A 57,671-nucleotide genomic window follows, 5' to 3' on the forward strand; every position below is an offset into this window, starting at 1 on the left:
GAAACCATGGAAGAAGCTTTCATAGCAATGATTTTAATTACGATTTATTAGTTGAAGATTTAAAGAGCTATTGCGAAACTCATCAATTAAAAGACATTATACTACTTGGTCATTCCATGGGAGGAAAAGTAGCCATGCTTTTTGCAGCAACATATCCAGAGCTTGTTTCTAAATTGTTGATTGCAGATATTTCACCAAGATATTATCCAGTTCATCATGAGTTGATATTAAAAGGCTTAAGTAGTCTCAATTTTAAAAACATGGAAAGTAGAGGAGATGCAGACGATCAATTAGCTAAATATATTTCAGATTTTGGTATTCGTCAGTTTTTATTAAAAAACTTGTATTGGAATGATGCTAAAGAACTAGCTTTAAGAATCAATTTAAAGGCATTAAAAGAAAATATAGAGGAAATAGGAGAAGCTTTGCCAATACATGCGCAATACATGGGAGAAACACTTTTTTTACGTGGCGACAGATCAGAATATATTGGGTTGCAAGACGAGTCTCTTATAAAAAGTCATTTTCCAAACTCTCAAATTGTAACCATTCCAAAATCCGGTCATTGGCTACATGCCGAAAACCCAAAAGCCTTCTTTAATGAAGTTTTAAAATTTCTAGGATAGTTATAGCAAGTTTCCTATCTTTCAATCTAACTAAATTAATATTTATGAATTTAATTATCCGTATATTATTAACTGCAGTGGCAGTTGTTTTACTGGCTTATATCCTGCCAGGGGTTGAGGTTTCCGGCTTTGGAGCTGCAATAATTGTAGCTATTGTATTAGGTTTACTTAATATTTTTATCAAGCCTATTTTAGTTATTCTAACTTTGCCAATAACCGTAATCACTTTAGGTTTATTTCTACTCGTTATTAATGCCTTAATTATTTTAATGGCAAACAGTTTTATAGATGGTTTTACAGTCAGTGGGTTTTGGATAGCCTTGTTGTTTAGCTTGTTATTGTCATTGCTTCAATCTATCTTATTTTCTGTATTGAAAGAAGATGTAAACTAGGCTGAAATACAATACGTTAAAAACTTTGTTGGGTTGCAAAAAATATGTATTTTTGCAACCCAATTTTTATGTCATAATATAATGAATATTACAAGAGAAAACATTGATGCATTAAATGCTGTAGTAAAAGTAGATATCGCTAAAGATGATTATAGCGCTAAAGTTGAAAAAATCTTAACAGATTACAGAAAAACAGCTAACATTCCTGGTTTTAGAAAAGGTCACGTACCAATGGGAATGGTTAAAAAGCAATACGGGAAAGCTGTATTGGTTGATGAAGTAAATAAATTATTACAAGAAGCTTTAAATAAGTATCTAACTGAAGAAAAATTAGATGTTCTTGGACATCCAATTCCAAAACCTCAAGACGATTTAGATTGGGATTCAGAAAAATTATCTTTTGAATTCGAACTTGGTTTAGCACCTGAATTTAACGTAGAATTAAAAAGTAAGAAAGCTATAACAAGTTATACTATTGTTGCTGGTGACGAGATGATCGACGATCAGATTAAAAATATCCAAAAGCAATATGGTAAATTAAAATCGCAAACAGAAGTAACTAAAGATAGCGAAGTTACAGGTACTTATAATAATGAAGAAAAAGGTATTGAAAATACAGTAACTTTAACTTTAGATAAATTTAAAGGAAAAGCTACTGAAAAGAAATTTATTGGAGCTAAGGTTGGAGATGTTATTACTCTAAAAACAAAAGGCCTTTATAGCGATGATCATGAATTAATGCATGCTTTAAAATTAGAACATGATGATGTTCACGGATTAGATATTGAAGTAACATTTACTGTAACTGAAATTAACGAACGTGAATTAGCAGATTTAGACCAAGAGTTATTCGATAAATTATTTGGGAAAGATGCTGTAAAATCTGTTACAGAATTGAAAGATAAAATTAAAGAAGACGCTGAAAAGCAATTCAAACAACAAGCAGATCAGAAATTATTAAACGATGTTACTGAGCATCTTGTAGATAGTACTAAATTCGATTTACCAGCAGAATTCCTTACAAAATGGATGCAAACTGCAGGAGAAAATCAATTAAGTGACGATGAAGCTAAAGACGAATACGAAAAATCTGAAAAAAGCTTACGTTACCAATTAATAGAAGGGAAATTAATTACTGAGAATGACATTCAGGTAACAATGGATGATATTAAAGATCATGCAAAAAACATGATTAAAGCTCAAATGGCTCAATTTGGTCAAATGAATCCTTCAGATAAAGAATTAGAAGATATAGCAGCACGTGTTTTATCTAATCAAGATGAAGCTCGTAGAATTTCAGAACAAATTATCAGTCAGAAATTATTAACGCTTTATAAAGAGAAAGCAAACCTTAAAACCAAAGAACTTACTTACGAAGCATTTGTAAAAGAAGTTTATGGAGATAAGTAATTATTAAATAAATATCCTGAGACACTGTTTAAGGATTAATATTTATTTAACTAAATTATCCTTATATTTAGGCGTTAAAATTGTAATTTTAACGCCTTTTTAATTCAATTTAATTATACAAAGACAATTTATGGATTTCGGAAAAGAATTTGAAAAATTCGCTATAAAAGACCAAGGAATAAGCAGTACATACTACAATAAGATTATTAGCAGCATGTATCCTACAAACTTAACGCCAAACATTATTGAAGAGCGCCAAATGAATATTGCTATCTTCGATGTGTTTTCACGTTTAATGATGGATCGAATCATTTTTTTAGGTACAGGTATTAACGACCAAGTAGCTAATATCATTCAAGCTCAATTATTGTTTTTAGAAAGCACAGATTCTTCTAAAGACATTCAAATATACATTAACTCTCCAGGAGGTTCTGTATATGCAGGCCTAGGTATTTACGATACCATGCAGTTTATTAAACCAGATGTAGCAACTATTTGTACGGGGATGGCAGCTTCTATGGGAGCTGTATTATTATGTGCTGGAGAAAAAGGAAAACGTAGTGGTTTAACACACTCACGTGTCATGATTCACCAACCTTTAGGTGGTGCGCAAGGACAAGCAAGTGATATAGAAATTACTGCTAGAGAAATCTTAATCTTAAAAGAAGAGCTTTATAAAATTATTAGTAAGCATTCCGGACAAGATTACGACAAAGTATATAAAGATAGCGATAGAGATTATTGGATGAAAGCCGATAAAGCTAAAGAATACGGAATGATTGATGAAATTTTAGTACGTAGCTAAAATGTAATTAGAAAAACAATTTCTTTTCATACGATTTGGAATGTGGAATTTTTAACTAGGAATTTATTGAGTAATGGCAAAGGAAGATTTAGAATGTTCGTTTTGTGGTAGAAAAAAGCCAGAAACAAATTTATTAATAGCAGGATTGGATGCGCATATTTGCGACAAATGTATTGAGCAAGCTCATGGCATTGTTTTAGAAGAATCTAAACAAAGCGATAAAAGCGAGCTTTCTGCTGAACTTATGTTGCGTAAACCACAGCAGATAAAAACGTTTTTAGACGAATATATTATTGGTCAGGACACGACAAAAAAAGTGATGTCTGTGGCTGTATACAACCACTACAAAAGGCTTTTGCAACCACCAAGTGATGACGATATTGAAATACAAAAATCAAATATCATTATGGTTGGGCAAACTGGAACTGGTAAAACCTTGATGGCAAAAACCATAGCTAAAATGCTTAATGTACCTTTAGCCATTGTAGATGCAACGGTTTTAACCGAAGCCGGATATGTAGGTGAAGATGTTGAAAGTATTTTAACACGTTTGTTACAAGCAGCAGATTACAATTTAGATAAAGCCGAAAAAGGCATTGTGTTTATTGATGAAATAGATAAAATTGCTCGTAAAAGCGATAATCCTTCTATAACCAGAGATGTTTCTGGGGAAGGTGTACAACAAGCCTTATTGAAACTATTAGAAGGAACCGTTGTAAACGTACCGCCAAAAGGAGGACGTAAACATCCAGACCAGAAATTTATAGAAGTTAATACAGAAAATATTTTATTTATTGCAGGTGGAGCTTTCGATGGTATTGAAAAAGTTATTTCCAAGCGTTTAAATATGCAAGCCGTTGGTTATAGTGCGTCCATGTCTGATGAGCGTGTAGACCAAAGTAATTTACTACAATACATTATTCCAAAAGATTTAAAAGATTTTGGTTTGATACCAGAAATTATTGGTCGTCTTCCAGTGTTAACATACATGGATCCATTAGATGCCAAAACTTTAAGAGCCATTTTAACAGAACCTAAAAACGCCATTATTAAACAATACAAGAAATTGTTTGCCATGGACGAAATAGATTTTTCTATTACAGATGGTGCTTTAGATTTTATTGTTGAAAAAGCCATTGAATACAAACTTGGTGCACGTGGATTACGTTCCTTATGCGAAGAAATCTTAACAGATGCCATGTTTGAGTTACCAAGTACCGAAGAAAAGGAAATTAGAGTAACCAAAGCTTATGCTGAGGAAAAATTATCTAAAACAACTATTAAGAAACTGAAAGCGGTTTCTTAAACTCGAATAATATTACCAATAAAGAACCATTTGTAGATTCGTTTACAAATGGTTTTTTTATTTTAAATAGACGGCAAAAGAACAATTAATCTGTCATTCAGAGCCAAGCGAAGAATCTTTTTATTAAGGTTATATATTAAAATTAATAGTATTCTTGACTACGTTCAGAATGATAATTTTCAGATGTTTTTTCTGTTTTTATAAAAAAATTCACACCAAACTATACTTATTTTAAGTTTGGCGTTTTTTCTAGTATTTTTTTAAAAAGTATGGGAAAACCGTAACAATAACCATGTGTTTCATCGAAAAGTAGGAAAAATACGTAGTAACACGTATATATTTTATTGATTTTTTAATTAGGTTTATTGAATTAATAACAATAAACAACATTAATTTATGAGAAAAAGTATTCTTAAACATCGAAACATCGAAACATCGAAACATCGAAACATCGAAACATCGAAACATCGAAACATCGAAACATCGTCTAGATTAAGCTTAATATCAATTTGCTTGATTTTATTCGTTTTTACAATCTTTAACTGCAAACAAGACGACATTCAAGATGTTGATTATAATTCTTTACAAAAACAGAAAGAAAGTATAAATCATTTTACTATTGAAGATTTACCTGATATTGAACATGCCTTAAATTCTATAGGTTCTAATAGAACAGGAAGGCTTATGACAACCACATTCGGAGATTTAGATTTGACAGACATTCTACATAATCAGATTGGAGGAGATATTGTTGTAAATGGTTCTACAAATATTTTGCAAGATGTAATTCAAGCTTTAACTAATGGGGATTTAAAATATTTAAATAATCAAGATCCCATAGAATGTAAGGCCACGTTCAATTCTCAACTAATACCTACTAATTTGTAATAATAAAAAAAAATGAAAACTCCCCTGTTATTACTTAGTTTCACATTACTAATATTTTCATGTTTTCCGAGAAAAGAACCCGGAATATCAATTTCAAATAATTGTGATGTTGACTACGATAGTATAAAAGTCTTTACATCGATTGAAAAACCAACATTATTTTATAATATAAAAGCTAATAGCAGAGTTAAAGGTAAAATATTATTTGATAATAATAAAAAAGGAGATGGATGTTATAAAATACTGGTTTATAAAGAAGAAATCTTAAAATTCAATGATTGTTTCGGTTACTATACTAATGGTGCGTCTTTGAATTATGGATTTGAAATTAGTATTGAATCTGACACATTAATTGTAAAATCTAAGTAAATACTCTTAAAAAGTCATTTTCTATACATTTAAATACAAATTTAATATGGATTACTTTGGTGGAAAGGATTTTGATTCTTACAGAGCAACTTATGGAAAATTGAAGTTGTATATAGATTATATTAGAATAAATTGAATCATGAAAAATGCATTTTTAATTTTAACTTTTTTAAGCTTGTTAAATGTTCAAGCTCAAGAGTTAGATATTCATAAAATTGAACTAACAGATATAGTTTTAATAAGCACTATTTCGGAATATATTAAAGAAACTAAGCAAAATTTTTCTGAGTTTAATAATATAGGCTACATTAAAGTTTCTATTAAATCGGTTAATAAACCGAATTTAGGAAATGAACTTAAAAGAGTTTATAAAATTGAAGATGTTGGTATCGAAATTCTAGATAAGAACGAAGATTGGTGGTATCCTAATTACTATACTTATATTGATAATAAATTGATTATTATTTACAATAAAACAATAGATGATGTACTTAATATTAAGTTTTCAAATAAAAGTAAAAGAAAATTTAGAAAAATTTTAGAGGAATACTTGCCACCAAAAAAGAAATTCAAGTTTATAGATTTTGAAGGTGATGGCAAAACTATTACCGAAATATATAGGCATCCAACATATCTTGGTTCAGAATCTTATGGGATAATTTTAGAAATATATTGGAAAACTCATCAAATTAGAAAGGCAACACATTATGATTAATTTAAACATTGTTTAAAGTTGTGAGGGATTATAAGTTATTAGTTTTAATTTTTTTAAGCTTGTTAAATGTTCAAGCTCAAGAGTTAGATATTCATAAAATTGAACTAACAGATACAGTTTTAATAAGCACTATTTCGGAATATATTAAAGAAACAAAAACTTTCGATTCTCTTTTTAATCATGTAGGATATGTAAAAGTGGATATAAGAGGATTGAATAATTATAATAAAGAAAATGAAATATTTAGAATTTATTATATTACTGATTCCTCATATCCTTTAGAGAAAAATGATCAAGATAAAAGTTATCCAGATTATTACACTCATATAGATAAAAAATTAGTCTTAATTTATAATGAATTAAATAGAGAATTGTTTCAGTATACTTTTTCTTGTAAGAGTAAGAAGAAATTAAGAAAATTAACAGAACCTTTTTTAAGCCCTAAAATTACACCTAAAGATTTACCTAAAAACAAAAAAGAAAGAGATTTTATTAAAGATTTTAGAGAGCAATACGTGAGGTTTAGACATACTGAATTGATTATTGTTGAAGGCGAAAAGCCAATAGTTATTAAAAATGTTCATTAAGATTGAGATATAGTATAAAAAAGACCACTCAAATCGAGTGGTTTTTTATGCCTTCAATTTAAAATAATTATAGAATTCAATATTCATAAAAATCAATAGCAAGCCATAAACCGAATCTTCAATTGGAATGTTGCTTAATCTAATGCCTAAGTTTTCAGCATTGTTATACCACACAATGGGTTCCACCAAAAAACTTCCAGTTAACACGCCATTACTTAAAAAAAAGAAAGGCATGACAAAAAGATAGCTAAGATAATGCAGGGATAAATCTACCTTTTTATATACTAGGAATATCAAATACAAACTAGTAGCAAAAAAAGTAACTGCTGTATATAATTTATTATAATTTATTATCGCTACAATTAAAAATATAGTAATAAGAATATAGGATATAATGGCTTGCGATTTCTGTAAAATATTCGTTTTAAAAAAATATTGAAATGCAAAATAACTAAACACGCAAGCATAGGGAATACAAATAAAAAACAAGACTTCTTCTAGAGGTAAATTGTGGATATTAATACCAGTTAAATAGGTATCGTTAAAACCCCAAACCCCAATTCCAGTAAAGATAGAGTCCCAAATCACAAATAATAAAGTCACAATAAGATTGGCTTTAAAAAATGGTTTCCAATCCTTGTAGAAAGCATGCTTTGGGTAGAAACTAGCTATAAACGGTATGGAAATACAAGCTAGATTAACCAATAAATAGGTATAAGATTCCATGAATTATTTATATTGATCATGATATTTACTTGGAACAAACAGCATTCCAAAACATTCTCCTTTTTCTTTGCCAAGGTGTTTGTGGTGTACTTTGTGTGCTTTGCGTAACCCTAAAAGAAATTTGTTTTTAGTGTTTTTAAACCATTTAAAACGTTGGTGTATCAATACATCATGAATTAAAAAATAGGTAAGACCATAGAAAAAAATACCCAAACCAATAAAAAACATAAAGTTTAATTCTGGAACAACTCCAAAATAGAATAACAAAATACTTGGTATAGCAAAAATGATAAAAAAAGCATCATTTTTTTCAAATACGTGTGGGTATTTTGGCTGATGATGGTCTTCGTGTAAAACCCATAAAAATCCATGCATCACATATTTATGCGTGAGCCAAGTTACCAGTTCCATTACAGAAAAAGTACCAAGGGTTATTAAAATATATAATAAAACAGTCATAATGAAAGATACTAATTTATAGATTAAAAAAAGTTGAGTTTATATCTGATATACGATTTAGTAAGTATGAAAACCTTTAGTCCATTTGAAATTCTAATTCTGCCATTCATGATTTTCTCAGAATCTGCTTTTTTAAGTTTTTTGAGTAATTTCAAATAATATCTATATGCAATGTACACACCTAATTTACTTTCTAAAGGCAGTTGAATGATTCCTTTATAAGCAACTTCTAAATCTTTGTCAATATCTGCAATAATCTCTTTTTTATTGCGATTATTTAAGCCATTATGAGATAGGTTAGGAAAATATGAACGACCAAGTTGCTCTACATCGTCTTTAAAATCTCTTAAAAAATTTATTTTCTGAAAGGCAGAGCCTAAATGTTTTGCAGCCTCTTTTAATTCGTTAAATTTATCTTCGTCATTATTTACAAACACACGTAAACACATTAGGCCTACCACATCTGCAGAACCATAGATGTAGTTTTCATAAGCCTCTTTGGTTGTATAATCTGTCACGTATAAATCGGCTTCCATACGTTTTAAAAAATCATTAGCATAGTTATGTAGGTCGTATCTATGAACTACTTCTTGAAATGCATTGATAATGGGGTTTAAACTTATTTTTCGATCTAAAGATTTCTCATAATCGTCCACAAAATCGTGAAACAAATCTTGCTGATTATAACCTTCAAAAGAGTCTACAATTTCATCTGCATAACGTACAAAACCATAAATAGCATAAATATGAGGTCTTACTGAAGGTGCAAAAAGTTTAATGCCTAAAGAAAATGATGTGCTATAGGTATTGGTAACAATTTTGCTACACTTGAGGCTTGAGGAGTCAAATAGCTGTTTCATTTTAATGATATTTTTTAATTAAATCGCTTACAATTTTTCCTGATATCAATGAAGGTGGAACTCCTGGTCCTGGGACGGTTAGCTGCCCACAGAAATATAGATTATCCACTTTTTTACTTTTTAGTTTTGGTCTTAATACATGGGTTTGCATAAGTGTATTCGCTAAACCGTAAGCATTGCCTTTATAAGAATGATAATCATCTTTAAAATTGTTCACACAATAGGATTCTTTAAAGAGAATATGGTTTTTAATTTTCTCACCAGTTATGGTCTCAACTCTTTCAATTAGTTGATTAAAATAGTGTTCTCTAATTTCAGGAGTGTCTTCAACATCTGGTGCAATAGGAATGAGAAAAATACCTGCTTCCTTTCCTTCTGGCGCTGTTGAAGCGTCTGTAATACTGGGAAAGCTTGCATAAAACAAAGGCTTCTCTGCCCATTCTATAGTGTCGTAAATAGTTTTAGCATGAGCTTCAAAATCGGTATCAAAAAACAAGGTATGATGAGATACGTTTTCAAGTTTCTTGTCGAAGCCTACATAAAATAATAGGGCAGAAGGAGCAAAAGTCTTTTTGTTCCAATAAGTTTCAGAATATTGTCTTAATTCTTTTGGTAATAAGGTTTCTGTATGATGATAATCGGCACCACTCAATAAAATATCGCAAGGAAAATAACTAGTTTTTGTTGTAACCCCTTTTACTATTTTATTTTTAATTTCTATATTTTCAACTTCACTATCAGTAACTATTTTTACACCCAAACTTTGTGAAAGTGTGGTCATGGCTTTAACAACTTCATACATGCCACCTTCGGGATGCCAAGTGCCAAGTTTGAAATCGGCATAATTCATAAAATTATAAAAAGAAGGCGTGTTGCTTGGCTTAGCACCAAGAAACAATACCGGGAATTCGAGTATTTTTTGAAGCTGCTTGTTTTTTACATATCCAGAAACTTGGTTCTTGATGGTTATTACAAATTCACTTAGTTTTAAAAAGGTTTTATGATTGATAATTTCAAAAACATGTTCTCCTGGTTTATAAACCAAATCTTTTATAGCGATGTTGTAATTGCTATGAGCTTTATTTATAAACTTTTGTAGCTTTTTACCACTTCCTTTTTCAATGGTTTCAAAAGTTTGTTTGATGTCTTCAAAATTATCAGTGATACTTACTGAATCGTTTTTGCCAAAATAAATTTGATAAGCAGGGTTGAGTTTGTTTAAAGTGTAATGAGAGGAAACTGATGTTTTGAAGTCGCTAAAAAAACGTTCAAAAACATCTGGCATCCAATAGAATGTTGGGCCAATATCGAAGGTGAAACCATCTTTTTTTAGCTGTCTAGCACGACCTCCAACAGTTTTGTTTTTCTCTAAAACTGTCACATCAAATCCCATGTTTGCTAAATAGCAAGACGCAGAAAGCGATGAAAACCCAGAACCTATAATGACAACCTTATTTCTTTTCATTTTTCACTTTTAATAAAGTAAACCGACAACCAGAAGAGTTATCGGCTTACTACTAACTAACTAAAATCTATTCTTTTTCAAAAAATTTATAAAACTTACAGTTTTTATAAATTAGGAATCATCACTTTGTTGATAACATGTATCACGCCATTACCAGCTTGAACATCTACGGCTATAATACCTACATCTGTTGCTCCTGACCCATCAGTAATATTAGCAATATTATCTCCAGTTCCAGGAAGTGTAATAGTTACATTATCTCCTTCTAAAGTTGGAGCAGTTGTATTGCCAGGATTGTTTAAATCTCCAGAGGCTACATTTGTACCAGCAATTACGTGGTGTAGTAAAACTTGGGTTAAAACAGCTTCTGCAGGAACAGACCCTAATGCATCAAAAGCATCATTGGTTGGAGCGAATACAGTAAAATCTGGATTAATGCCATCTGCGTTTCCTCCTTCAGTTCTTGATAGGATTGCAGCGAAGTCAGTTGCTGGTGTTAAGTCTGTTAAGGCAGCCACTAAAGTTGAAAAATTAGGATCTGCAGTTGCAAAAGTTACTACAGTTGGAATTCCTATAACAGCATCTACCGCATGAATAATTCCGTTGGTCCCTACAACATCAGCTTGAGCAACTGTTGAAACACCATTAAACATTACTCCATTACTTGTATTAAAGTATAAACTCATGGCATTTCCACCAGCACCAGTAGCACCAGTATTAGTATAACCTGAACCAGCATCTGTTAAAAAGCTAGAAGTTACTGCAGAACCAATTATAACATGGTTTAATAATATTTGAGAAAGTACTGCTGTATCAACATCTCCAAGTGGCGTTCCATCCAAAAATGTAGTAAAAGCATTATTGTCTGGTGCCAAAACTGTAAATGGACCTTCTCCTTGAAGAACACTTACTAGGCTTCCATCGGCAGCTCCTAAAGCAGCTACTAAATTAGAAAAAGATGAATTTGCTAAAGCGTGATCTACTACATCTGGTAAACCTAATACATTATCAACAATGTGAATGGTTCCATTAGATGCATTAACATCTGCTGTTGTAACTGTAGCTATATTATTAAACATTACACCATTTGAAGTATCAAAATAGATGCTAATGTTTTGTCCTCCAGCTCCAGTAGCACTACCTGAGGTATAGCCAGAGCCCATTGATAATAAGTCACTTGCTTTTACATCTGCCATAATCACATGATTAAGTAGAATTTGTGATAAGACATTTGTTGGAACTTGTTCTAAAGAACTAAATCCGTTGTCTGCAAGAAAAGCAGAAAAAGCAGCATTAGTTGGTGCAAGAACTGTAAATGGTCCATTACCACTTAATACAGTTACTAAATCTCCATCTGCTCTAGATAAGGCAGCTACTAAAGAACTTAATTCTGGTGTTTCTAAAGCGATCTCAACAATGTTTTGTTCTTGAGGCTCAGGCTGTGGAGTTGGATTGTCGTCATCATTACTACAAGATGTTATAAATAATGAGAGACTAAAAAATACGAGGTAAAAGATTTTTGTTTTCATTTTGTCTATGTTTTTTTGTTTTAACTTGGACAAATATAGATATTAATATTTTATTGTCAAAGAAAAATTAAAAAAAATTAGACAAAAATATTTATTTCTATCGTTTAAAGTAATTTTTTTGTTTAGCTTTGCTTAATAAAATATTAGACATGAGTACATATTCAATGGCACAAATAGTTGCGCTAACTGGTGTTAAAGCCCACACTTTACGCAAGTGGGAAACTAGATATAGCTTTTTAGAACCTGAAAGAACAGATACAAATATTAGGTACTACACAGACTCTCAATTAAAAAAATTAATGAACATTGGAATTCTTACTAGAAAAGGGTATAGAATTTCTAAGATTGATAAAATGTCTGAAAAAGATATTCATGACCTGATTACTAATAGTATATCGGATAATTCTCAGGAGGACGAAATAAGTGCCTTAATAATAGCCACTCTTGAAATGGACGAAGTTGTTTTTAACAGGATTCTTAATTCCTATATAAAAGAGAAAGGTTTATTGGTTGCAACCATTCAATTAATTTATCCGTTTTTAAATCAAGTCGGGGTGCTTTGGGGAATTAATAAAGTTATGCCTGCACAGGAACATTTTATTTCTAATTTAATAAAGAAGAAAATGTTTTCTGCTATTGATGCTTTGCCTTACCCTGAAAAAAATTCTCCAGTAATTTTAATGTTTTTAACAGAAAATGAACACCATGAAATAGGTTTATTGTTAGCATATTATATGGCAAGAGATATGGGATGGAAAGTATATTATTTAGGACAAAATGTGCCAACAGAAAACATCAAACAAGTTATTGAGGTTGTAAACCCAAAAAGGATGCTATCCATGTTTATAACACCTTCAACGGAGCCAATTACTGTAAAACTTGATGCTATTTTAAAACAAACAGAGGTGCCGCTATTAGTTTCTGGTAATCCAGAGGTTATTGAAGATATTATGGATGATAAACGTATTATTTATATATCTCATCCGGAGGATTTGGTTGAAAATCTAAAGAATAGAACTTAAAAGAAAATCAGAATAATAATAAAAAACCACTCAAAAACGAGTGGTTTTTTATTTAGGGTATATGGATGTTAATTAATAATTTGACACTATATTTTTGAAATTCACCTAAATTCTAAAGGAATTTCTGTTGGAAAACGACACCTAATTGGTATTTACTTAGTTAATATAAATACCAGATAAATGATATCGTTAAAATTAATAGCACGGTAAAACTAGTATTTTAAGTGTAAGAAAAAAATGACTCCCACTATTTTTAGACAAAGGACAAAAAATACTCGTTATAAATATTTTTTTTACTTTTTTTTCCGATTAAAGACGGGTTATTTATTTAAATCTAACAGCGCATCTAGATAGTCTCTAGAATTAGAAAGTCTCGGCACTTTGTGCTGTCCTCCAAGCTTGTTGTTCTGCTTTAACCAATCGTAAAACAATTGTTCTCTAGCCATATGTATGGTTGGTTTGTTTAGGGTCATGTTGTTGTAACGTTTGGCTTCATAATCTGAATTTAAAGCTTTTAAAGCATTGTCAAGCAGCTCTTTAAAGTAATTTATATCTGTTGGAGGTGTTTTAAATTCTATCAACCATTCATGTGCACCTTTTTCTTTTCCTTCCATAAAAATAGGAGCAGCTGTATAATCTACAATTTCTGCTTTGGTTTTTTTACAGACTTTTTTAAGAGCATCTTCAGCATTTTCTATAATTAATTCTTCGCCAAAGGCATTGATGTGATGTTTGGTTCTTCCTGAGACTTTAATTCTATATGGGTTTATGGAAGTAAATCTCACCGTATCTCCAATCATATAGCGCCAAAGCCCAGCATTAGTGGTAATGATAACAGCGTAATTTTTATCTGTTTCTACTTGGCTTAATGGAATGACTTTTTCATTTTTGGTACCATAAGTGTCCATGGGAATGAATTCGTAAAAGATTCCATAATCTAACATGAGAAGCAATTCGCTGGAATTATTCTGGTCTTGAATGGCGAAAAAGCCTTCAGATGCATTATAAATTTCATAATACCGGAAATCCTTTTTAGGTAAAATATTTTTGTACTGCTCTTTATAAGGTAGAAAACTCACGCCACCATGAAAATACACTTCAAGGTTTGGCCAAATATCAAATAGATTGTTTTTACCAGTGGTTTCTAAAACGTTATTTAGTAATACTAACATCCAAGAAGGTACTCCAGCCAAGCTTGTTACGTTTTCTTGAATGGTCTCGTCCACGATTGCTTGCATTTTTTCCTCCCAATTGCTCATTAATGAGACTTTACTGCTAGGAGTACTGCTAAACTCTGCCCAAAAAGGCATGTTGTCAATTAATATTGCCGAAAGATCGCCAAAGGTAGTTCCGTTTTCTTTGTAAAGTTCTTTACTGCCTCCAAGACGTAAACTTTTCCCAGTAAATAATTGAGAGTTTTCATTATTATTTAGGTACATGCAGAGTAAATCTTTACTTGCAGCATAATGGCAATCTTCAAGCGAGTCTTCACTTACCGGAATAAATTTACTTTTCGCATTTGTGGTTCCACTAGATTTTGCAAACCATTTAATAGGTTGTGGCCAGAAAATATTGTTTTCTCCTCGACGTGAACGTTCAATATTATGTTGGTATTCTTCGTAGGTTGAAACAGGAACACGTTCGGAAAAAGTTTTGTAATCAGATATGGATTCAAAACCATAAAGCCTGCCAATTTCTGTGTCTTTTGCTTTATTAATTAGTTGTAGAAGCAATTCCTGTTGTACTTCGTTAGGATATTTTAAAAATAAGTCTATTTGATGAAACCGTTTTTTTAAAAACCAGGAAGCAATAGAATTTACTATAGGAATTGGCATATTTGCATTATATTTAAAAAAATAAAAATAAGACTTTTTTTCATGACATACCAAGGTGTTTTAACAAAAATGACAACTGAATTTTTCGAACCTATTCAATATTATTTAGTGTTTGAAATGGATTTCATCCATATGAATCAGTTGTTGGAAAAGACCATAGCTATCCAATTTGTAAAATACCAATGTTTAAATTGCGGTTTGGATAAACCAATTTATAGACAGGGCTTTTGTAAAAGTTGTTTTTTTGATATTCCTCAGGCTGCTGATTGGATTATTAAACCAGAATTAAGTACAGCTCATTTAGATAAAGAGGATAGAGATTTAGATTATGAAAAAAAAGTACAATTGCAGCCACATATTGTCTATTTGGCTAATTCCAGTAATGTGAAAGTTGGGGTTACAAGAAAAAGCCAAGTGCCAACACGTTGGATTGATCAAGGAGCCCATGAAGCTATAGAGATTGTGGAAGTGCCAAATAGATACTTAGCCGGAATTACTGAAATAGCTTTAAAAGATTATGTAGCAGATAAAACCAATTGGCGAACTATGCTAAAAAATGAGATTGCAGATGAAGATTTAGTAGTTTGGAGAGAGAGACTAAAACAATATATTCCAGACGAAGCTAAAGATTATTATATTGCTTCAAATTCGGAAACAAATATTCAATTTCCTGTGTTGCATTATCCAAAAAAGCCCAAAAGTTTAAATTTAGGGAAAACACCAAATTATACAGGCAAATTGGTTGGGATTAAAGGTCAATACTTAATTTTTGAAGACGAAACGGTTTTTAACGTTCGAAGTAATGAGGGTTATGTAGTGACTATTTCTCTTATCTGAGATTAGTCTTTTTTAAGACGCATTTCCAGATATTTATTGGTAAAGCCAAGATTTTCGTAGAGTTTAATAGCAGGATTGTTGGGTTCTACATGAAGAGCAATGTCTCCTTCAGCTAAAGAGATAGCTTCTTGAATGAGTTTTTTGCCAATACCTTTTCCCCTGGCATTTTTATGTACAGCTATATAAACTAAAATATTTTCTGGAATAAAATCTGTCATTCCCGTTTTATTAATAATAGTAATGCCTTGAACTAAACCTTGTTCTTTTAAAACCAAAACAAAACCTCCAAAAGAAGAAACAGTATTTTTTACAGCATAATCAAGGCATTTAGAGATAGCTTCTTTAGTGTCGCTAAATTCTTGTAAATGCGTGTGTAAAAAACTTATAATGTTTTGTTTCTCTTCTTCTGAAGGTTTCGATTTATAAGTATATACTTTAAACGAAAGCATATATATTTATATATCTTCCTGGTCTCTTAAACTTTGTATATAGGAAGCTTTTTGTAATTGTCTTCTCTTTTTCACTGAGGGTTTTGTAAAGAATTGATTTTCTCTAATATTCTGCATAATCTTCACATTACGATGTTTCTTTTTGTAACGTTTTAATGCGCGATCAATTTTTTCTCCTTCTTTTATTTCAATTTTTATCATCTGATGTTTTTAGTAGGGTTAAAGTTAAATGTTTATTTATGGTTATCCTAAATAAGTTCTTAGAATTTTATTTTTTGAAGTATGACGAAGTCTTCGAATTCCTTTTTCTTTGATTTGTCTAACACGTTCTCTAGTCAATCCAAAGGTCTCACCTATTTCTTCTAAGCTCATAGGTTGTTCGTTATTAATTCCGTAATAAAGTCTTACCACATCTGCTTCTCTTTGAGATAAGGTATTTAAAGCACGATTTACTTCTAGATTTAACGAATCGTTCATAAGTTCTCTATCTGGGTTTGGTGATTCACCAGATTTCACAACATCATATAAACTAGAATCTTCACCTTCTTTTAATGGCGCGTCCATCGATAAATGACGACCAGAATTTTTTAAAGATTGCTTTACATCGCTTACAGTCATTTCTAATTCTTTAGCTATTTCTTCTGGACTAGGTGGGCGTTGATGTGCTTGTTCTAAATACGAATATGCTTTATTGATTTTATTAATAGAACCAATTTTGTTTAAAGGCAAACGTACAATTCTAGATTGTTCTGCTAAAGCCTGTAAGATGGCTTGTCTAATCCACCAAACAGCATACGAAATAAATTTAAATCCTCTAGTTTCATCAAAACGTTTGGCAGCTTTTACTAAACCGGCATTTCCTTCATTAATTAAATCTGGTAATGTCAATCCTTGATTTTGATACTGTTTTGCAACAGATACAACAAACCTTAAGTTGGAAGTGGTTAATTTATCTAAAGCAAGTTGGTCTCCTTCTCGAATACGCTGCGCTAATTCTACTTCTTCATCTGCTGTAATTAAAGGAAGTTTACTAATGTCTTGCAAATACTTGTCTAATGATTTAGACTCTCTATTTGTAACTTGCTTGGTAATTTTTAATTGCCTCATTCAGATTATTTTATATGGTGTTAATCTATCAATCTAACTTTTTTACTGACAAATCCAAATAATAAGTGGTTTCTTTTTGCAAAAACTTTCTTAAGTACTTGTAAATCAGTAAATTTTAACAAACAATTGTGATTCATCATACCATTAATTTATAGAATCTGTCTGTTTGGTTTGATTGGTTTTTGGATAATTAAAAAGATCTTTAATCGATTTAGGTTTTGTGTTATTAGCTGAGTCTTTAGGCTCTGTGTTTCCACCTTTTATAATATCGTCCAACACATTTTTTATTGGATTGGAGTTGGGTTTGTTTGTGTCTACAGAATCTTTTGGATTGCTTGGGGTTTGATTGTTATTTATGCCACCAAGTAAATCTAGTATTTGGTCTTTGCCTTTATTAATTAATTTCTGTTTTTCAATTTCAATTAGTTGTTTTGTTAAATTGGCTACCCCACTTGTTAAATCTGTTTTAACGTTTGGATTGTTAAAAGTTCCAGTAATATTAGCTGTAACTGGTATCGAAATATTATTTACCGCTTGATCGTCTATTTTCCCTATCAATCTATTAATGTCGCTACCCAGGTATTTTGCTGGAACTTGAAAAGTAGCGTTATAATTCATGTTATTAGTAAAACTATGTGAACCCTTGATGTTTATTTTAATGTCTTTATATTGAAGATCGAAAGGGGTAATGTTTACCATGCCATTTTCAAAAGTTAAGTTGGTTTTCAAGTCTTTTAAATCTAATTTGCTGAAGTCTACAAAACTTAATGCGCCATTTAATGCGTTTACAAGAGCTTCATTTTTAGGCTTGATTTCTGTAGTTTGAACTTCGGCAAACGCAGTACCATTTATGCTATTTAAATCTGGTGTAAAATTTCCATCTAAATTTCCAGAAAGCGCAATGTTACTATTTAGTTTGCCTTGAAGCGCACTAGCAATTGGAGCTAGGCTTTGAAGCAGTTCTAAACCGTTAAAAGATTTTGAAATATCAAATTGACTCATATCCAAATTCATAACAAATGTTGGCGTTTTTAAAGCTGTATCCACATAACCATCTACCAAGAGCTTTCCTTCAAAAACATTAGAACTCATGTTTCTTAAAACAGCTTTTTCGTCTTTTATGTATAGATTTCCTTTCACGTCTTTAAGGGTTAAATTGTCGTAATAAACTGTTTTGGCATCTGCATTAATTTTACAATCTAAGAAGGCTGGAATTTTAAAAGCTTCAGAAGAATTGACTGTTTTGTTTTCTGAATTTTCAGTAGCATCCTCCATCATAAAATCGCTTAAATAAAAGGCATCGGAATTCACATTAAAATCTCCTTCAAGTTTTTTATCGCTAAAAATAAACCCAAGTAAATTATTAATGGTTCCATTGGCTTTTATGTCGCTTTTTCCTGTAGATGCATTAAAAGTGATTAGTTTTATTGTTCCAGGATTAAAGGCTATGGCAGCTTCTGAAATTTCAATAGGATTTACTAAGTCTTCAGAAGTATATTTAAAGTTTTTTAAGTTTAGATTTCCATCGTTCTTAATACGTTGATAAGCATTTTTTTCAATGGCATCCATATCAAAATTGGTATTTAGCTTAGCAACTAAAATTCCGGTTAAGTCGTTTTCTAAATCAATAGGATAGGCCTGACTTAGATTGGCTAAATTTAAAATGCCATCTACATGTGCATTTACTGTTATGTTTTTTGTAAGATTTCTAATTACGGCCGAAGATTTAAAGACATCTTGATCAATTTTAAAATTCAAAGTTTGTAAATCCATATACGTATCGTCCATAAGTCTAGTCATGTTTTTAACCGAAGCATTGATTGAGATATTATCAATTCCTTTTGGTAAGTCAGGATATTTAAACGACGCATTGTTAGAAACCATATTGATGTCTAATGTTGGAATGGTTTCTTCGGTTAATGTACCTTTAATGATTCCTTTAATTTTAAAATTTCCAGAAGTTTCTACTTTGTCAAGATCTTTAGAATAGGTTTTAGGTATAACTGCTAAAAAATCTTTAAAGTCAGAACCTGGGTTTTCGAACGTAACATCAATTTCCTGACCTTCTTCAAGCATTTGCACAAAGCCTTGAAACTCGATTGGTAATTGATTGATATAGGCTTTATTCTCTTTAAAGGTGTATTTATCGTTAGTTAAATCCAAACCAATTAAAGCGTTCAGTTTAATGTCGTTATTGCTTAAATATTCTGTACTGTCAATCTTTAAACTTACTCTAGCGCTTGTTTTTGTGTCTAATTCAGAAACATCACCAGAAAAAGTTCCTTTTCCTGAATGATTTAATTCCGTAATATAAAAAGTGGTATTAGAGCCTTCATCTAAAAAGGTTAACGCACTATTATCTATGGAGTAATCTTTAATGTCTAAGGTAAATCCTTTAGAGCTGTTTTCAGGAGTGTCTGGTTTTTCGTCTTTTTCTTTTGCTATATCGTAATTGGTTTCTCCTCTTTTATTTGTTTTAAGACTAATGAGTGCTTCTTTCAAGTTTATTTCATTAATCACAATAGGATCTTCGTCTGCCTTTTTAAACAATTCTTTTATAGACATATTTAAAGATATAGACTTTGCTGTAGCTAAGGTTTCATCTTTAAAAGGCTCGAAATTTGTAATTACTAAATCGTTAACATCTACTTGTGCCTGAGGAAAGCTTCTAATAAAGCTTAAGCTAACATCGTTAAATTCCACATGAGCATTTAAATTTTCGTTGATGGTTCGTTTTACAATCTCTTTTATTTTAGATTGAAATACAAAAGGAACGGCTAGTAATAGTAAGACTAGAACTAACAAAGTGATTCCAGTAATTTTTAAAATTTTTTTCATGTGATGTGATAAGTTTGTGTAAGTATATACGTATAAAATAGTATCAAAGTTGCCAAAAAGCAAAAGTTTAATAAAACTTTAATACTATAGGGAGTCCGTCTCTTTTTTTAATGTAAACGCTTTTGTTAAGTATTATAGCCTATAAAACGTAAAGATATATGAGAATTCTTAAAATGAAAATCTGTCATTAGCTTGCTACGAAAGATATTTCGAAAAATAAGGTAGATAAATAGTGATTGGGTCGTTGTGTAGTAAGTTTATCTTTTAAATTCATTTAAAATTGTGGATAAATAGGCCTGACAAATATAAGGTATTAAAATTTCTTTTAGTTAATTTGTTTTTTCAATGGATACACGGCAAAAAATTTACATATCTCTAGGTAGTAATAAAGGCGACAGATTAAAAAATCTGCAAGACGCCATTAATCTTATTTTTAAAAAAATTGGAAAAATAAACATCATTTCTAAAGTTTATAATACACCTGCTATTGGTTTTGAAGGCGACGATTTTTTTAATTGCTGTCTTATTTTAGAAACAGAAATACCTTCAGAAAAAGTTATGCAAGAGTTACTTGCCATTGAAACATTTTTAGGAAGAATAAGAGATGAGAGTAAAGGCTATCAATCCCGGATTATAGATTTAGATATCTTGTTTGTAGACGAAGAAATAATTGATAGCCTGCAACTTCAGGTGCCACATCCTGAGCTTCATAAAAGAAAATTTGTTTTAAAACCTTTATTGGAAATTGCACCTAAAATATCACATCCAAAACTTCATAAATCTATAGCTGTTTTATTGGAGGAGTGTGAAGATGCGAGTGATATTGAGCCTGTTAATATCTGGTTAAAAAATCCAAGTAAACAATTTCAGTTTTCAAATTTTAATTATATAGCCATTGAAGGTAATATAGGTGCAGGAAAAACCAGTTTGGCAACTATGATTTCCAAAGATTTTAATGCGAAATTAATTTTAGAGCGCTTTGCTGAAAATCCGTTTCTTCCAAAATTTTACGAAGACGCCAAGCGTTATGCTTTCACACTCGAAATGTCTTTTTTGGCAGATAGATATCAGCAAATTAGTGACGATTTATCCCAGCTAGATTTATTTAAAGATTTTATTATTAGCGATTACGATATTTATAAATCCTTAATTTTCTCGAAAATAACCTTGCCTGAAGACGAGTTTAAACTTTATAGAAAACTCTTCTATTTAATGTATAAAGACATTGCAAAACCAGAATTGTATGTGTATTTGTATCAAAATACAGAGCGTTTACAAGAAAACATTAGAAAAAGAGGTCGTGATTACGAACAGAATATTGCCAACGAGTATCTAGATAAAATAAACACAGGCTATTTGGAATTTTTAAAAAATCAATCTGAGTTAAATGTGAAAATAATTGATATTTCTGAAAAAGATTTTGTTGAAAACCGAGAAGATTATCTTTGGGTTTTAGGAGAAATTTCTAAGTAAAAACTACTCTATTGTTAATTAGGTGTTTAGTTGATGAAATTAGTTTTTTATAGTAGATAGTTTAGAATATAAATCCCAAATTACAACCCCGCAACTCACCGAGATATTTAAAGAATGTTTGGTGCCAAATTGAGGGATTTCAAGCACCACATCGCTATTGCTAACAATATTTTGGGCCACGCCTTTTACTTCATTTCCAAAAATCAAGGCATATGTTGTTCCTTTTTTAGGGGTAAAGTCGTTTAACATCGTGGCATTTTCAGCTTGTTCAACGGAGACTATCTTTATGTTGTCTTTTTTTAGTTTTTCAACTAAGTCTATGGTGTTTTCAACATATTCCCAAGATACAGTTTCGGTACTCCCCAAAGCAGTTTTATGTATGTCTTTATGTGGAGGTGTTGCAGTTATACCACAGAGATAAATTTTTTCAATTAAAAAAGCATCACTCGTTCTAAAAACCGAGCCAATATTATTTAAACTTCGTATGTTATCCAATACAATAATTAAAGGTGTTTTTTTAACGTCTTTAAAATCTTCAATACTTAATCTGTCTAATTCGCTATTTTTTAGTTTGCGCATATTAAAAATTATGAATAATTGTAAATAACTTATATAACTTTGGTTTTACAAAACATGAAATTATGGTTACTTTAGCAGCCCTAGATATTACACAAAAGTAACACATATAAATCATTTAACCATTGAAGGGTTTCCGTCTTCACGGGAATGAAAAAGACAAGATGACGAAAAAGACAAAAAAAGTAACGCCTTTAATGAAACAATACAATGCCATTAAGGTGAAATATCCAGATGCTTTGCTATTGTTTCGTGTAGGAGATTTTTATGAAACTTTTGGAGAGGATGCCATAAAAACAGCTGGTATTTTAGGAATTATATTAACAAAAAGAGGAGCAGGAAGCGAGAGTGAAACCGAATTGGCAGGATTTCCACATCACTCTTTAAATACCTATTTACCTAAATTAGTAAAAGCTGGAGAACGCGTGGCTATTTGCGATCAGTTAGAAGATCCTAAGCAAACTAAAACTATAGTAAAACGTGGCGTAACCGAATTAGTAACTCCCGGAGTAGCTTTTAATGATGAGGTTCTAAAATCGAAGTCTAATAACTTTTTATGTTCGGTTTATTTTGGTTCTTCTTCAAGCCCAACGTCCAATTCTAAAATAGGAATTTCATTTTTAGATATCACTACCGGAGAGTTTTTAACTTCTCAAGGGAATGAAGAATATATAGATAAACTTCTTCAGAATTTTAAACCTAGTGAAGTCCTTGTTTCTAAGAAAAATCGAAATTATTTTAAGACGGTTTTTGGAGACGATTTTCACACCTTTCACCTGGAAGATTGGGTATATCAGATTGATTATTGCAATGAAACTTTAATCAAACATTTCAACACAAATACTCTAAAGGGTTTTGGAATAGAAGATTTAAACGAAGGTATTATTGCTTCGGGTTCTATTCTTTATTATCTGGGTGAAACCCAACACAACAAATTACAGCATATTACAGCTATTGGTAGAATTGCTGAAGACGACTACGTGTGGATGGATAAATTTACCATTAGAAATCTGGAACTGTATTATTCTACCAATAATAATGCAGTTACACTTTTAAATGTTATTGATAAAACCATTTCTCCTATGGGTGGTCGACTGCTTAAACGTTGGTTGGCTTTGCCTTTAAAAGATGTGAAGCAAATTAAGCAACGTCATGAAGTAGTAGATTATTTATCTAAAAACACGCAACAGCTTCAAAAAATTCAAAATCACATTAAGAATATTGGAGATATTGAACGTTTAATATCTAAAGTGGCAACGGCCAAAGTGCATCCCAGAGAGGTTATTCAACTTAAAAACTCTTTAGAAGCCATTGTGCCAATTAAAGCGTTGGCCTCTAGTAGCGACAACGATTCTCTAAAAGTAATTGGAGACACGCTTCAAAGTTGTCAGGTACTTCGAGAGAAAATAAAGGAAACTTTAAATGAAGACGCGCCAGTAAACGTTTTGAAAGGATTTACTATTGCAGAAGGTTTTTCTTCTGAATTAGATGAGCTCCGTGGTTTATCGCACTCAGGAAAAACCTATTTGGATAATATGTTGAAGCGAGAAAGCGAACGTACAGGGATTACCTCTTTAAAAATAGGTTCTAATAATGTGTATGGTTATTATATTGAAGTTAGAAATACGCATAAAGACAAAGTTCCAGAAGAATGGATTAGAAAACAAACTTTAGTCAATGCCGAACGTTATATTACTGAAGAACTGAAAGAATACGAAGCCAAAATTCTTGGCGCAGAAGAACGTATTTTAGTTATCGAGCAACAATTATTTTCAGAATTAATTGTTTGGATGATGCAATATATCAAGCCAGTTCAACAAAATGCTAATTTAATTGGGCAATTGGATTGCTTATGCGGTTTTGCACAATTAGCAAACGATAATAATTATGTGTATCCAATAATTGATAATTCTACCGATTTAGACATAAAAGACGGAAGACATCCAGTTATAGAAAAACAACTACCGCCAAGTGAAGCTTATATTGCTAACGATGTTTTTTTAAATAGAGAAACGCAACAAATCATCATGATTACTGGGCCAAATATGTCTGGTAAGTCCGCCATACTAAGGCAAACAGCCTTAATTGTACTCTTAGCTCAAACAGGAAGTTTTGTACCTGCAAAAGAAGCTAGAATAGGTGTGGTCGATAAAATATTTACCAGAGTAGGGGCAAGCGATAATATTTCTATGGGAGAATCTACTTTTATGGTAGAAATGAATGAAACAGCTTCCATTCTAAATAATCTATCCGAAAGAAGTTTGGTTCTACTAGATGAAATAGGACGAGGAACAAGCACTTATGATGGAATTTCGATAGCGTGGGCTATAAGCGAATATTTACACGAACATCCGGCAAAAGCAAAAACGTTATTTGCTACACATTATCATGAGTTAAATGAAATGACCGAAACCTTCGAGCGCATTAAAAACTATAATGTTTCGGTAAAAGAATTAAAAGATAATGTTCTTTTCTTAAGAAAATTAGTTCCAGGAGGTTCAGCTCATAGTTTTGGAATTCATGTGGCTAAAATGGCTGGTATGCCACAGCAAGTCTTACATCGTGCTAATAAAATATTAGAAAAACTTGAACAATCTCATTCAAGCGAAGAGTTAACCGAAAAAGTAAAAACTCTAGATAATGAGATGCAGTTAAGTTTTTTTAATTTAGACGATCCCTTGTTGGAGAATATTAAAGATGAGATTTTACACATTGATATTGATACACTTACGCCTGTGGAAGCGCTTATGAAATTGAACGAAATTAAACGTATGTTGATTAAGAAGAAGATGGCTTAAAAATAAATTGTATTATTTTTCAAAAAAGGCTTTGCAATTCACATAAATATTTTAAATTTGCAACCGCAATCGAGAGATTGTACGTTCATTAATAACTGCGAAAGTAGCTCAGGGGTAGAGCATCACCTTGCCAAGGTGGAGGTCGCGGGTTCAAATCCCGTCTTTCGCTCTATACGCTGATAAAAATATACCAAGCTGAAGTGGTGGAATTGGTAGACACGTTGGACTTAAAATCCAATGTCCATTAGGACGTACGGGTTCAAGTCCCGTCTTCAGTACAGATGAAAAGCCGAAACGAAAGTTTCGGCTTTTTTGTTTTAAAAATTTGCGGAAAGCTCGCTTTCTAGCAAATTTTTAAAATAAAAAAGCGATTCATTTTTATGAATCGGCTTTTCTCAAGATGTTGATAAAGGACTCGGCGCAGCCAAGTCCTTTATATCGACAACCTATTTTATTTCAATGAATTTTTAAAACAAAAAAGCAACCCAATCTTTTGGATTCGCTTTTCTCAAAATGTTGATACGGGACTCGGCTTAGCGAAGTCCATTTTACATGATATTTCTTTTTTCTTACAGGCAAATTTTAAAAACAAAAATGCTTTATCGAACAGATAAAGCATTTTTGTTTTAGATCTTATATTATAATAATTAACCTCTAGTCTGCGTCATATTATCCGAAACAACAATAATATAATCAGCAATTTCAGCTTTATCTTCTTTGTTCATTTCTTCCCATTCAGATTGCATAACTGTAGTAATCGATTTGATATTTAAACCAGGTTGAATTTTATTAATCCACCAAATAATACCTTGGTTGTAATTAGAGTGATAAGAACCTCCAAAATGAAAAAGTAAATCTCCTTCATTAAAATTCTTAAGAGAAAAGTGTGCCATGGTGGCATCCTTCGAGGCCTGAGCTATTTGAATATTCAGCATGTTTGGAGGTATATGTCCACCCATGTGGTCGGCCATTTCTGCATATGCCTTTACGGTTGGGTCGAAATAAGTTTCTAAATCGGGACCAATCATAGCAAGGGCTTCTGGACTTAATTCTTTTAAAACACCCATGCCTTTTTTACTTAACATGGAAGCGTATCTTCTTGGAATATTGGTAGCAATAAATCGTAGTTTGTTATCTTTTGCAAATTCTACTAAAGGTTTATAATCTGTTTTATAATTACCCCATAATTGGGTGATTTCTGGAAGCATTTTATCTTCAGCATAAAAATCGTTGAGGTATTCGTTTAAAACTAGTTGGTTGCCATTTTCAAACATTTCAGCTCCAAAAAATAGTTTATCACCTTTAATTTCGAAGAAACTTTTACTCATTTCCAATTGGAGCCAATGCGAAATTGGGTTGTTGTGGTATTCCCCAAAAAAAACCATGTCGCTTTTAGCTAAATCGCTAATCATTTTTTCATAATTAGCCGATTTTCCATTGTTTTTAAATAACTGGTAAGCTGGTTTGTGTTTTTGAGCAATTGATGTACTTAGAAAAACTAAGGTAAAAAATCCTGTTAGTAGTATTTGTTTCATGTAGGTTTATTGTTTTTTTGACTTCTTTTTTGACTTTTCAATGTTCTTTACATAAATTAATTTATGCTTGCTTTTAGGGGTTTCCCTTTGTTCTATTTCAAAGCTATCAGTAGATTTAATTAAAGGTGTTAATTTTTCAAAACCATAGTTCCTAGAATCAAAATTAGGTTGTTTTTTCTGTAATAAACTTCCAACGTCTCCAAGAAACGCCCAGCCTTCTTCATCAGATAAATCATCAATTGTTGTAGAGATTAATTTAATAACTTGAGGTGTAATTTTATCGATGCTGTCTTTATTTTTATCCTTGCTGCTAGTTTCGTCTTTCTTTTCAGATTGAGTCCTTAATATTTCAACATAAATAAATTTATCGCAGGCTACAATAAACGGAGTTGGTGTCTTTTTTTCTCCAATTCCAATTACTTGCATTCCAGCTTCTCTTAATCTAGTTGCTAATCTTGTAAAATCACTATCGCTAGAAACCAAACAAAAACCATTCACTTTATTAGAGTAGAGAATATCCATGGCGTCAATAATCATGGCAGAATCTGTAGCATTTTTTCCTGTAGTGTAGGCGTATTGTTGGATGGGTGTAATAGCATTTTGCAGTAAAAGATCTTTCCATTTAGACAGGTGAGGTTTGGTCCAGTCTCCATAAATCCTTTTAATGGTAGGATTGCCATATTTTGCAATTTCTTCCATCATTTCTTTTACGTGAGCCGATGGAATATTGTCTCCATCTATAAGTACTGCTAAATTCAAATTCATGTTGTTCATTGTATTTTTTCAAGATTTTTACAAGATATTGAATTATCAAGACGAATTAAGAAACTTTTAAAATAAAATGTAACGTATGGTTTAGAAGTTTGCTTTTTCTTTCTTTTTGTTGTCACCTATTTCATAGGTCTTTAAAGCTTCAATAGTTGTTTTATAACCAAGATCAAAAATATGGTTTAAATTCTTTTTGTCGAATGTTCCAAACTTATCTAATCCTTTTGGACAAACAATTAAATCACATTTTATAAACTTCATATAATCTTCCCTTACAGACTTTAGTTTGAATGCTCTTTCAGCTACATGATGAGAATGTTTTAATTCCTTTATGTTTATGGTTTCAAAACCATTGACATAAACACCAATAATTTTATCGCACTTTTTCCTTAAAAGTTCTACTGGAAAATTATTTAAAACCCCACCATCTACGTAATAAGAATCTTTGATTTTTACAGGAGAAAAAACACCGGGGAATGCGGCTGAAGCTAGGATGGGGTTTATTAGCTCTCCTTCTTTAAAAACAGCTAAATCTCCATTTAAAATATTTGTTGCCGTTATATGAAGCTCCTTTTTTAGAGCACTAAAATTATCTTCAGGAAAATATTTTTTAAAATTATTATAAAATTTATTAGCATCTAAAAGGCCGGGTTTACTAATGGCATATTTAGTAATGTCTAAAACCGAAATAGTTTTAAAGAACTTTAAAATATTTTCCCAACTATAACCTGAGGCATATAGAGCGCCAACTATTGCACCTGCACTTGTTCCAGCTATATGTGTTGGATAAATATTGTGTTCTTCGAGAGCCTTTATGGCTCCTAGATGCGCAGCACCTCTCATGCCACCTCCTGATAAAACTAATCCTATACTCATTGTTTTGTGTCTATATGGGTCAAAAATACATTTATTTTAAAACTATTAACATGACTATAATCATTTTGGTAGTACCTAACATCCTGTATCTTTGAGAGACTCATATTAGCAACACATGCAAAAACCAAAAAACGCTTTTAAATCTTTTTTTATTGAAGTTGGCGAACTTTCATATTTTGCTGGTCGTTTTTTTAAAGAGGTTTTTTCTAGACCTTTCGAGTTTAGAGAACTATTACGACAATGTTATAATATTGGAAACAAGTCTATTTTATTGGTTGGAGTTACTGGTTTTATAATTGGTCTAGTATTAACCTTACAAACGAGACCAACCTTAGAAGAATTTGGCGCTGTATCTTGGATGCCTTCTATGGTTAGTATTTCTATAATTAGAGAAATTGGCCCAGTAATTATAGCATTAACCTTTGCAGGAAGAATTGCTTCTGGAATTGGTGCAGAATTAGGTTCTATGAAGGTTACAGAACAGATTGATGCCATGGAGGTTTCAGGAACAAATCCGTTTAAATTTCTAGTGGTTACAAGAATTTTGGCAGCCACACTTATGCTTCCAATCTTAGTGATTTTTGGAGATGCCGTAGCGCTTTATGGCTCCTATATTATAGAAAATACTAAAGGAGATGTGTCCTTTGTGCTATATTTTAATAAGGTGTTTAAAGCTTTGGAGTTTAGCGATATTTTTCCTGCAACCATAAAAACATTTTTCTTTGGTTTTGCTATTGGACTAGTAGGATGTTTTAAAGGTTATACTTGTAACAAAGGAACGGTTGGTGTTGGAATGGCTGCAAATTCGGCAGTAGTTTATGCTTCCATGTTGCTATTTGTGTTAGATTTTATAGCTGTTTTTGTAACCGATATATTTTTTGAAATTTAACAAATGAATCAAACGGAAAACATATTAGAGAGTTCTAAAGAATTACAAGATAGAAAGCTCATGCTTGAAATTGTAGATTTGAGAAAATCCTTTGGTGATAATCACGTTTTAAATGGATTTAATTTGGAACTTTATGAAGGTGAAAACCTTGTAATAATGGGAAAGTCTGGCTCAGGGAAATCCGTCATGATAAAATGTCTTGTCGGTTTAATGCCAGCAGATTCCGGAACCATCAAAGTAATGGGAAAGGATATTACCAAACTCAATCGTGTCGAGTTAGACGATACACGTACAGATATAGGATTTCTATTCCAAGGCAATGCTCTTTACGACTCTATGACGGTAAGAGAGAATCTAGAGTTTCCGTTGCGAAGACATAAAGCAAAATTTGGAATAATAGAAGATACAACACCTCTTGTTATGGAAGCTTTAGAGAGTGTTGGTTTGGCTCATACTATTAATTTAATGCCGTCTGAATTATCTGGAGGCATGCAAAAACGAATCGCTTTGGCAAGAGCACTAATTTTAAAACCGAAAATTATTTTATACGATGAGCCAACGAGTGGATTAGACCCAATAACATCCAAAGAAATTATTGAGTTAATGAGGCGTGTGCAAAAACAATATAAAACATCCTCGTTAATTATTACCCACGATGTGGATTGTGCCAGAGTAGTAAGTGAACGAATGATTTTATTAGTAGATGGTACTAATTATGCTGAAGGAACTTTTGCTGAATTGGCTTCGTCTGAGGAAGAACAAGTGAAAGCATTTTTTAAATGATTTAAAAATATTTCAATGAAAAAGACAAAAAAAGAGACATTTAGACTGGGCCTTTTTGTAGTTCTCGGTATGATTGTTTTTATAGCTGCCATTTATTTTATTGGCGAGCAAAAAAACATGTTCGATAAAACCTTTACCATAAGCGCTAATTTTAATAATGTGAATGGCTTGATGCAAGGAAATAACGTACGTTATTCTGGAATTAATGTGGGAACGGTAAAAAATATTAATATGATAAACGATTCTACTATTAATGTGGAATTAATTATCAACGAAAAAATGGTTCAGCATATTAAAAAGGATGCTATTGCTACTATTGGTTCTGATGGTTTGGTAGGCAATATGATAGTGAATATTATTCCAGGTGAAGGGTCTGCAGCCCATATAAACCAAGGAGATGTGATTAAAACATACACTAAAATAGGAACTGGTGAAATGCTAAATACCTTAAATACTACCAATGAAAATGCTGCCTTATTAACATCTAAATTGTTGGATATTGTAAATAGTATCAATAAAGGAAAGGGGACTTTGGGGATGTTAATTAAAGATACTCTCATGGCAAATAATGTAAGTTTAACTCTAGAAAATTTAAAACTTACTAGTCAAGAAGCTAATAGAACCATGCTGCATCTTAATTCGCTCATAAGCGAGATAGATTTAGACGAAAGTGTAGCAGGTGTATTATTAAACGATACTACAGAAGCTAATAAGGTTAGGAGCATTATTACTAATCTAGAAACTTCAAGTGTAGAAATTCAGTCTGTAATTACTAATTTAAATGAAACTATTACGAATATAAAAGATGGAGAAGGCACAATAAACTATTTATCTAATGACCCTGATCTTGTGAAGCAATTAGATGAGTCCATCAAAAATATTAATGAAGGTACTGAGAAGTTTAACGAAAATATGGAAGCTTTAAAGCATAACTTCTTGACCCGAGGCTATTTTAAAAAGCTAGAAAAGGAAGAGAGAAAAGCAGCAAAAGATAATAATTAATATTTATTCAAACTCGATAAGAGTATTAGATATATGCCCTTCTTTTAATGTGATATTTTGAATGATTTGCCAGTTTTTTCTTGGATATTTTTCTTTTAATAAACCTAAATCTTCTTCAAAATTATCGCTTATTAATATTACCGTATCGTTTATATTGTAATTAGGGAAAAAAGCAATATTTCCTATGTAATTGATGGCATCTGCTTCGACCTTAAAAGGAATGTTGAATTTATTTTTAGACGACTTAATAGCGTACCCAATACCTGTGTTTGTTACTAAATTATAATCGTAAAATTCATAATCGCCAACCTTTAATTCTAAAACAAATAAATAAACTTTTTTATTGTCTATTTTAAGATGAGGACTGCTTCGTAAAATTGCCAACCCATCGCCATTATATAACCATGTAACGTCTTTGTCTTCAGGTTTAAATTTAAATCCATAGGATGAGTATTTTGGTTTTTCGTTTATAATAGTAATTGCACCAACAATATAACCATTTCCATCGGCAGGATTTCTAACCATTATTTTCTTAGAATTACAACTAAAAAAAAGTATCACAATTGAAAGAACGGTCAATTTTTTCATACTAATATTAGATTTGGACTTAAGGTTTTTAAGTTGTTTTTTTGGCTCGTAATGATAACAAATTACACTCCAATATCAAAATACCCAATAATAATCTTAAGTTATTTTTTATGTTTAAATTGAAGGTGTTCTAGCTTTTTTCCAGTTAGAGTTTTTTCACCCACAACTTCAAACCCTAATTTTAAGTATAACCTTTTAGCATTAGGATTGTCTTTATCTACAAGTAAGCCTATTGTTTTATTTCTATTATAGACATACTCATCGATCAAGAATTGAAATATTTTTGATCCAATACCTTTGCCTTGCTGGGTTGGATCTACTCCAACGCAATCAATATAAAATTCTCCTGCTTGAGTTTCGTCATCAGGATTAAAATCTCTGTTAAACATGGATTTAATGGTCTTTGCAACAGGGTCTCTTAGTTCTTGTAACATTGCGCCATCATATATATTAGCTGCTGCAATAACCTTGTCTTCATTTTCTGCTAGCCAACAGTTTTCAAAAGAATACTGATTGGCTTTTTCTACAATTAGAGTTTCTAAAAAATGAGTGGCTTTCTCTGGAGATTTTCCGCCAATAAAATGAAAAACAATGTCATTCATGGCTAACATCATAAATGGAGCGATTGCTTTGGCATCTTCTGATATAGCCTTTCTAATTATCATGATTTATTTTATTCATTAGTTTCGTAGAAATCTATTTTGTTGCTAAGCTTTTTTATTTCTTCTTGTAGACTTTCAACTTTATCCAGCAGATTCGAAATAGCATGAATACCTTCTAAATTGATATCCATATCGTAATGAAAACGGATGAGTTTTTCAATGTTTTTTATCTGAGTTATTCGAACACACTGAGTGTTTTCTTCTGTTGTAATTTCAATTAATTCGTATTCATACAAGGATGTTATAAACGTTTCTGGAACCTTATAAAGCGTGCAAAATTCTTGTATTGATATTAAATTCTCTCTGTCCATAATTATCTTAATTTTGCTAATTCAGTAAATAATTCCTTTTCTTTCTCTGTCAGGTTTGTAGGGGTTTTTATATTATAAGTAATGTATAAATCTCCAAACTGGCCCTCTTTTTTGTAAACAGGAAAACCTTTGCCTTTAAGCTTTACTTGAGTACCGTTTTGGGTTTCTGGTTTTACTTTTAATTTCACCTTTCCATCAAACGTATCTACAGTAACTTCTCCTCCTAAAAGAGACTTGTATAAATCTAAATTGGCTGTTTTGTACAGGTTACTTTTATCTCTTTTAAAATTGGTTTTGTTTACTACAACAAACTTTATATATAAATCGCCATTAGGACCTTTATTTACTCCTTTTCCACCATGGCCAGTAATTTTAATTGTCTGACCATTTTCTACTCCGGCAGGAATAGTAATTCTAATATTTTTATTATTGACTGCTAGGGTGCGTTTATGAGTGGTATAAACATCTTTTAAATCCAGTTGCAATTCGGCATTAAAATCCTGTCCGCGAAACATGGTACTACGACCTCCTTGTCTAGACGCACCTCCAAACATGGATTCAAAAAAATCTGAAAAATCACTTTCGTTAAATCCGCCAGAATACTGTTGTTGTCTACTGTTTTGATGTTGTTGTTGCTGTTGTCTGGCTTTTTCGTATGCTTCGGCTTGTTCCCAGTCCTTTCCGTGTTCGTCGTATTTTTTACGATTTTCTGGATGACTCAAAACCTCGTTAGCTTCGTTAATTTCCTTGAATTTCTTTTCAGCTACTTTGTCGTTGGGATTTAAATCTGGATGGTATTTTCTAGCTAATTTTCTGTAAGCCTTTTTGATGTCTTTATCAGACGCATTTTTTGGAACACCCAATATTTTATAATAATCTATATATGCCATATCCTATCTTGCTATTGGTTTCTTTTTTTACCCGTTAAACTATCAATTTTTATTAAAAAAATAAAAGCTGCTTCGTCTTTTTCTATTTTACTTGAAAACTCCCTTATAAAATTCACTTTTTGAAACTCGGTTTCAGTAATAATATGTTTTATACCTAAAGAAAACACGTGGAGATAAGCTCTTGCTTCGTTTCCAAAATGTAATTCAAAATCCCCATGAACTAGCACAGACTTCCACTGATTAACAGAATGTACTTCTCCTACTTGCAAAGAGATTTGCTTGTTTTTTCGCATGGCTTGTATTTTATGTCCTTCGGCCGAATAGCAAATAATATGGTCCTCTTTTTTATCAAAGAAATAGGTAATTGGTACCACATAAGGTTTGTTTTCAGAGATATATCCTAAATGACCTATGTAATTGTTTTCAAGGATAAAATGACATTCTTTGGTTTCTAAATCTGTAATCATATTTTTGTTTTTTACCTGCAATAGGTTTAGTTTCTAATTTAACGTTTTTTCGTGAGATGTTTTTTAAACTATTCATCCCTTTTAAATTCAATACAGGTTATTTCTGGTCTCATTCCTAATCTGCCAGGAAAACCAAGCCAACCCAGACCTCTGTTTACATATAAATATTGCTGTTTATGATTGTATAAACCTGCCCACTGTTTGTATTTATATTTTATGGGACTCCATTCTTTATTTTTTAATTTAAATGCTGCTTGCATGCCATGTGTATGACCGGACAGCGTAAGTGCAATATTGGTTTGGTTCTTGATTTCTTGGTCCCAGTGAGAAGGGTCGTGAGACAGAAGAATTTTAAATGGAATATTTTTGCTGTCATTCAAAGCTTTCTTTAAATCGCCATATTGTTTAAAAGGTGGATTTCCCCAATTTTCTACACCAACAATCGCAATTTTTTCGTTTTCGTTTTCGATAATTTCAGATTCGTTCAATAAGAGTTTGAAGTCGTTTTCTTTATAAAAAGTTTTAATTGCTTGAAAGTTTTTTTCCTTATCTTCTTTGGAGTCCCATTGGCTATAATCACCATAATCATGATTTCCTAAAACAGCATATTTTTTTATTTCAGGTGAAAAATGCCTGAAAGCTTTGCGCCAACCACGTAATTCCCAAGCATAATTATTTACAAGATCTCCTGTAAAGAAAAGTAAATCGGGTTCTAACTGATTGATTTTTTTAATGGCACGTTCTAAAATATGAAAACGATGATTAAAACTTCCTAAGTGTAAATCGGAAATTTGAACAGCTTTCATGCCATGGAACTCTTTTGGTAAATGAGAAAAAGAGAGTCTAATCTCATGGACTTTAAAGTTATATCTAGCTTTAAAGATGCCATAAGTTATTACAAAAAATGGTAAAAAGCCGGCAAACAAACCAATAAACGGAATAATTAGGAGCAAGGTTTTTTTGTCAAATACATAGTTGGTAAAAATGAGAATGGCCATAACAATTACAAAAATTATCTTAGGGATAAAAGATGAAATGGTTAGACCGTATAAAGAGGAAATAAGCAACTGTTTTCTTCTTGGTTGAATGTCATCTAATCTAATTTTAAGGGTAATTATGGCAGCAATCAACCCGAATGTAAAAAACCAAAATAAGATATGGGTACTGTGTCTTAAAATATCCGAAGACATAAGGCTGGTAATAGATTTTAACCCGTAAAAAGCTAAGAAATCCACCACAAAAATGGCAAAGCACAAAAGTAAAATGGTAAATAGCGAATAACTCTTCATGATTTGAAATAATATCTTTTACTTATTAATGTCAACTTTTAAATCTGGAATTTTAACAAGTTCAATAGTTGTTGAGGCAAAAACAACTTGGCCTTTTGTGGCTTCAAAAGCTTTTCTTATGCTGTCCTGTAATTCATTTTTTGTAAACCTTCGTTTTTTATAATCTACTATATATCTTAAGTTAAACTGAATCCAATTATCAGTTAAAGAAATGGCTAGAGTAGGTTCTACCTGCGCATCTTCAATATAATATTTATTAACCACTTCTTTCCATTTTGTTCTAGAATTAACCGTGTATTCAGATAATGCCTTCGAAGCAATATCAATCACTAAAGACTTGGCCAATTCTACATTCGAACCGTATTTTATAGGTAGATTAAATTCGTCCCAAATAAAAGGAAAGTTCTGAGAGTAGTTGTAAATAGGGCCTTTAAAAACAAAGGCATTACTTAATTTTACAATTCGTCCACTGTAATTATCGCTAGAAACCCATTGACCAATTTCCATCATGGTCGTATACATGCTATCTACATCTATAACATCTCCTTTTATGCCATTAATTTCAATTCTATCTCCTGGTTTATATACATTAACAACATAAATATAGATAGAGCCTGCAATACTTAAAATTAATTCTTGAAGTGCGAAAGCAATTCCTGCAGAAAACAATCCAATAGCTAAGGTTAGATCTTTAATATTACCTGTAAAATATGAAAAAGATAGAATGACTAACAATACATACCCTATAAATTCTATAGCTTTTTGCGATTTATATCGCGCAGTTGTATCGCAAATATTTTTTCTTAAAAAACGTCTTAGAAATTGAACGACAAGAAGCACGGAAGCAACTATCAATACAAACTTTAGTATGCTGTAAATTGTTGGGTTTTCTAAAATCAAATCTTTAAATTGATTCATATGCATTTAATGGATTATATTTTTCTCAATTCCATTTCTAATTTTGCAAGAATAATAAGCTCCGATTTATTCTTGCCTGAAAAACTAGTGGCTATGGCATGAGCTGTTTTTAGTATCAACTTTTTAATTGCTGGCGTGAAAAATTGACTTTGTTCGTTTTTATAGGACACAAACTTTTCAAATAACGTATCGCTATTTAAGTTGTTTTGGGAGTCTAGCCAATCGAAAACCACTTCAATCTGATAAGCAGCATCTGTTTGAAAGGCATCTTCAGTTTCGTCAACTAAGAGCCATTCTTTTCTGATAATTTCTTTTAATTTATTAACCTCGGAAAGCTCTACAACTCCATCGGCTGCTGCAACAGCGTAAAATAGTTTTCCAAGAACTTCGTAAAATGGCACGTTAAGATTCTTTTTGTTTTTCATAATACTAAGTTGTTGATTATAAAAACAATTTAAAGATAGATAAATAGATATGAAATGATATCCATCAGACCTTGGTTTTAACTAAAATCTAACATTAGTTTAGGCTTTAAAATGAATTGATATTATAAAAAATAGCTAACTTTAAGGATTCATATTTATTTAAAATTTCCCATGCTAACAAATAACCATGATGTTTTTCATAATTTATCCGAAGCCATTTCCGAAGGCATTGTTATAGTAAATGAAAATCAAGAAATAGTTGCATTAAATTCGGCCACAGAACTAATGTTTGGTTATAATAAAGGAGAGCTTTTAAACAAACAACTTAGCAGCTTGATACCTGTAAATTTTCATAAAAATCACACCAAATATTTTAAAGAGTTTTTTAAAAATGGAGAGAAACGCTCTATGGGAATGGATAGAGTTCTGCATGGGGTAAAAAAGAACGACAGTGTTTTTCCTATTGAAGTGGGGTTAAATCCCATGGTTGTTGGAGATGAAACATTTGTTATGGCCTTGGTGATTGATATTACAAAACGTGTTGAAATTGAAAAGAATTTACATGTAAAAAGCAAGGCTTTACAGCATGCGAGTAATGGAATTGTTATAACGGATGCATTACAAAAAGATCATCCAATTATTTATGCCAATGAAGCTTTTGAGAAAATTACAGGTTATTCTCAAGAAGACATACTATATAAAAATTGCAGATTTTTACAAGCAGACGATACAGATCAAAAAAGTATTAACAAAATAAAAAATGCGATTTCTAAAGGACAAATGTGCCATGTAATTTTACGTAATTACAGAAAAGATGGTACCATGTTTTGGAACGAATTGAGTATAACTCCCATAAAAGACAATTTGGGAATTATTACGCACTTTGTGGGAATTCAAAATGATATTACCAAACGTAAATTAGCAGAAGAGAACGAATTGCATTTTGCCTCCATTTTAGATGAGTCTTTAAATGAAATTTATGTGTTTGATTCTAGTAGCTTAAAGTTTTTAAATGCAAATTATGGAGCTGTTAAAAATTTAGGCTATTCTTTAGATGAATTAAAGCAGATGACTCCTGTTGATATTAAGCCAGAATACACATTAGATAAGTTTAAAAATCAAGTGGAAGACTTATTAAAAAAGCGTGTTGAAAAATTAGAGTTTGAAACAATTCATGAACGTAAAAATGGAAGCACCTATCCTGTTGAAGTGCATTTGCAATTGTCCGTTTTTGAAGATAAAGAAGTGTTTTTTGCTGTAATTCTCGATATTACAGAAAGAAAGACACAGGAATTGTTTAAAATTAAGCAAAATCACATTCTGGAATTAATTGTTTTAGACACATCTCTAGAATTCATTTTAAAAGATATTTCTTACTTAATAGAAGAACAGTTTGAAGATGTTTATGTTTCCATTTTGTTATTAAATCAAGAGGAGAAAAAATTAAAAAGTTTGGTAGCACCAAGTTTACCAGAATCTTATGGAGAAACTATAAACAATATATTAATTGGTAAGGACGTAGATGTAAGTGGTATGGCAATATTTCTAGAAAAAGAAACGATGATATCTCATGTTGAAACTCATGAATTATGGGAGAACTTCAAGGATCTAGTTTTACCATATGGAATAAAAGCAAGTTGGACAAAACCAATTATGTCTTCTAAAAATAGCATTTTAGGAGTTTTCGCTATTTTTAGAAAAGAAGACAGAGCATTTTCAAATATAAATAAGCAAGTGGTTGAGGTAGGTGTTAAACTTGCAGGCATTACTATTGAAAAACACTTAACTAATAAATATATAGAAGAAACACAATCTCAACTAGAAAGTTATGCCAAAGACTTACAGGAACAGGTTGAAGAACAGACTCTAGAGTTAAAAATAGCACTTAAAAAAGAGATAGAGTTAAACGAGTTAAAAACCAAGTTCCTATCATTAGTGTCTCATGAATTTAAAACACCTTTAAGTGGAATTTTAACGTCTGCCATGTTGTTGAAAAAATACACTTTGGCAGATCAGCAGGATAAGAGAAATAAACATATAGACACAATTACCAATATTGTAAATAATTTGAACAATATTTTAAACGATTTCCTATCGGTTGAAAATCTGGAATCCGGAAAAGTAACCTATCATTTTAAAACATTTAAGTTAAGTAAAGTGTTAAACGAAGTTATTTATAACTCGAATATGCTTTTAAAAGATGGTCAAAAAATAAAATATCCAGAAAACATAGATGATTTGTCTTTACATCAAGACGAAAAAATATTAGAACTCACCTTGTCAAATATTGTTCATAATGCCATTAAATATTCATCAGAAAATGGGCATATAGACATAGAATTGTCTCAAAATAAACATCAAACCGTTTTTAAAATTAAAGATGAAGGCATTGGTATTCCAGAAGCAGACCAAAAGAATATATTTAATCGTTATTTTAGGGCTGAAAATGTATTAACCATTCAGGGCACAGGAATCGGACTCAATATTGTTAAGAACCATTTAGAAAATCTAGGTGGCTCTTTAAGCTTTGTAAGCCAAGAACATGTAGGAAGCACCTTTATAATTACAATACCAAATAAACCAATCTAAGAAGCATAGAAGCTTGATTTTTAAAAACCAACAAATGAAAACCATATTATTAATTGAAGACGACGAAGTTTTAAGAGAAAACACAGCCGAGTTATTAGAGCTTTCTAGTTATAAGGTAATAACTGCTTCTAATGGGAAAATGGGAGTTGAAATGACAAAAAACAGCCTTCCAGATATTATTGTTTGCGACATTATGATGCCAGAATTAGATGGTTATGGAGTTCTTGAAGAATTATCTAAAAGTCCTAAAACTAAACATATTCCATTTATATTTTTATCGGCTAAAACAGAACAGCAAGATGTTAGAAAAGGAATGAATTTAGGTGCTGACGATTATATAACCAAACCTTTTAACGAAACCGATTTAATAAGTGCCATTGAAAGCAGATTAGCTAAAGCTGCTATTGTTAAAGAAACCAGAAACAGCATAGAAGAACCTGTTTCAGGAAATAAGGAAGATGATTTAAGAACTTTAAACGATTTAAAGAATTTTTTAGACGATAATGGTGAAACAATACATTATACAGAAGGTCAGAATATTTATAAACAAGGCGAACATTCTAATGCTATTTTTTTAATAGCCAAAGGCATTGTTAAATGCCATAGTCTAGACGAAAAAGGTAAAGAACTAATAACAGCCCTTTATAAAGAAGACGATTTGTTTGGTTACACATCTTTTATTCAAAATATTCCATATCAAGAGTCTGCCACGGCTATAAAAGAAACAACCTTAGTAAGTGTATCTAAAAATATATTAAAAGATGTTTTAGTTAACAATCATGAAGTAACACTTGAGTTAATCCAATTACTTACAGATAATTTATTTCATGTAAAAGAACAATTACTACAAATGGCTTATGGTTCTGTAAACCAAAAAACAGCTCAAACTATTATTAAATTTTCAGAAAAGTTAAATAGAAAACCAGACGAACCTATCAGAATTTCAAGAAACGATTTGGCAAGTGTGGCTGGAATTGCTACTGAAACTTTAATAAGAACCATGACCCTTTTTAAAAAACAAGGCCTTATTGAAATTGAAGGTAGAAATATAAAGATTCTAGATATTGAAAGGCTTAAGGAAATATATTAAAAGGCCTATAATAAGGGCTATATGATTTATATCATTTTATAGTTTACACTTCAAGCTTACTTTTGAGTTTTAAGTTATTGAATGATGAAAAATGTTTTATTACCAACGGATTTTTCAGAAAACTCATGGAATGCTATTAAGTATGCTCTAGATTTTCATGAGAAGATAGAATGTAATTTTTTCCTACTACACGTTAATAGACTAAGTCACGCTGCCATAAGTCACGCGCCATATTTGCCTACTCAGGAAGTTATTGAAGATGTTTATACCAAACCTGCAAAAATGCAATTGGATAATATGTTAAAACGTATTATTGGGTACAAGCCACAAAGTAAAAAACATAAATTCTATACCATTTCCGATTACAATTTTTTTGTGGAATCTATAAGAGAACATGTAGAAGAAAAAAACATTGATCTTATTGTTATGGGAACCAAAGGTGCTTCTGGTTTAAGAAAAGTTATTGTTGGTAGTAATGCGGGAGATGTTATCACAAAAGTGGCTTGTTCTACTTTGGTTGTTCCAGAAAACGCATCGTTTAAGAAAATTGAAGAAATTGCATTTCCAACAGATTTTTCATTGCAATACAACATCAATACGCTTGAACCAATTTTAAAAATAGTTCAAGATAATCAAGCAGCTCTTAGAGTTGTTCACATTAGTAAAAGACAAACCGATTTAAACAGAGATCAAATGCAAAACAAAGAGTTGCTTGAAGATTATTTTCATGCAAACCCACATAGTTTTCATTTTTTAACCAATAAAAAAGTGGAAAAAGCTGTACAATGTTTTGTTGAGAGTAGAGATGTTGACATGATAACTATGATAGGCAAAAATTTGAATTATTTTCAACAAATTCTGTTTCATTCAAAAGTGGAAGAAATAAGCTATCACATTAATATTCCGTTTTTAGTATTACACAATTAAATAAATAAATTATGGATACATCTATTTTCTTAGCTAAATTTTGGGGTTGGTATTTAATTATCTTTTTTGTAATTCTTACTTTTAATCCCAGACGCATTAAACAAGTTTTTAATGATTTGAGAGATGAAAAGTTCCTGATTATTACTTCGTTTGTCGCCATTATAGTTGGTTTGTTAAATATTTTATTTCACAATATTTGGGACCCTAACTGGAAACTTATAATTACCTTAATAGGTTGGATGGCATTATTTAAAGGGTTAACATTATTTACCTTTCCTAAACAAACCGTTAAGAGGCTTAACTATATAAATGTAAAATTTGTTCAGGTAATTTATATGTTGCTTTTTCTGTTAGGGATTTTTCTTTTAAACATAGCCTATAATATAGTTCCATATTAATATTATTATAAAAAAATAATGAAACTGATAAATGTCATTTTTAATTTTTAAAATTGGCTTTATCTTAGAGATATATTAAAACGATAGTTTGTTATTCATGATGTATAGTTTGTTAAGGACTATCTTTTTAGATAGCCTTCAATATAATCTAACAATGAAAGAGGAATCATTATTAGATTTAAGCTATTAATCTTAGAAAGCCAAAATTTTAAATTTTGGCTTTCTTTTTTTAAACTGATATATATCATAAAATAGCTCTAATAAAATGTTTAATTTTATACCATAAATTAGTGTTTATATGGTTAAAGGTTATTGTTTTAAAAGGACATAACCAAATTAAGGGTTCTTGAGTAATTATATAACCGAATTTAATTTATCTTAATAAAATAAGATAGATTTATAACTTTTAAAAAGGTTATTAAATACTATAGAACACCTAAAAAGCGAGAAAGATTATCTTTCTCGCTTTTGTTTTATATAGATTTTTTCTTCTGATATTTATCATAGTTTTCCCTTCATGTTTTGGCTAACTTTATCTCTACAATCAATATTGATACCATGAGGAAAATATTAATACCTACAGATTTTTCAGATAATGCTTTCAATGCTATAAAATATGCTTTGGAGCTTTTTAAGTACGATATAAGTCAGTTTTATATCATGCACGCATATCAGGATGAAATCTATGCAGACGAAACGTTATTGAACAGACAAAAACTGGATACAATTACCAAGCAGGTTCATAAAACGTCGACTAAAAAGCTAGAGAATGTCCTAAAACTCATTAATGATATTTCACCCAACCCTAGACATGAATACCACATAATTTCTACCAATAATATTCTTGTAGATGAAGCAGATAAAATTGTTGACAAGGAAAATATAGATGTTATTGTCATGGGAACAAGAGGAGAAACAAACGACAGAAGATTAACCTTTGGTTCTCATACGTTGCAAGTTTTAAAATATGTGCAGTGCCCTGTTTTGGCTATACCAGAAAATTATAAATACACCCAGCCAAAACACATCATGTTTCCTACCAATTATATGATTCCATATAAGAGAAGAGAATTAAAATTACTTTGCGAATTAGCAGTGCCTTTTAGAGCTAAAATAGATGTGGTATATATTTCAAAAAGTGATAAACTCTCTATGAGGCAAGAAGACAATAAAAGGTTTATTAATAATGAATTGTGTAAAAATCAAATCAATTTTTTAAACATTAAAAATAAAGATATTACAAAATCAATTTTAAATTATATTGAAATAAATGATGTGGATATGTTAGTTATGGTAAATACCAGACATTCATTTTTAGAAAATATCTTATTTCAAAGCACAATTTCTAAACTTAGTTTACACTTAGAAATTCCGTTTTTGGCTTTACAGAACATTAAACGTATTTAATTAAAAATTAAAATCATGAAAAAGATATTATTACCAACAGATTTTTCAGAAAATTCATGGAATGCCATATCCTATGCATTGCAATTGTTTAAAGACGAAAAATGCACATTTTATTTACTGCACACCTATACACCTATTGTGTATCATCTAGAATACGTGATGATGAGCGCTTCGCAAATTGGTTTGGAAGATATTGTAAAACAGCAGGCTCTTAAAAGTTTAGAAGATTTTGAAAAAAGAATTAATGAGCAGTATAACAATCCTAATCATAGTTTTAAAGGCCAAGTTGTGTTTAACACCTTAACTTTAGAGGTTGCAGAACAAGTTAAAGAGCACCAAATAGATTATGTGATTATGGGAACAAAGGGTGCAACAGGTGCAAAAGAAGTACTGTTTGGATCCAATGCAGTTCATATTTTTAAACAAGCAAAATGTCCAGTTCTAGCTATACCAGATAGTTTTAATTTTGAAGCACCAAGTCATATCTTATTCCCAACAGATTATGAAATTGATTATAAAAACGAACAGGTTAAGCCACTTGTGGAGTTGTCCAAAATGCATCAGACTAAGATTAATGTTTTGAATGTATCTTATGGAAGAGATTTAGCTTCAAATCAACAAAAAAACAAAGCTACTTTATCAAGTTTATTTAAAGATTTAAATTTCGAGTTTTTTAGTGTAAAAAATCAAGAAATAACTCAGGCAATTAGCGATTTTCAAGCAGAGTCTCCAGCCGATATGCTAATCATGATAAATAATAAACACTCGTTTTTTGAAAATTTATTTTTCAAATCCACAATTAGTCAAATAGGGTTTCATTTAAACATTCCATTTTTGGTGATACCGGCAAAAGCAAGGAAGTAATACATTGTAACATGGATCCTAACATAGAAATTATTAAATCTTCTGGCGAAAAGGTAAAATTTTCGTTAGAAAAGTTACGAGCCTCTTTAAACCATTCCGGAGCAGATAAAGAACTCGTAAGTCAGATAATTGATAAGGTTCGTGACGAATTATATCAAGGTATTTCAACCAAAGAAATTTATAATAGAGCCTTTTCTTTATTGAAAAATAAGAAAAGCTATTTTGCTTCTAAATACAAATTAAAAAAGGCTATATACGAACTTGGTCCAACAGGTTTTCCCTTTGAAAATTTTATAGCAGCTATTTTTACATATTCTGGATATAAAGCTCAAGTTGGGAAAATATTACAAGGTCATTGTGTAACTCACGAGATTGATGTTGTAGCTCATAAAAATGAAGAAACAACTATTGTGGAATGTAAATTCCATAGTGAAGAAGGCCGGAATTGCAATGTAAAAGTTCCTCTTTATATAGCAGCTAGATTTAAAGATGTAAAAACACATTGGGATTCTAAATCACATAAATCTAATTTGAATGAAGGTTGGGTTGTAACCAATACGCGTTTTACGGAAGATGCCTTGCAATATGGAAAATGTATAGGCTTAAAATTACTAAGTTGGGATTATCCCAAAGAGGATGCTTTAAAAGATAAAATAGACAGATTAGGATTGTATCCTATAACGGTTTCAACACTTCTTACAAAAAGAGAAAAACAGTTTTTGCTAAGTAGAGATGTGGTTTTGTGTAAAGATTTAATTGGAGATGCTTTTTATCTCGATCATTTAGGTGTTTCCGAAGTTAGAAAAGAAAGAATTCTAAAAGAAATTAAACAACTATGTAATAGCTAAGTCATGGAAAATTTTGTTAGAATACATTTTTTAGGAGCTTCAGGAGTGGTAACGGGATCTAAGTTTTTGATTGAAACTTCAGAAAAAAACATCTTGATAGATTGTGGCATGTTTCAAGGTTTAAAAGAATTAAGAGAGCTAAACTGGACTAATTTATCTGTTGATGTAGAAGAAATTGATGTGGTTTTGTTGACACATGGACATTTAGATCATGTAGGTTATTTGCCAAGACTTGTAAAACAAGGGTTTCAAGGTAAAATTATTGGAACAGCTCCAACTCTTGCCATTGCAGAAATTATATTAAGGGATAGTGCTAAAATCCATGAAGAAGAAGCAGAAAAGGCTAACAAGGAACACTATACAAAACACAATCCAGCCTTGCCTTTTTACACCATTCGCGAAGCAGAAAAAACCATAAGAATGTTTCAAGCAGAAGCGGATGATAAGTGGATTAAATTAACTGAAAATATTTCATACAGATTCCAATATAACGGACACATAATTGGCGCCACATTTATCGAGTTAGATATATCTGGAAAGCGCTTTGTGTTTTCCGGCGATATTGGCAGAGTCAACGATTATTTATTAGATAAACCTAAAAGGCCAGAATGGGCAGATTTTTTGTTTATTGAAAGTACCTATGGAAATAAATTGCATCCAGAAGAAGATGTTGAAGAGATATTATCTAAACTAGTTAAGGAAACCATTCATAAAAAAGGCAGCTTAATTATACCAAGTTTTGCTGTAGAAAGACTTCAAACGTTAATGTATATTCTCTGGAAATTGTATCAGAAAAACAAAATTCCAAACATTCCTATTTTTATTGATAGTCCTATGGGAAATAACGTATTGGAAGTGTTTAAACAGTTTCCAAAATGGCATAAACTTTCAGATGAAGAATATCGAGCTATGTGTAACCATGTAAATATTATTCAATCTTATAAAGAAACCTGGGAAACCATTGATGATAAACGTCCAAAAATAGTAATTGCAGGAAGTGGTATGGTAACTGGAGGGAGAGTTTTAACCTATTTGCAACAGCTGATAGACGAAGAATCAACAACAGTTTTATTAGTTGGGTATCAAGCAGAAGGAACGCGAGGCAGACAATTACTGGAAGGAGCTCATGAAATTAGGTTCTTTGGTAAATATTATCCTGTAAAAGCAAGTATTAAACACATGGAGAGTTTATCGGCTCATGCAGATCAAAAGGACTTATTAGATTGGATGGAGAACATTAAAAACATTCCAGAAAAAGTCTATTTAATTCATGGTGAACCTACAGCATTAGATGCTTTTAGAGTTAAAATTAAAGACAGATATAATTGGAACGCTTGTATTCCAAAACTTTCAGATGTAGAAACACTTATGTTATAATTTTTTAAATGGTTAGATAATGAATACGCAACTAGAATATAAAAGTTTTAATAGAGAAAAATCTATTGATGAATTGCAATATACCATGAACTCTCAAATTGAAAAACTTCAAATTCTTAAAGAAGAATTACACTTTTTACAGTTTTTGATGTCTGCCGATATTTATAAAAATAAAATAATGAATCTTTTTGAAGATCTAGAACGTTATAAAAAAGAGCTTAACAATTACAGTAGTAAATGTGGAAAACTAATAATTGATGCTAATTTTCAAGCAAATCAAATTAGAAATAAAAAAAAATGCGATGAGCTGGCTTGCGATAATTATTTTATAGACACATATAACGAATCAGAAAAAAAGATTCACAAACTAATCAATCAAATAAGAATATTGAAATTAGAAATCTATAATTTTTTGCCAGCTGTTATTAAAACAGAATGATAGATGAATATTTTTTTAGCATAAATAACTGATAGATATCATTTTAAAACTTTGCTTTCATTCTTAAATTTGTGTCCAAGAAAAGATATCTCCCTAGATATTAATAGTAGGCTGTCTGAATCTTTTAAAATTTTTTTACTTATAAAGTAAAACTTAGTCAAGTTCCATATTGTTAGTTAGAAATTAAATAAGGCTGAGTTTTAAAAGTTTTAATGGATTTTCAGGCAGTCTTTTTATTTTCAATTTCATTCATATTATGGTACAACCAAAAAGTGTCAAAAAGAGTTTAATCACTATGTAAAATAAGTAAAGGCACTTTTAAGTCTTGGCTTATTTTTTTTGTTTCAGAACCTGTAAGAAACCGTTCAAAAGCTGTCTCTTTTTGAACAAGTAAGGCCATAAGGTCGATATCTTGCGTTTGTAAATAATTATCTACAGCATCATGTGTTGCCATGTTTTTGACCAATTGATATGAATGTGTAACATGTTTAAGATGTGTTTGGATATATTCCTGATCTTTTTCTACTTCTATAGAAGTGTCGTCCTTTGGGTTGATTCTTAGAATGTTCAAAGAGGTATTAAACTGTTTAATGTAGTTTTTTAGTTTTAAAAAAGCATGGCTGTTTAAAGAGTCTAACATATCCAATGGTAGAAATATGCTCTCAGGTTTTTTATATAAAAACCCTTTAGGCACAACTAAAGTAGAGCAATCTACTTTTCTAATAACATTTATGGTATTGCTGCCAAAAATGACTTCTTTTGCTCCAGTAGCCCCATTGGTACCCATAACAATTAGGTCTATTTTATTTTTGTTTATTATTTGGTTTACAGAATCTGTAAGTGTATCGTAATCAACAACAGGTTCAAACGTAGTATTTTTGTTTAACGAAGCAGTCTCTAACGTTTTTACAAACTTCTCTAATTTATGTTTTGCTTTTTTTACTAAAGAATCATAAATACTCTTATTACCAGCAGACATTAAATCGCTTGTTGTATAAACTGATTTTGTTGGAATGTGTAGAATAGTAAAATGACAAGCCTCATTTTCAAAAAGCGCTAAAGCGTAGTTTATAGCATTTTTGGAATTTTTAGAAAAATCTGTTAGTAATAGAATCTGCTTCATGGGTATCTGTGTTTTTATTTCAAAAGCAACAACTAAATAATGACTTTTTAATTGTTTTAATAAGCCAAGACTGTTAGTTGCTTATAATCTAGACTAAAATTATAAAAAATATAATGTTGCAGATATGATATTAGTCATTTATAAACAAAAAAAGACCCTCAAGTTATTGAGAGTCTTATAATTTTGTTGAAGTATAATGTAATTAGTTACCTCCTTTTACTGCATTTGCAGCGTCATTTGCAGCTTTTTTTGTTGCATCAGCAGCATCTTTAGCAGCTTTTTCAGTTGCATTTGCAGCGTCATCAATAGCTTCTCCTGTTGCATCAGCAGCATTGTCGATAGCTTCACCAGCCTCATCAATAGCTTCACCAGCAGCATCCATTGCGTTGTCAGCAGCTTCTTCAGCATCTTTAGCAGCTTCTTCAGCAGCATCCATAGCATCATCAGCAGTTTCTTCCATTGCATCAGCAGCGTTTTCCATTGCATCAGCAGCGTTTTCTTCTTTTGTATCTCTACAAGAAGTGAAAGTTAAACTTAGGCACAATAATAATACAGTACTTAATAATAATTTTTTCATTAGTTAAAGTTTTAGTGTTAAAAATTAATGAGCGAATTTAATAACTAATTGTGTAACTTTTGCAAGTTTATTAACAATTTTTAACATAATTATTTCAATTCTATAAATTAATCTTCATATGTACGTATAAAAGACATGATTTGGATGACAGAACCTCTATTATTTTTAATGTATTCTAAGTTTTTTTGTCCAGTTTCATTTCTAAAATTATAGTTATTTATAAGTTTGTCAAGCAGTTGTGTTAATTTTTTTGAATTTACAACAGAAAACATGCCTTGATTTTTTATCATGGCTTTTGCTTCAGGAAAATTATCATAATGTTGGCCAATAATAATTGGAATGCCAAAAACAGCAGGCTCAAGAGTATTGTGTAAGCCAGTTTTACCTATTGCACCACCTACATAAGCAATATTTGCATAGCTATAAACCTTAGTAAGTAATCCAATAGTATCTAAGATGAGTACTTGCGACTCAGAAATATCACTTTTTTCTTTTTCAGAAAAGAGGACTGTTTTTTTATTAATGGATTGTTTTAGTTTTAGTATCTGAGCTGTTTTTATATTATGAGGTGCTATAATAAATTTTATTGCGTCGGTTTCATAGGAATTGATGTAATCTACTAACAACATCTCATCTTCAGGCCATGTGCTTCCAGCGACTACACAAAGCTTATCATTTTTAAAATCAGCAATAAAATCCAACTTATTGTCATGTTCTAATTGACTGTAAACACGATCGAACCTTGTATCCCCAGAAATAGTTACATCTTTATAGCCAATACTTTCTAGTAATTTTTTTGAATTTTCATCTTGGGTAAATATATGTTGAAAGGCAAATAGAGCCATTTTCATAAATCCACCATAAGACTTAAAGTAGATTTGGTTATCTCTAAATAAGGCCGAAATTAAAACAGCTTTTAATTCTCTTTTTTTAAGCTCATTTAAAATATTTGGCCATATATCGTACTTTACAAATACAGTTAATTCTGGGTGAACTAGATTTAAAAATTTTGTGGCATTGGTTTTTGTGTCAAGAGGAAGATAGACTACAACGTCTGCAATCTCTGTGTTTTTTCTAATCTCATATCCTGAAGGAGAGAAGAAGGTTAAAATTATTTTATGGTTTGGATGTGTTTTTCGTAACTCTTTAAAAACGGGTAGACCTTGTTCGTATTCACCCAAAGAGGCACAATGAAACCATAGGGTTTTGTCGGTTTTAGAAATCTTACTTTTTAAGATGTTGAAAGTATCTTTCCTTCCATTTACGCCAAGTTTTATTTTAAGGTTGAACCATGAAATCACCTTCAATACCATTTGTGTAAAGTAAATCCCTAAATTATAAATTAGTTGCAATTTTGAATCTTTCTTGCTAAAATACACTTCTTTAATAAAATTTCATTGCTTAACGTTTACTAATTTCGTAATTTCGTAGGGTATGAAAAAAATTCAAATGGTTGACCTAAAAGGTCAGTATAAAGATATAAAAGATGCTGTTAATCCTGCCATTCAGGAAGTTATTGAAAACACATCTTTCATTAATGGACCAAAGGTTCATGAGTTTCAAAAAAACCTTGAAAACTATTTAGGAGTCAAGCATGTAATTCCTTGTGCCAATGGTACAGATGCTTTGCAAATAGCCATGATGGGCTTGGGATTAAAGCCAGGAGATGAGGTGATAACGGCCGATTTTACTTTTGCAGCAACCGTAGAAGTAATTGCTTTATTGCAATTAACTCCAGTTTTAGTAGATGTAAATCCTGACGATTTTAATATAGACATCGAAGCTATAAAAAAAGCTATTACACCAAAAACCAAAGCGATAGTTCCCGTGCATTTATTTGGTCAATGTGCCAATATGGAAGCCATTATGGAGATTGCTAAGGAGCATAACTTATATGTTATTGAAGATAATGCACAAGCTATTGGAGCAACTTACACGTTTAGCAATGGTAAAAAAGCCAAAGCAGGAACGATTGGCCATGTAGCTTCAACGTCTTTTTTTCCTTCTAAAAACTTAGGATGTTATGGAGATGGAGGTGCTATTTTTACTAATGATGATGATTTAGCACATACCATTAGAGGAATCGTAAATCACGGCATGTACGAACGTTATCATCACGATGTGGTTGGTGTAAATTCCAGATTAGACTCCATTCAAGCAGCCGTTTTAGATATCAAATTACAAAAATTGGATGGGTATAATAAAGCTAGAAGAGAAGCTGCAAATAAATATAACGACGCGTTTAAACATATAGATGAAATATCAACACCTTTTGAATATGGTGCACCAGAAAATCATGTGTTTCATCAATATACATTAAAATTAAAAGATGTGGACAGAGATGGACTTGTTAAGTTTTTAAATGACAATGATATTCCTTGTGGTGTTTATTATCCAATTCCACTTCACAAACAAAAAGCTTATAAAGATTCGCGTTATAACGAAGCAGATTTTGAAGTTACAAACCAATTAGTAAAAGATGTTATTTCTTTACCAATGCATACCGAATTGGATGATGAGCAAATTAAATTCATAGTATCTAAAATTATAGAATATATACATGGCTAAAATTTTAGTTACAGGAGGCCTTGGGTTTATTGGGTCTCATACTGTTGTTGAACTTCAAAATAAAGGTTTTGAAGTAGTAATTATCGATAATCTTTCAAATTCTTCTATAAAGGTCTTAGATGGTATAGTTGCTATTACAGGAATAAAACCTGAGTTTTTAAATATAGATTTAAAAGAGAAAAATTTAGTTCAAGAGTTTTTTAAAAAACACCATAATATTGATGGAGTGATTCATTTTGCAGCTAGTAAAGCTGTAGGCGAAAGTGTCAAGGAACCTTTAATGTATTATGAAAATAATATCAATACCTTGGTGTATTTACTTCAAGAATATACCAAACTAGAAAATTCAAATTTTATTTTTAGTTCTTCTTGTACGGTCTATGGAGAGCCAGATGCTTTACCTATTAATGAAGCGGCACCAATTAAACCTGCTTTATCACCTTATGGTAATACTAAGCAGATAGGAGAGGAGATTATTCAGGATTTATGTAAGGTTACCAGTAATTTTAAAGCCATTTCTTTAAGATATTTCAATCCTATTGGAGCTCATGAAACAGCATTTATTGGCGAATTGCCTCTTGGTGTACCACAAAATCTAATTCCTTTTATTACACAAACAGCCATAGGTAAAAGAAATCAGCTTGCTGTTTTTGGAGATAATTATCCAACAGCAGATGGTACGTGCATTCGAGACTATATTCACGTAGTAGATTTAGCAAAAGCACATGTTACAGCTCTATCAAGGCTTTTAGAGAAAAATAATAAATCTAATTATGAAGTTTTTAATTTAGGAACAGGAACAGGAAGTTCTGTATTGGAAGTTATTCATGCTTTTGAACGTGTTTCTAACGAAAAATTAAATTATAGAATAGCAGAAAGAAGAGAAGGAGATGTAGTTTCTGTTTACGCAGATACTAAAAAAGCAAATGAAGAATTAGGATGGACTTCAAAATTATCCTTAGATGACGCTATGAAATCGGCTTGGAAATGGGAACAAAAGATATCCAAGTCTTAAAATTAAGAATTCTTTAACAAACACCTTCTTATAATGTCAATCTGATAATAATATAGCCTATCTATTAACAGATTAAAAATAAGTTTCTGATTAACAGTCTTTTAAGCTATTTTGTTTGGTTTTTTGTATGCAAATTCGTTACTTTGTACCAAATGATAACGGAAAATATGAAATTGATTACAGTACAAAGAGAAACAGTTGAAGAGAAAAGGTACACACCTAAAATGGGAGAGCTACTTACAAAAGTAACTTATATTAAGAAAGCTTTTTTAAGTATTCCAATTAAAACAATTCACAAATATCGAGAAACCTATTACGGTGAAGTTAAAGATTGCAAAGCTTGTAATCTAGCAAGATAAAAAAATCAAAGCCTCTTAAATAAGAGGCTTTTTTTATGCGTTTTTTGTTTCTTTTCCTTTTTTTAATCCTGAAAATAAAAGGAGCCCAAGTCCTAGCATGACTGACATGTCTGCAAAATTAAAAATCCCTGTTCTAAACACGCCTCCTAAATCTATATGGAAGAAATCTGTTACAGAACCATAAACTATTCTATCGTAAACATTGGCAATTCCTCCACCAACAATACAACAGAATCCTATTAAAGACATTCTGTCTAAATCTTTATTTGTAATAATATGAAAAGTGACATACCCTAAAACAAGAATAGGAAGAGCTAACAGAAAAATGAGTCTTAATGTTGGATTTAAATCACTTCCCATTCCAAGAAATGCGCCTGCATTCTCTACATTATGTAAAGTGAATATATTTCCAATTATTGGTGTTTCGCTTCCTGGAGTAACATAAAGTCTAGTTAAAACTTTAGTAATCTGATCTAAAGCAATATTAAATACAATAAGAAGAACAATAAATGTATTTCGAGATAATTTCATTAAGATTCTTTTGTATAAGTGGCTGAAGCTGTTTGTGCTTCTCTATTAATTTTCTTTACTAAGCCTTGTAAAACGTTTCCTGGACCAACTTCAGTGAATAAGGTTGCGCCATCAGTTATCATTTGTTCAACAGATTGGGTCCATTTTACTGGAGCAGTCAGTTGGGAAATTAAATTAGTTTTTATGGCTACAGCGTCTAAAACAGCAGAAGCCGTTACGTTTTGATAAATTGGACAATTAGGTTTATTAAAAAAAGTGTTTTCAATGGCAGCTGCTAATTCTTCTCGAGCTGGCTCCATTAAAGGAGAATGAAAAGCACCTCCAACAGGTAGTACTAAAGCACGTCTGGCACCTTCTGCTTTTAAGCTTTCGCAAGCTCTGTTTATAGCATCAACTTCTCCAGAAATAACAAGTTGCCCTGGGCAGTTATAGTTTGCAGGAACAACAATGCCTTCAGTAGTAGCACATATTTTTTCAACTATATCATCGTCTAAACCTAAAACAGCAGCCATGGTACTTGGTTGTAATTCACAAGCTTTTTGCATGGCAAGAGCACGTTGAGAAACAAGTTTTAAACCATCTTCAAAAGTTAAAGTCCCATTTGCAACCAACGCAGAAAACTCACCAAGAGAATGTCCAGCAACCATATCAGGTTTAAAACTATCACCTAAAATTTTAGCTAAAATAACCGAATGTAAAAAGATAGCAGGTTGTGTAACTTTAGTTTCTTTTAAATCTTCAGCTGTTCCTTGAAACATCGCATCAGTAATTGAAAAACCTAAAATACCATTGGCTTGTTCAAATAATTCTTGAGCTAAAGTTGAGCTTTCGTAAAGGTCTAAACCCATTCCTGAGAATTGTGCGCCTTGACCCGGAAATATAAATGCGTTCATATGTATTAATTTTAATGCTGCAAAAATAGGAATTAATTATTAGTTTTCGGTTGCAGTTTTTAGATTCAGTGGGACTAGATATTGAGATAGAAAACTCTATTGGCAAGCAGCCTCAGCACAACGTTCTCCATCCATAGCAGCAGAAACAATCCCTCCAGCATATCCGCCACCTTCTCCACAAGGAAATAAGCCTTCTATTTCCGGATGTTCTAAATGTTCATTTCTAGGAATACTAACAGGAGATGAGGTTCTACTTTCTACTCCAATTATATTGGCTTCAGAAGTATAATATCCTTTCATTTTTTCTCCGAAAGCTTTAAAACCTTGACGTAAATTCCCACCAATAAGTTTTGGTAAAAGCGAATGTAAGGGTGATGAATTTATTCCCGGTTGATAGGACGTAGGATTTAAATCTGATGAAAATCTCCCTTCAACAAAATCGGTTAATCTTTGAGCAGGAGCAGTTTGTGTTCTTCCACCAGCAGTGAAGGCTAAACGCTCTAAGTCTTTCTGATATTCCAAACCTTTTAAAACTCCAAAGTGTTCGTATTTAGGAAAATCTCTATCCACATTTAATTCCACAACAATGCCTGAATTTGCAAATTGGTTGTTTCGTTTTGAGGGGGACATCCCATTTACAACTACTTCGCCATTGGCAGTAGCAGCTGGAACTATAAAACCTCCAGGACACATGCAAAAGGAATAGACACCTCTGTTGTTTACTTGTTGGACTAAACTATATGAAGCTGCAGGAAGTAGTTCGTGTCTGTCTCCAGAACAATGATATTGGATGGAATCTATAATGTGCTGTGGATGTTCTACGCGAACTCCCATGGCAAACGACTTGGCTTCTAAAGCAATTTTCTTGTCACGCAGCAGATAATAAATATCTCGTGCGGAATGACCGGTAGCTAGAATGACACGATTAGCTGGTAATTCTTCACCATTTAATAATTGAATGGCTTGGATTTTATTGTTTTTAATTTTGAAATCGCTTACACGAGCTTCAAAATGCACTTCACCACCGTATTTTATAATAGTTTCACGAATATTGGTGACTACCTTTGGAAGTTTATTAGTGCCAATATGTGGATGTGCATCAACTAAAATCTGATCTGTAGCTCCATGATATACCAAGTTTTCAAAAATACGCCTAACATCTCCACGTTTTAAGCTTCTGGTGTATAGTTTTCCATCGCTGTAGGTTCCAGCACCACCTTCGCCAAAGCAATAATTAGAATCTTCGTTTACAAAATGATCTTGATTTATGGCTTTTAAATCGCGTCGTCTGTCTTGCACATTTTTGCCACGTTCTAAGACAATAGGTTTAAATCCTAACTCAATACAACGCAAAGCAGCATACATTCCTGCCGGTCCAAAACCAATAATATGTATAGGTTTGGCTTTTGAAACATCTTTATAATCAAACGTGTATTCGGAAGTTTCCGGAACAGGCTCGTTAATATAAACGGCTACTTTGTAATTTAAAATTATTTTTGGTTTTCGCGCGTCAATAGATTTACGAAGTACTTTTACACCAGAGATTTTGTCCTTGGTTATGCCTAGGTTTTCGGCAGATTTTATTAGAAGAATATTCGGAATTTCTTCCTCTTTTAAACTAATGCGTAGCTGAAGCGCTTTTATCATGTGGTAAAATTACTGAAAAATAAGAAATCCTAGAGAATTTTGTCAAGTTGTTTTGATATTAGGTGATGGCTCTAATAGAATTATTTTAATTGACTTATAAAATTTATCTAAGTGTCATCCAATTTAAAGGCAACACTTTATCTGAAGGCTTAAGTCTGTTAGCCTTCACCCGTCATCTGTGCACTAATAAAAGGAATTTTAGGAGCTAAAAAATAACCGGTTAAACTAGCAAAAAGAATAGGTATAAAGTAAGAGAATCCTGTTAAGGTTGCTAATAAAATTGTAGTACTCATTGGAGTTCTGGTAACGCAGGCATTTATGGCTGCCATACAACTTACAATGGTAAGCGATAAACTTATGGATGGAATAAAGTGATGAATTATTAGACCTAAGGTTGCGCCAGTAAAGAATAAAGGGATAATAAATCCACCTCGCCACCCAGAGGTAACTGTAACGGAAATGGCTAATATTTTTAAAAATAAAATAGCAATTAGCATCTGAATTGAAAAGTCGCTTGTTAAGAGTGTAGAAAGTTCATAGTGACTAAAGTATCTTGTAATTGGTACATAATAGACGATTATTCCCAATAAAATTCCACCAATTAATGTTTTGATATAAATAGGAACATGTAATTTTTGAAATAGATTTTTTAAAAACTTGGTGCAAAAAATAAAAAACCAACCAAAGCATGTAGCTATAATTGCAAAAAATACGGCGTATAAGAAATCGAACTTATCTAGCATTTCATAGCTTGGTAAAATCCATAAAGTTCCAAGATCTAGCTGAGTAATTAGTGCAAAAACAACATAACTAAAGCAGCTAGCAACAAATGCGGGCATGATGGCCTTGTAATATTCTACCGCATGTTCATGATGTAATATTTCTAAGGCAAATAAACTACCTCCTAAAGGAGCGCCAAACATGGCTGTGAATCCTGAGGCCATTCCTGCAATGCTCATAGAGCGTAAGTCTTCGCCTTTTAATCTGAATAATTTCCCTAACCAAGTTCCCGAAGACCCAATAACCTGAACTAACGGAGCTTCTGGACCCAAACTCCCTCCGGAGCTTATACAAAGTAAGGAAGATAAAAGCATAGATGGATTGTTTTTAGGATCTAGCTTTCCTTTATTGAACCGAATGTTATTTACTATTAATTGAATTTCTCCAGGATCGCCAATAAAATGAATTACTAGACCTGCAAGTAATCCGCAAATAGCCATAGTAGGAATTACCAACCAACCTTGAAAGAAGGCAAGTTGATGGGTTAAAAACTCTAATGTAATCCAATATAATCCAGCTATAAAGCCACCAAGCAGGCCTAATAAGGCCCATAATAAAAATTTTCTACTAAAAACAAATGGGTTAAATTGGATGGGTTGATCTAAAAGATTGAGGTATGTAACTAACTGCCTTTTGCGTTTTAGTTTCACTGGGTGATTGGTTTTTAGATTATACTCTAGTGTATGTTAAAAATGAAAAGTCATAGTCGTGTTTTTCATCTTTAGCATGATAGGTATTATTTATTTCCTTCCAAATTGTAGGGTCTATTTTTGGGAAAAAAGTGTCTGCATCAAAACTCTCATGAACTCTGGTGATTTCTATTTTATCGGCAAATGTCATAGCTTGTTTGTAAATTTCTCCACCACCAATAACAAAGGGTTGCCTGTCTGATTTAGCAGCATCAAAAGCATCCTCTATATTGTTAACTACAATAACTCCACTAGGAACCTGGTAGTCTGCTTGTCTAGAAATAACTATGTGTGTTCTATTAGGTAAAGGTTTTGGAAAACTTTCAAAAGTTTTTCTTCCCATGATAATATGGTGCCCATTAGTAAGTTGTTTAAAACGTTTAAGGTCGTCGCTTAAATGCCAAATAAGTTGGTTGTCTTTTCCAATGGCGTCGTTTTCTCCTGCCGCCACTATTAGTGTAACTTCAGATTTTTTTGAACTAGGTAATTGTGTTTTTTTTTCTGTAACAAGAGGGTAATCTTTCTCAACTTGTTGTTGTAGTTTGTCAATTTTTTCTTTCTGTACGGCAACTAACTTATTTAGTTGTTGTTTTTCCCAAGCTTCTCCTAAAAACTTATTCGTAAAATAGACGTTAAAAGCATGGTATAAGAATATTAGTAACCAAATTAAAATGGCATAAACAAACCAATTAACTCCTAATGGATTAACTGTTGCACCAACATCAAAAACCAAACTGGCAACAATAATAGCAAGAGAGCCAATTAAAAATAAAACAAAGTGAATATAAAGGCTTCGCTTCTGCTTGATTCGTTTTTGAGCAGTTTTAATTAACTCTAATTGCTCTTTATCTATTTGTGGGGTCTCTTTTTTCTTTCCGAACATAATCTGAATGTTTATGTAAATTTAGCTAATTTCTAGTAATCTTTAGAAATGTATGGTCATTAAAAATTCCATTTTGGTATCTATAGCTTTCCCGTTTCTATAGCCAGGTTCTTTAAATTTCGGCATTCGTTTCAAAACATTTATCACTTCGGCAGCCATCTCTACTTTATGAGCTTTTGCAGTTATTTTTTC

At 31.5% G+C, this 57,671-nt stretch carries 59 protein-coding genes and 2 tRNA genes (2 of these 61 cut by a window edge); 30 read left to right on the top strand and 31 right to left on the bottom strand.

The annotated features are described in order from the left end of the window. From OS191_RS12680 to OS191_RS12720, 9 genes are all read left to right on the top strand, one after another. A protein-coding gene (locus OS191_RS12680; protein ID WP_267156085.1) for an alpha/beta fold hydrolase crosses the window boundary here: on the top strand, nucleotides 1-626 show its 3' portion. Its footprint begins 142 nt before the window's first position; only the last 626 of its 768 coding nucleotides appear in the window; its start codon lies beyond the left edge, outside the window; it ends in the stop codon at nucleotides 624-626. Between the two features lie 44 nt (nucleotides 627-670). Then, a complete protein-coding gene (locus OS191_RS12685; RefSeq protein ID WP_267156086.1) occupies nucleotides 671-1,018 on the top strand; it encodes a phage holin family protein in 348 nt (115 codons plus the stop codon). Nucleotides 1,019-1,099: 81 nt separating this feature from the next. Further along, the gene (gene tig / locus OS191_RS12690) at nucleotides 1,100-2,428 is read left to right on the top strand and encodes a trigger factor (RefSeq protein WP_267156087.1); all 1,329 of its coding nucleotides are present in this window, start codon (nucleotides 1,100-1,102) and stop codon (nucleotides 2,426-2,428) included. A gap of 130 nt (nucleotides 2,429-2,558) precedes the next feature. Next, nucleotides 2,559-3,233 carry an ATP-dependent Clp endopeptidase proteolytic subunit ClpP gene (gene clpP / locus OS191_RS12695; protein ID WP_267156088.1) on the top strand — a complete coding sequence of 225 codons (675 nt, stop codon included), beginning with the start codon at nucleotides 2,559-2,561 and terminating at the stop codon, nucleotides 3,231-3,233. A gap of 73 nt (nucleotides 3,234-3,306) precedes the next feature. Beyond that, nucleotides 3,307-4,539, top strand: coding sequence for an ATP-dependent Clp protease ATP-binding subunit ClpX (clpX, locus tag OS191_RS12700; RefSeq protein ID WP_267156089.1), 1,233 nt, complete (start codon nucleotides 3,307-3,309; stop codon nucleotides 4,537-4,539). A gap of 513 nt (nucleotides 4,540-5,052) precedes the next feature. Further along, the gene (locus OS191_RS12705) at nucleotides 5,053-5,427 is read left to right on the top strand and encodes a hypothetical protein (RefSeq protein WP_267156090.1); all 375 of its coding nucleotides are present in this window, start codon (nucleotides 5,053-5,055) and stop codon (nucleotides 5,425-5,427) included. A gap of 12 nt (nucleotides 5,428-5,439) precedes the next feature. Further along, nucleotides 5,440-5,796, top strand: coding sequence for a hypothetical protein (locus OS191_RS12710; protein WP_267156091.1), 357 nt, complete (start codon nucleotides 5,440-5,442; stop codon nucleotides 5,794-5,796). 139 nt (nucleotides 5,797-5,935) lie between these two features. Beyond that, complete coding sequence (locus OS191_RS12715; protein WP_267156092.1) at nucleotides 5,936-6,511, top strand: hypothetical protein; 576 nt, start codon at nucleotides 5,936-5,938, stop codon at nucleotides 6,509-6,511. 59 nt (nucleotides 6,512-6,570) lie between these two features. Then, the gene (locus OS191_RS12720) at nucleotides 6,571-7,098 is read left to right on the top strand and encodes a hypothetical protein (protein WP_267156093.1); all 528 of its coding nucleotides are present in this window, start codon (nucleotides 6,571-6,573) and stop codon (nucleotides 7,096-7,098) included. Nucleotides 7,099-7,143: 45 nt separating this feature from the next. Here the strand turns inward: OS191_RS12720 and OS191_RS12725 are convergent, their stop codons facing one another. The 5 genes from OS191_RS12725 to OS191_RS12745 all read right to left on the bottom strand — a co-directional run bounded on the left by OS191_RS12725 (nucleotide 7,144) and on the right by OS191_RS12745 (nucleotide 12,137). Continuing rightward, nucleotides 7,144-7,824, bottom strand: a complete 681-nt coding sequence (locus OS191_RS12725; protein ID WP_267156094.1) for a lycopene cyclase domain-containing protein — start codon at nucleotides 7,822-7,824, stop codon at nucleotides 7,144-7,146. A 3-nt stretch (nucleotides 7,825-7,827) separates the two neighbouring features. Next, nucleotides 7,828-8,283: a sterol desaturase family protein gene (locus OS191_RS12730; protein ID WP_267156095.1), complete on the bottom strand. Its 456-nt coding sequence runs from the start codon at nucleotides 8,281-8,283 to the stop codon at nucleotides 7,828-7,830. 23 nt (nucleotides 8,284-8,306) lie between these two features. Beyond that, nucleotides 8,307-9,143, bottom strand: a complete 837-nt coding sequence (locus OS191_RS12735; protein WP_267156096.1) for a phytoene/squalene synthase family protein — start codon at nucleotides 9,141-9,143, stop codon at nucleotides 8,307-8,309. 1 nt (nucleotide 9,144) lies between these two features. Then, nucleotides 9,145-10,608: a bifunctional phytoene desaturase/3,4-desaturase gene (crtID, locus tag OS191_RS12740; protein ID WP_267156097.1), complete on the bottom strand. Its 1,464-nt coding sequence runs from the start codon at nucleotides 10,606-10,608 to the stop codon at nucleotides 9,145-9,147. A 104-nt stretch (nucleotides 10,609-10,712) separates the two neighbouring features. Continuing rightward, nucleotides 10,713-12,137: a fasciclin domain-containing protein gene (locus OS191_RS12745; RefSeq protein WP_267156098.1), complete on the bottom strand. Its 1,425-nt coding sequence runs from the start codon at nucleotides 12,135-12,137 to the stop codon at nucleotides 10,713-10,715. Between the two features lie 149 nt (nucleotides 12,138-12,286). Between OS191_RS12745 and OS191_RS12750 the strand changes: the two genes are divergently transcribed. Then, entirely contained in the window at nucleotides 12,287-13,159 is an 873-nt protein-coding gene (locus OS191_RS12750) for a MerR family transcriptional regulator (protein ID WP_267156099.1), read from the top strand. Between the two features lie 320 nt (nucleotides 13,160-13,479). Here OS191_RS12750 and OS191_RS12755 read toward each other — a convergent pair whose 3' ends face one another. Then, nucleotides 13,480-14,994: a GH3 auxin-responsive promoter family protein gene (locus OS191_RS12755; protein ID WP_267156100.1), complete on the bottom strand. Its 1,515-nt coding sequence runs from the start codon at nucleotides 14,992-14,994 to the stop codon at nucleotides 13,480-13,482. Nucleotides 14,995-15,036: 42 nt separating this feature from the next. On the opposite strand from OS191_RS12755, the gene OS191_RS12760 reads away from it, so the two are divergent. Beyond that, entirely contained in the window at nucleotides 15,037-15,831 is a 795-nt protein-coding gene (locus OS191_RS12760; RefSeq protein ID WP_267156101.1) for a DUF2797 domain-containing protein, read from the top strand. A gap of 2 nt (nucleotides 15,832-15,833) precedes the next feature. On the opposite strand, the gene OS191_RS12765 is transcribed toward OS191_RS12760, so the two are convergent. From OS191_RS12765 to OS191_RS12780, 4 genes are all read right to left on the bottom strand, one after another. Then, nucleotides 15,834-16,280 (bottom strand): GNAT family N-acetyltransferase, encoded by a 447-nt coding sequence (locus OS191_RS12765; RefSeq protein WP_267156102.1) that lies wholly within the window; start codon nucleotides 16,278-16,280, stop codon nucleotides 15,834-15,836. A 6-nt stretch (nucleotides 16,281-16,286) separates the two neighbouring features. After that, on the bottom strand, nucleotides 16,287-16,481 hold the full coding sequence (gene rpsU / locus OS191_RS12770; RefSeq protein WP_267156103.1) for a 30S ribosomal protein S21: 195 nt from the start codon (nucleotides 16,479-16,481) through the stop codon (nucleotides 16,287-16,289). 42 nt (nucleotides 16,482-16,523) lie between these two features. Further along, entirely contained in the window at nucleotides 16,524-17,387 is an 864-nt protein-coding gene (locus OS191_RS12775) for a sigma-70 family RNA polymerase sigma factor (protein WP_267156104.1), read from the bottom strand. Between the two features lie 144 nt (nucleotides 17,388-17,531). Then, nucleotides 17,532-20,225, bottom strand: a complete 2,694-nt coding sequence (locus tag OS191_RS12780; protein WP_267156105.1) for an AsmA family protein — start codon at nucleotides 20,223-20,225, stop codon at nucleotides 17,532-17,534. A gap of 345 nt (nucleotides 20,226-20,570) precedes the next feature. Between OS191_RS12780 and folK the strand changes: the two genes are divergently transcribed. After that, complete coding sequence (folK, locus tag OS191_RS12785; RefSeq protein WP_267156106.1) at nucleotides 20,571-21,698, top strand: 2-amino-4-hydroxy-6-hydroxymethyldihydropteridine diphosphokinase; 1,128 nt, start codon at nucleotides 20,571-20,573, stop codon at nucleotides 21,696-21,698. Nucleotides 21,699-21,737: 39 nt separating this feature from the next. On the opposite strand, the gene OS191_RS12790 is transcribed toward folK, so the two are convergent. Then, the gene (locus tag OS191_RS12790; RefSeq protein ID WP_267156107.1) at nucleotides 21,738-22,277 is read right to left on the bottom strand and encodes an RNA methyltransferase; all 540 of its coding nucleotides are present in this window, start codon (nucleotides 22,275-22,277) and stop codon (nucleotides 21,738-21,740) included. A gap of 161 nt (nucleotides 22,278-22,438) precedes the next feature. On the opposite strand from OS191_RS12790, the gene mutS reads away from it, so the two are divergent. The 3 genes from mutS (at nucleotide 22,439) to OS191_RS12805 (ending at nucleotide 25,350) form a co-directional block, all read left to right on the top strand. Continuing rightward, nucleotides 22,439-25,072: a DNA mismatch repair protein MutS gene (gene mutS / locus OS191_RS12795; RefSeq protein ID WP_267156108.1), complete on the top strand. Its 2,634-nt coding sequence runs from the start codon at nucleotides 22,439-22,441 to the stop codon at nucleotides 25,070-25,072. 97 nt (nucleotides 25,073-25,169) lie between these two features. After that, nucleotides 25,170-25,241, top strand: a tRNA-Gly gene (locus OS191_RS12800). A gap of 25 nt (nucleotides 25,242-25,266) precedes the next feature. Continuing rightward, a tRNA-Leu gene (locus OS191_RS12805) sits at nucleotides 25,267-25,350 on the top strand. A 369-nt stretch (nucleotides 25,351-25,719) separates the two neighbouring features. On the opposite strand, the gene OS191_RS12810 is transcribed toward OS191_RS12805, so the two are convergent. The 3 genes from OS191_RS12810 to OS191_RS12820 all read right to left on the bottom strand — a co-directional run bounded on the left by OS191_RS12810 (nucleotide 25,720) and on the right by OS191_RS12820 (nucleotide 28,251). Next, nucleotides 25,720-26,607, bottom strand: a complete 888-nt coding sequence (locus OS191_RS12810; RefSeq protein WP_267156109.1) for a ChaN family lipoprotein — start codon at nucleotides 26,605-26,607, stop codon at nucleotides 25,720-25,722. Nucleotides 26,608-26,613: 6 nt separating this feature from the next. Continuing rightward, nucleotides 26,614-27,372, bottom strand: a complete 759-nt coding sequence (locus tag OS191_RS12815) for an NYN domain-containing protein (protein WP_267156110.1) — start codon at nucleotides 27,370-27,372, stop codon at nucleotides 26,614-26,616. Nucleotides 27,373-27,462: 90 nt separating this feature from the next. Next, nucleotides 27,463-28,251: a patatin-like phospholipase family protein gene (locus OS191_RS12820; RefSeq protein WP_267156111.1), complete on the bottom strand. Its 789-nt coding sequence runs from the start codon at nucleotides 28,249-28,251 to the stop codon at nucleotides 27,463-27,465. A 115-nt stretch (nucleotides 28,252-28,366) separates the two neighbouring features. On the opposite strand from OS191_RS12820, the gene OS191_RS12825 reads away from it, so the two are divergent. The 3 genes from OS191_RS12825 to OS191_RS12835 are packed head-to-tail and all read left to right on the top strand — an operon-like array spanning nucleotide 28,367 to nucleotide 30,925. Further along, nucleotides 28,367-29,140 carry an MlaE family ABC transporter permease gene (locus OS191_RS12825; RefSeq protein WP_267156112.1) on the top strand — a complete coding sequence of 258 codons (774 nt, stop codon included), beginning with the start codon at nucleotides 28,367-28,369 and terminating at the stop codon, nucleotides 29,138-29,140. Between the two features lie 3 nt (nucleotides 29,141-29,143). Further along, complete coding sequence (locus OS191_RS12830) at nucleotides 29,144-29,923, top strand: ABC transporter ATP-binding protein (protein ID WP_267156113.1); 780 nt, start codon at nucleotides 29,144-29,146, stop codon at nucleotides 29,921-29,923. A gap of 15 nt (nucleotides 29,924-29,938) precedes the next feature. Further along, nucleotides 29,939-30,925 (top strand): MlaD family protein, encoded by a 987-nt coding sequence (locus tag OS191_RS12835; RefSeq protein ID WP_267156114.1) that lies wholly within the window; start codon nucleotides 29,939-29,941, stop codon nucleotides 30,923-30,925. 3 nt (nucleotides 30,926-30,928) lie between these two features. Here the strand turns inward: OS191_RS12835 and OS191_RS12840 are convergent, their stop codons facing one another. From OS191_RS12840 to OS191_RS12875, 8 genes are all read right to left on the bottom strand, one after another. Next, a complete protein-coding gene (locus OS191_RS12840; RefSeq protein WP_267156115.1) occupies nucleotides 30,929-31,513 on the bottom strand; it encodes a hypothetical protein in 585 nt (194 codons plus the stop codon). A 101-nt stretch (nucleotides 31,514-31,614) separates the two neighbouring features. Beyond that, nucleotides 31,615-32,178, bottom strand: coding sequence for a GNAT family N-acetyltransferase (locus tag OS191_RS12845; RefSeq protein ID WP_267156116.1), 564 nt, complete (start codon nucleotides 32,176-32,178; stop codon nucleotides 31,615-31,617). A gap of 8 nt (nucleotides 32,179-32,186) precedes the next feature. Continuing rightward, nucleotides 32,187-32,486: a chaperone modulator CbpM gene (locus OS191_RS12850; RefSeq protein ID WP_267156117.1), complete on the bottom strand. Its 300-nt coding sequence runs from the start codon at nucleotides 32,484-32,486 to the stop codon at nucleotides 32,187-32,189. A gap of 2 nt (nucleotides 32,487-32,488) precedes the next feature. Next, entirely contained in the window at nucleotides 32,489-33,376 is an 888-nt protein-coding gene (locus OS191_RS12855) for a DnaJ C-terminal domain-containing protein (RefSeq protein ID WP_267156118.1), read from the bottom strand. Between the two features lie 11 nt (nucleotides 33,377-33,387). Further along, nucleotides 33,388-33,843, bottom strand: a complete 456-nt coding sequence (locus tag OS191_RS12860) for a pyridoxamine 5'-phosphate oxidase family protein (protein ID WP_267156119.1) — start codon at nucleotides 33,841-33,843, stop codon at nucleotides 33,388-33,390. Between the two features lie 68 nt (nucleotides 33,844-33,911). Continuing rightward, nucleotides 33,912-35,132: a metallophosphoesterase gene (locus tag OS191_RS12865; RefSeq protein ID WP_267156120.1), complete on the bottom strand. Its 1,221-nt coding sequence runs from the start codon at nucleotides 35,130-35,132 to the stop codon at nucleotides 33,912-33,914. A gap of 18 nt (nucleotides 35,133-35,150) precedes the next feature. Continuing rightward, a complete protein-coding gene (locus tag OS191_RS12870; protein ID WP_267156121.1) occupies nucleotides 35,151-36,050 on the bottom strand; it encodes a mechanosensitive ion channel family protein in 900 nt (299 codons plus the stop codon). 14 nt (nucleotides 36,051-36,064) lie between these two features. Next, nucleotides 36,065-36,475, bottom strand: a complete 411-nt coding sequence (locus OS191_RS12875; RefSeq protein ID WP_267156122.1) for a hypothetical protein — start codon at nucleotides 36,473-36,475, stop codon at nucleotides 36,065-36,067. Between the two features lie 171 nt (nucleotides 36,476-36,646). Here OS191_RS12875 and OS191_RS15540 point away from each other — a divergent pair, with 171 nt between their 5' ends. From OS191_RS15540 to OS191_RS12925, 9 genes are all read left to right on the top strand, one after another. Continuing rightward, nucleotides 36,647-39,064 (top strand): PAS domain S-box protein, encoded by a 2,418-nt coding sequence (locus OS191_RS15540; protein WP_323370131.1) that lies wholly within the window; start codon nucleotides 36,647-36,649, stop codon nucleotides 39,062-39,064. A 34-nt stretch (nucleotides 39,065-39,098) separates the two neighbouring features. Further along, entirely contained in the window at nucleotides 39,099-40,154 is a 1,056-nt protein-coding gene (locus OS191_RS12890; protein WP_267156123.1) for a response regulator, read from the top strand. 84 nt (nucleotides 40,155-40,238) lie between these two features. Continuing rightward, nucleotides 40,239-41,081: a universal stress protein gene (locus OS191_RS12895; protein ID WP_267156124.1), complete on the top strand. Its 843-nt coding sequence runs from the start codon at nucleotides 40,239-40,241 to the stop codon at nucleotides 41,079-41,081. A gap of 11 nt (nucleotides 41,082-41,092) precedes the next feature. Then, complete coding sequence (locus tag OS191_RS12900; RefSeq protein WP_267156125.1) at nucleotides 41,093-41,479, top strand: hypothetical protein; 387 nt, start codon at nucleotides 41,093-41,095, stop codon at nucleotides 41,477-41,479. A 558-nt stretch (nucleotides 41,480-42,037) separates the two neighbouring features. Further along, nucleotides 42,038-42,886 carry a universal stress protein gene (locus OS191_RS12905; protein ID WP_267156126.1) on the top strand — a complete coding sequence of 283 codons (849 nt, stop codon included), beginning with the start codon at nucleotides 42,038-42,040 and terminating at the stop codon, nucleotides 42,884-42,886. A gap of 15 nt (nucleotides 42,887-42,901) precedes the next feature. Then, nucleotides 42,902-43,750 (top strand): universal stress protein, encoded by an 849-nt coding sequence (locus tag OS191_RS12910; protein ID WP_267156127.1) that lies wholly within the window; start codon nucleotides 42,902-42,904, stop codon nucleotides 43,748-43,750. An 11-nt stretch (nucleotides 43,751-43,761) separates the two neighbouring features. Beyond that, nucleotides 43,762-44,598, top strand: coding sequence for a restriction endonuclease (locus OS191_RS12915; RefSeq protein ID WP_267156128.1), 837 nt, complete (start codon nucleotides 43,762-43,764; stop codon nucleotides 44,596-44,598). Nucleotides 44,599-44,601: 3 nt separating this feature from the next. Further along, entirely contained in the window at nucleotides 44,602-45,975 is a 1,374-nt protein-coding gene (locus OS191_RS12920) for an MBL fold metallo-hydrolase RNA specificity domain-containing protein (protein WP_267156129.1), read from the top strand. A 19-nt stretch (nucleotides 45,976-45,994) separates the two neighbouring features. Then, a complete protein-coding gene (locus OS191_RS12925) occupies nucleotides 45,995-46,414 on the top strand; it encodes a hypothetical protein (RefSeq protein WP_267156130.1) in 420 nt (139 codons plus the stop codon). A 286-nt stretch (nucleotides 46,415-46,700) separates the two neighbouring features. Here the strand turns inward: OS191_RS12925 and OS191_RS12930 are convergent, their stop codons facing one another. From OS191_RS12930 to OS191_RS12940, 3 genes are all read right to left on the bottom strand, one after another. Further along, nucleotides 46,701-47,537 (bottom strand): universal stress protein, encoded by an 837-nt coding sequence (locus tag OS191_RS12930; RefSeq protein WP_267156131.1) that lies wholly within the window; start codon nucleotides 47,535-47,537, stop codon nucleotides 46,701-46,703. Between the two features lie 202 nt (nucleotides 47,538-47,739). Continuing rightward, a complete protein-coding gene (locus OS191_RS12935) occupies nucleotides 47,740-48,114 on the bottom strand; it encodes a hypothetical protein (RefSeq protein ID WP_267156132.1) in 375 nt (124 codons plus the stop codon). Nucleotides 48,115-48,221: 107 nt separating this feature from the next. Then, nucleotides 48,222-49,466 carry a 3-deoxy-D-manno-octulosonic acid transferase gene (locus tag OS191_RS12940; RefSeq protein ID WP_267156133.1) on the bottom strand — a complete coding sequence of 415 codons (1,245 nt, stop codon included), beginning with the start codon at nucleotides 49,464-49,466 and terminating at the stop codon, nucleotides 48,222-48,224. Between the two features lie 82 nt (nucleotides 49,467-49,548). Between OS191_RS12940 and OS191_RS12945 the strand changes: the two genes are divergently transcribed. The 3 genes from OS191_RS12945 to OS191_RS12955 all read left to right on the top strand — a co-directional run bounded on the left by OS191_RS12945 (nucleotide 49,549) and on the right by OS191_RS12955 (nucleotide 52,056). Continuing rightward, nucleotides 49,549-50,682 carry a DegT/DnrJ/EryC1/StrS family aminotransferase gene (locus OS191_RS12945; RefSeq protein WP_267156134.1) on the top strand — a complete coding sequence of 378 codons (1,134 nt, stop codon included), beginning with the start codon at nucleotides 49,549-49,551 and terminating at the stop codon, nucleotides 50,680-50,682. After that, entirely contained in the window at nucleotides 50,675-51,697 is a 1,023-nt protein-coding gene (gene galE / locus OS191_RS12950; RefSeq protein ID WP_267156135.1) for a UDP-glucose 4-epimerase GalE, read from the top strand. The genes OS191_RS12945 and galE overlap by 8 nt, the downstream gene beginning before the upstream one ends. Nucleotides 51,698-51,864: 167 nt before the next feature. After that, entirely contained in the window at nucleotides 51,865-52,056 is a 192-nt protein-coding gene (locus tag OS191_RS12955) for a hypothetical protein (RefSeq protein WP_267156136.1), read from the top strand. 33 nt (nucleotides 52,057-52,089) lie between these two features. Here the strand turns inward: OS191_RS12955 and lspA are convergent, their stop codons facing one another. The 6 genes from lspA to OS191_RS12985 all read right to left on the bottom strand — a co-directional run. Further along, nucleotides 52,090-52,587 (bottom strand): signal peptidase II, encoded by a 498-nt coding sequence (gene lspA / locus OS191_RS12960; protein WP_267156137.1) that lies wholly within the window; start codon nucleotides 52,585-52,587, stop codon nucleotides 52,090-52,092. Further along, nucleotides 52,587-53,480: an ACP S-malonyltransferase gene (gene fabD, locus OS191_RS12965; protein WP_267156138.1), complete on the bottom strand. Its 894-nt coding sequence runs from the start codon at nucleotides 53,478-53,480 to the stop codon at nucleotides 52,587-52,589. Before fabD ends, lspA begins: the two co-directional genes overlap by 1 nt. 96 nt (nucleotides 53,481-53,576) lie before the next feature. Next, a complete protein-coding gene (locus OS191_RS12970; protein ID WP_267156139.1) occupies nucleotides 53,577-55,127 on the bottom strand; it encodes an NAD(P)/FAD-dependent oxidoreductase in 1,551 nt (516 codons plus the stop codon). A 158-nt stretch (nucleotides 55,128-55,285) separates the two neighbouring features. Further along, the gene (locus tag OS191_RS12975; protein ID WP_267156140.1) at nucleotides 55,286-56,557 is read right to left on the bottom strand and encodes a chloride channel protein; all 1,272 of its coding nucleotides are present in this window, start codon (nucleotides 56,555-56,557) and stop codon (nucleotides 55,286-55,288) included. Between the two features lie 19 nt (nucleotides 56,558-56,576). Then, nucleotides 56,577-57,479 carry a dihydrofolate reductase gene (locus OS191_RS12980; RefSeq protein WP_267156141.1) on the bottom strand — a complete coding sequence of 301 codons (903 nt, stop codon included), beginning with the start codon at nucleotides 57,477-57,479 and terminating at the stop codon, nucleotides 56,577-56,579. Nucleotides 57,480-57,521: 42 nt separating this feature from the next. Beyond that, a protein-coding gene (locus OS191_RS12985; protein ID WP_267156142.1) for an energy transducer TonB crosses the window boundary here: on the bottom strand, nucleotides 57,522-57,671 show its final stretch. Its footprint extends 663 nt past the window's final position; the window shows 150 of its 813 coding nt (coding positions 664-813); its start codon lies off the right edge, out of view; it ends in the stop codon at nucleotides 57,522-57,524.

Origin of the sequence: Xanthomarina sp. F2636L (assembly GCF_026410195.1) — a bacterium.
Classification (GTDB): Bacteria; Bacteroidota; Bacteroidia; order Flavobacteriales; family Flavobacteriaceae; genus Xanthomarina.

Excerpts from the sequence above, each read along its gene's own strand:
- OS191_RS12900 (WP_267156125.1), top strand. The coding sequence starts at position 41,093 with ATGGATACATCTATTTTCTTAGCTAAATTTTGGGGTTGGTATTTAATT.
- OS191_RS12825 (WP_267156112.1), top strand. The coding sequence starts at position 28,367 with ATGCAAAAACCAAAAAACGCTTTTAAATCTTTTTTTATTGAAGTTGGC.
- fabD (WP_267156138.1), bottom strand. The coding sequence starts at position 53,480 with ATGAACGCATTTATATTTCCGGGTCAAGGCGCACAATTCTCAGGAATG.
- OS191_RS12760 (WP_267156101.1), top strand. The coding sequence starts at position 15,037 with ATGACATACCAAGGTGTTTTAACAAAAATGACAACTGAATTTTTCGAA.
- OS191_RS12850 (WP_267156117.1), bottom strand. The coding sequence starts at position 32,486 with ATGGACAGAGAGAATTTAATATCAATACAAGAATTTTGCACGCTTTAT.
- crtID (WP_267156097.1), bottom strand. The coding sequence starts at position 10,608 with ATGAAAAGAAATAAGGTTGTCATTATAGGTTCTGGGTTTTCATCGCTT.
- OS191_RS12935 (WP_267156132.1), bottom strand. The coding sequence starts at position 48,114 with ATGAAAAAATTATTATTAAGTACTGTATTATTATTGTGCCTAAGTTTA.
- OS191_RS12730 (WP_267156095.1), bottom strand. The coding sequence starts at position 8,283 with ATGACTGTTTTATTATATATTTTAATAACCCTTGGTACTTTTTCTGTA.
- OS191_RS12755 (WP_267156100.1), bottom strand. The coding sequence starts at position 14,994 with ATGCCAATTCCTATAGTAAATTCTATTGCTTCCTGGTTTTTAAAAAAA.
- OS191_RS12790 (WP_267156107.1), bottom strand. The coding sequence starts at position 22,277 with ATGCGCAAACTAAAAAATAGCGAATTAGACAGATTAAGTATTGAAGAT.
- OS191_RS12715 (WP_267156092.1), top strand. The coding sequence starts at position 5,936 with ATGAAAAATGCATTTTTAATTTTAACTTTTTTAAGCTTGTTAAATGTT.
- OS191_RS12895 (WP_267156124.1), top strand. The coding sequence starts at position 40,239 with ATGAAAAATGTTTTATTACCAACGGATTTTTCAGAAAACTCATGGAAT.
- OS191_RS12860 (WP_267156119.1), bottom strand. The coding sequence starts at position 33,843 with ATGATTACAGATTTAGAAACCAAAGAATGTCATTTTATCCTTGAAAAC.
- OS191_RS12735 (WP_267156096.1), bottom strand. The coding sequence starts at position 9,143 with ATGAAACAGCTATTTGACTCCTCAAGCCTCAAGTGTAGCAAAATTGTT.
- OS191_RS12830 (WP_267156113.1), top strand. The coding sequence starts at position 29,144 with ATGAATCAAACGGAAAACATATTAGAGAGTTCTAAAGAATTACAAGAT.
- rpsU (WP_267156103.1), bottom strand. The coding sequence starts at position 16,481 with ATGATAAAAATTGAAATAAAAGAAGGAGAAAAAATTGATCGCGCATTA.
- folK (WP_267156106.1), top strand. The coding sequence starts at position 20,571 with ATGGATACACGGCAAAAAATTTACATATCTCTAGGTAGTAATAAAGGC.
- tig (WP_267156087.1), top strand. The coding sequence starts at position 1,100 with ATGAATATTACAAGAGAAAACATTGATGCATTAAATGCTGTAGTAAAA.
- OS191_RS15540 (WP_323370131.1), top strand. The coding sequence starts at position 36,647 with ATGCTAACAAATAACCATGATGTTTTTCATAATTTATCCGAAGCCATT.
- lspA (WP_267156137.1), bottom strand. The coding sequence starts at position 52,587 with ATGAAATTATCTCGAAATACATTTATTGTTCTTCTTATTGTATTTAAT.
- OS191_RS12855 (WP_267156118.1), bottom strand. The coding sequence starts at position 33,376 with ATGGCATATATAGATTATTATAAAATATTGGGTGTTCCAAAAAATGCG.
- OS191_RS12780 (WP_267156105.1), bottom strand. The coding sequence starts at position 20,225 with ATGAAAAAAATTTTAAAAATTACTGGAATCACTTTGTTAGTTCTAGTC.
- OS191_RS12845 (WP_267156116.1), bottom strand. The coding sequence starts at position 32,178 with ATGATAATTAGAAAGGCTATATCAGAAGATGCCAAAGCAATCGCTCCA.
- OS191_RS12910 (WP_267156127.1), top strand. The coding sequence starts at position 42,902 with ATGAAAAAGATATTATTACCAACAGATTTTTCAGAAAATTCATGGAAT.
- OS191_RS12870 (WP_267156121.1), bottom strand. The coding sequence starts at position 36,050 with ATGAATCAATTTAAAGATTTGATTTTAGAAAACCCAACAATTTACAGC.
- OS191_RS12945 (WP_267156134.1), top strand. The coding sequence starts at position 49,549 with ATGAAAAAAATTCAAATGGTTGACCTAAAAGGTCAGTATAAAGATATA.
- OS191_RS12915 (WP_267156128.1), top strand. The coding sequence starts at position 43,762 with ATGGATCCTAACATAGAAATTATTAAATCTTCTGGCGAAAAGGTAAAA.
- OS191_RS12685 (WP_267156086.1), top strand. The coding sequence starts at position 671 with ATGAATTTAATTATCCGTATATTATTAACTGCAGTGGCAGTTGTTTTA.
- OS191_RS12835 (WP_267156114.1), top strand. The coding sequence starts at position 29,939 with ATGAAAAAGACAAAAAAAGAGACATTTAGACTGGGCCTTTTTGTAGTT.
- OS191_RS12905 (WP_267156126.1), top strand. The coding sequence starts at position 42,038 with ATGAGGAAAATATTAATACCTACAGATTTTTCAGATAATGCTTTCAAT.
- OS191_RS12810 (WP_267156109.1), bottom strand. The coding sequence starts at position 26,607 with ATGAAACAAATACTACTAACAGGATTTTTTACCTTAGTTTTTCTAAGT.
- OS191_RS12890 (WP_267156123.1), top strand. The coding sequence starts at position 39,099 with ATGAAAACCATATTATTAATTGAAGACGACGAAGTTTTAAGAGAAAAC.
- clpP (WP_267156088.1), top strand. The coding sequence starts at position 2,559 with ATGGATTTCGGAAAAGAATTTGAAAAATTCGCTATAAAAGACCAAGGA.
- OS191_RS12765 (WP_267156102.1), bottom strand. The coding sequence starts at position 16,280 with ATGCTTTCGTTTAAAGTATATACTTATAAATCGAAACCTTCAGAAGAA.
- OS191_RS12710 (WP_267156091.1), top strand. The coding sequence starts at position 5,440 with ATGAAAACTCCCCTGTTATTACTTAGTTTCACATTACTAATATTTTCA.
- OS191_RS12925 (WP_267156130.1), top strand. The coding sequence starts at position 45,995 with ATGAATACGCAACTAGAATATAAAAGTTTTAATAGAGAAAAATCTATT.
- OS191_RS12955 (WP_267156136.1), top strand. The coding sequence starts at position 51,865 with ATGAAATTGATTACAGTACAAAGAGAAACAGTTGAAGAGAAAAGGTAC.
- OS191_RS12725 (WP_267156094.1), bottom strand. The coding sequence starts at position 7,824 with ATGGAATCTTATACCTATTTATTGGTTAATCTAGCTTGTATTTCCATA.
- OS191_RS12920 (WP_267156129.1), top strand. The coding sequence starts at position 44,602 with ATGGAAAATTTTGTTAGAATACATTTTTTAGGAGCTTCAGGAGTGGTA.
- OS191_RS12865 (WP_267156120.1), bottom strand. The coding sequence starts at position 35,132 with ATGAAGAGTTATTCGCTATTTACCATTTTACTTTTGTGCTTTGCCATT.
- OS191_RS12815 (WP_267156110.1), bottom strand. The coding sequence starts at position 27,372 with ATGAATTTGAATTTAGCAGTACTTATAGATGGAGACAATATTCCATCG.
- OS191_RS12970 (WP_267156139.1), bottom strand. The coding sequence starts at position 55,127 with ATGATAAAAGCGCTTCAGCTACGCATTAGTTTAAAAGAGGAAGAAATT.
- galE (WP_267156135.1), top strand. The coding sequence starts at position 50,675 with ATGGCTAAAATTTTAGTTACAGGAGGCCTTGGGTTTATTGGGTCTCAT.
- OS191_RS12820 (WP_267156111.1), bottom strand. The coding sequence starts at position 28,251 with ATGAGTATAGGATTAGTTTTATCAGGAGGTGGCATGAGAGGTGCTGCG.
- clpX (WP_267156089.1), top strand. The coding sequence starts at position 3,307 with ATGGCAAAGGAAGATTTAGAATGTTCGTTTTGTGGTAGAAAAAAGCCA.
- OS191_RS12840 (WP_267156115.1), bottom strand. The coding sequence starts at position 31,513 with ATGAAAAAATTGACCGTTCTTTCAATTGTGATACTTTTTTTTAGTTGT.
- OS191_RS12930 (WP_267156131.1), bottom strand. The coding sequence starts at position 47,537 with ATGAAGCAGATTCTATTACTAACAGATTTTTCTAAAAATTCCAAAAAT.
- OS191_RS12875 (WP_267156122.1), bottom strand. The coding sequence starts at position 36,475 with ATGAAAAACAAAAAGAATCTTAACGTGCCATTTTACGAAGTTCTTGGA.
- OS191_RS12750 (WP_267156099.1), top strand. The coding sequence starts at position 12,287 with ATGAGTACATATTCAATGGCACAAATAGTTGCGCTAACTGGTGTTAAA.
- OS191_RS12980 (WP_267156141.1), bottom strand. The coding sequence starts at position 57,479 with ATGTTCGGAAAGAAAAAAGAGACCCCACAAATAGATAAAGAGCAATTA.
- OS191_RS12745 (WP_267156098.1), bottom strand. The coding sequence starts at position 12,137 with ATGAAAACAAAAATCTTTTACCTCGTATTTTTTAGTCTCTCATTATTT.
- OS191_RS12775 (WP_267156104.1), bottom strand. The coding sequence starts at position 17,387 with ATGAGGCAATTAAAAATTACCAAGCAAGTTACAAATAGAGAGTCTAAA.
- mutS (WP_267156108.1), top strand. The coding sequence starts at position 22,439 with ATGACGAAAAAGACAAAAAAAGTAACGCCTTTAATGAAACAATACAAT.